Source organism: Pseudoflavonifractor sp. 524-17, from assembly GCF_009935845.1.
Classification (GTDB): domain Bacteria; phylum Bacillota; class Clostridia; order Oscillospirales; family Oscillospiraceae; genus Pseudoflavonifractor_A.
Genome location: NZ_QWEK01000027.1, coordinates 1 through 57,671, shown reverse-complemented (window position 1 = coordinate 57,671; position 57,671 = coordinate 1). Strand labels below are relative to the sequence as shown.

The following is a 57,671-nucleotide window of genomic DNA, read 5'->3' as shown; positions in this document are numbered from 1 at the left end:
TTTTCCATCGTTGGTTTTCAGAGCCGCAGCTTTGAACAGCCTATCATCCTTCAGCAGGAAATCGGCTATTTGGGGATCCTTTGCAAAGAGATCAGCGGTGTCATGTACTTTCTCATGCAGGCTAAAATTGAGCCAGGGAATGTAAACTGCGTCCAGATCTCTCCCACTATCCAAGCCACCAAAAGCAACTTCACCCAGAAGCACGGCGGCAAGCAGCCACCCTACCTGGACTACTTCCTGAACGCCTCTAAATATGAGATTGTGGTGGATCAGATTCAGTCAGAACAGTCCTCGCGGTTCTATAAAAAGCGTAACCGGAACATCCTCCTCCGAGTGGAGGAAGACATACCAGTTCTGCCCAGCCACCGCTGGATGACTTTGGGACAGATCAAACGGCTTATGCGGGAGGACAACCTGGTAAACATGGATACACGTACAGTGCTGTCCTGCATTCCCTTTTCCAAGCTGTACCTATTCCCAAGAGAACTGCTGGATTTGTCGGAGAGATTTACAGACAAGGCTCTATTCCGCTCGGTGTTTCTGGGGGAGGAGGGAAACTGCCTGCCCCAGCTTTACCACTACATCAACAATCAAAAGATGTTCACAGAGGCAAAGCCCCGATTAGTCCCATTAAGTAAACTGAAGCATTGGGAGATGCGGGACGGAGAGATGCTCTGCGCACATCCCTATCCTTTTAAAGTGGTGTTCTGTGACATTGCCATTGAGGGCCGTGAGGTTCGCAGATGGACGCAGCCTCTGTTTGAAGCCAACGGCATCGCTACCTTCGGCCTTGTCTGCTGTGAAGAAAATGGCCGGCTGAAATTCCTTGTCCGAGCCGCCCAGGAGGCGGGGTGCTTTGACGGTTTGGAGCTGGGCCCCACAGTGCAGCAAGAGGGAGTGGCCAGCTTTCAAGAGGCCGATGAGATTACTCGCTTCTTTTGGGACAAGCTCAACAAGGGCTGCGGCGTCCTTTTCGACCATCTGCTCTCCGAGGAGGGCGGACGGTTCTACCATGAGCAGAACCGAAATGTGCTGTTGCGGGTGGACAAGGGTGAACTGCCGCCCCTGCCGGCGGGATATTTCTTGCTGGACTACAAGATGCTGAATGAGCTGGTACAGGTGAACAATATTCTGAACATTCAGCTAAGAAATTTGTTGTCCTTATTGGAGGTGTAAGTATGACGATTCGAATCGGAATCATCTGCCCGTCCAACATCGCCTATCGGCGCTTTCTCCCGGCGCTGAAGAAATGCGAAAACTTCACTTATGTAGGTGTGGCCTATGCCACGGCGGAGGAGTGGTTTGGCAGAGACGTTGAGGGAAACGACGCCAGTGTGCTGCTCAAAGAGAAGGAGAAGGCGGAGGGCTTCGTCAAGGAGTTTGGTGGGAAGGTGTTTCAGGGGTATGAGGAGTTGTTGAGTACCCCTAAGATCGACGCAGTCTATCTCCCCCTGCCTCCGGCGCTCCATTTCAAGTGGGCGCAAAAGGCGTTAGAGAGGGGGAAGCACGTCTTTGTAGAGAAGCCAAGCACCACCTGCGCAGCGGATACAGCGGGGCTTGTGGAGTTAGCTGACGCGGCGGGCTTAGCACTCCACGAGAATTATATGTTCATCTATCACCGGCAGATCAGCGAGATACAGTCTGTCATTGCCTCCGGGGAATTGGGAGCGCTGCGGCTCATCCGGGCGTCCTTTGGGTTCCCCTTCCGAGGCGCCCAGGACTTTCGTTACAACAGGGCGCTGGGCGGCGGGGCCCTGCTGGACTGCGGCGGCTATACGCTGCGGCTGGCTCGACTGCTGCTGGGCGATACAGCAAAAGTAGTGGACGGCTATCTCTCGGAACATAACGATTTTGGTGTAGATCTCTATGGGAATGCTGTCCTACGCAATGAGGCCGGCCTTACGGCCCATATTGCTTTCGGTATGGATAATAGCTATCAGTGTCAGCTGGAAGTTTGGGGGAGCAAGGGCTGCCTGATGGCGGACCGGGTGTTTACACCCCCGGCGGACTTTGCGCCCAAACTTGTGGTACAGACGGGTGGAGGCTCCCGAGAGATTGCGGTGGAGCCGGATGACCAATTTTACCACTCACTCCAGGTCTTTGCCCGCTGTGTCGCGGAAGTTGATTTCCGAAAGGAGAGATATGAAGAGCTTCTGCGGCAAATTGAACTTGTCAGCCAATTGGAACAAATGAGATGAGGTGTTAAATTTATGAAGATAACAGAACTGGAGCTGCCTGGCGTACGGATTTTAGAGCCCCAATATTTTGAAGACTTCCGCGGCTATTACTGTGAGACATATTCCAAGCGGACAATGGCTCAACATGGGATCGAGACTATATTTGTTCAGGATAACCACAGTTTATCGCTGAAAAAGGGGATAATCCGCGGGATCCATTTTCAGAACAACCCCAAGCCGCAGATAAAACTTGTCCGTTGCACCAGGGGCCGTGTTATGGATTTTGCGGTCGATCTCCGGAAAGACTCACCTACATTCAAGAAATGGGTCAGTGTCGAGCTGACAGAAGAGAACCACAAGCAGATCTGGATCCCATCTGGATTTGGCCATGCCTTTATTACGCTGCAAGATAATTGTGAGGTGCAGTACAAGGTAGATGAGCTGTATTATCCAGAATACGACCGTGCTATCGCTTGGAATGATCCAGAAATTTCTATTGATTGGGGTACTATGGATCCAATAATTTCTCAGAAAGATACCAAGGCGCCTACATTGGCGCTGAGCGATGTAAACTTCACAATGGAGTTGAATGGATGAAAAAGGTAATCATTTCTGGCGCGGCGGGATTTATCGGCCAGGCACTTGCAAAAACCTTGTTGGCAGACGGTGTGGAGGTCTATGGCCTTTGCGCAACTCCGGAAAAGTTGGGCGAATTACGAAGCAATCCTAACTTTCACCTGATACAGGTAGAGTTTCAGGCGTATGAACAGCTGGCGCAAAAGGTAACGGAACGCGACTTCGATGTGTTTTTTCACCTCGCGTGGCAGGGCTATGGAAAGGCGACAAACGACTATCGCGTACAACTCCCCAATATAAAGTATGCCTGTGACGCCGCGTATGCAGCAATAGAACTCAGATGTAAGCGGTATGTTTTCGCTGACTCCAGTCATGAATACTTAAAATCACCAGACACCAGCGGAATAGTCAGGGAGTGCAGTATTTATGGAACGGCAAAAAAGGCTGCTAGACAGATGAGTCAGGTGATCCTTCACAATGGCGGAGTCGAGTTTGTGGGCGTCTTGTTTACGAATATCTTTGGCGTGGGAGATCACTCCAACCGCTCTACTAATGTGATGCTTCGCAAGTTGATGAGCGGACAAGATTTAGATTTGATTAAGGGGGAAAATCTGTACGACTGGACATACATAGATGACTGTATTGGCGGCGTGATCGCAGCGGCCCAGTTAGGCAAAAGCCACACGATCTACTATGTGGGCAGCAGGCAATTACGTCCATTTTATGAGATCATTACCGAGATGCGCGATGCTATTAGGCCTGCGGCAAAGCTGAATTTTGGCACTTATCAGGACAACACATTTATTGACTACAGGGATATTGACACCTACGCATTATATAGCGATACGGGTTACCTACCGTCCGCTATATTTAAAGAAAGTATTGAAAAAACGGCGGACTGGTTGAAAAAAATGCAAGAGTAAGACTTTATTGGAGGAATTGCAGTGTACGATGTTATCGTTGTCGGGGCTGGATTCTCTGGCAGCATTTTCGCCAGGAGATTGGCTGAAGAAAAGGGGCAGCGGGTGCTGTTGGTGGAACAGCGCCCTCATATTGCCGGTAATATGTACGATGAATTGGATCAATACGGAATCCTTGTGCAGCGCTACGGACCACACTTGTTTAGTACAGACAAATACTGGATTGTAGAATTTTTGGAGAAATATGCAGAACTGGTTGTCCATGAAACTAAGATTTTGAGCTTTATTGACGGAGAGTATGTCCGCCTGCCGTTCAATTTCCGTACGCTGCAGCAGCTGGTAACACCTGCGAAGGCTGAGCCATTATTGAAGAAATTCCGTAGTCTCTTCCAAGGAAGAGATCGTGTATCCGTATTCGAGCTAATTGAGCATTCAGATGAAGATATTCGCAACTACGGAAATCTGCTTTTTGAAAAAGCCTATCGCACGTATACGGCTAAAATGTGGGGGCTAGAGCCAGAGCAGATTGATCGAAGTGTGCTAAACCGAGCTATGATGTCTCTAGGGTATGATGAGCGTTACCAGAATAAAGATTTCCAATATCTGCCTAAGTACGGCTTTACAAAGCTCTTTGAACAGATGCTGGATCACTCGAATATCACCATTAAGCTTAATTGTGACGCCTTAGAACATATAACACTTGACTATGAAAGTGGCGATGTGCTGTTTGATGGGAAAAGATACAATCAGATCGTGTATACTGGAGCAATTGACGAGTTATTTCAGGAAAAGTATGGTCAACTGCCATATAGGTCGTTAAACATTGAGTATCGCTATGAGAGGCATGAAAAGGGATTTTCCCTTCCTTGTCAAGTCATATCCTATCCCCAGGCCGATGGCTATACAAGAGACACAGAGTATAAGCAAATCAACTATCTGGATGCCTTGGATACGCCGTACACTGTGATTGCCCGGGAATTTCCTCTCCCGTACAATAAGCATTCGGTGCAGGGAAACGTACCCTATTATCCAGTGATTAATCAGGAGAATCTAGCTCGTTTTTCACTCTATGCCGATGAGGCGAAGAAGTTCTCCAATCTGTTCCTGTGCGGGAGGCTAGCCGACTACAAATATTATAATATGGATCTTATTATTGAAAATGCTTTTGAAAAGGTGGAGACACTTTACAAAAAGTTAAGCCTATAAAAAGGAGAAATGATGACATGAAGGGGATTATTCTTGCTGGAGGATCTGGAACCCGGCTCTATCCAATTACAAAGGGAGTTTCAAAGCAAGCCCTTGCGATTTATGATAAGCCGATGATCTATTATCCCCTGTCTACCCTGATGCTGGCAGGTATTCGAGAGGTGCTCATCATCTCCACACCCAAGGATATCTCGGTCTTTAAGGATATTTTGGGAAATGGCGCCCAGCTGGGAATGCGGTTTGAATACGCGATACAAGAGCACCCTAATGGTCTGGCGGAGGCGTTCGTCATTGGAGAAAAGTTCATAGGTAACGACAAAGTAGCCCTGGTATTAGGGGACAATATTTTTTATGGAGGCGGTTTTTCCATAGTGCTGGAAAAGGCAGCTGCACTGGAGAGGGGGGCCGTCATTTTCGGATACCCCGTCCATGACCCCTCGAGCTTTGGGGTGGTAGAGTTTGACAAGGAGGGAAATGTGCTCTCCCTGGAGGAAAAACCGCAAAAGCCCAAGTCCAAGTATGCGGTGCCAGGCCTCTATTTTTATGATAACCAAGTGGTGGAGATCGCCAAGCATGTGAGGCCCTCTTCTCGGGGAGAGCTAGAGATTACCGCAGTAAACAACGAGTACTTGCGCCGGGGACAGCTAAAAGTTATAAGATTCTACCGGGGTATGGCTTGGCTGGATACGGGAACTTACGACGGGTTACAAGAGGCTTCTCAATTTGTGAACATCATTCAAAAACGTCAGGGAATGTATGTGTCCTGCATTGAGGAGATTGCCTATCGGCGAAGATTCATTAGTAAAGAGCAGTTGCTTAGGCTTGCTGAATCGTTGATGAAAACGGAATATGGACAGTATCTCAAAGAGATCGCAGAGGGAGAAGAAATATGAGAAAGCTGTTGGTTACCGGAGGCGCCGGATTTATTGGCTCAAATTTCATCCAGTATTTGCTGGGCCGGAAGCAGGAAATTGAACTGCTGGTCAATCTGGACCTGCTTACATACGCAGGAAATTTGGAGAATCTGAAGTCTGTGGAGCATGACCCACGTTATTGCTTTATCCAGGGAGACATCCGAAATCGGGCGTTGGTAAGAAAGCTGTTTGATGAGTATGGCTTCGATACCGTGGTTCACTTCGCCGCTGAGTCCCATGTGGATCGGAGCATTGTGGAGCCGGAGCTTTTTCTGACCACCAATATTGTGGGAACACAGACGTTGCTGGACGTTGCAAAAAATTATTGGAAGATCCACCCAGAAGACAAATATTCCCGGGAATATAGGCCGGGTGTGATCTATCTCCAAGTCTCCACAGACGAAGTCTACGGTGCTTTGGGCAGGAATGGGATGTTCACCGAGACCACGCCGTTAGCCCCCAACAGTCCCTACTCGGCCTCCAAGGCCAGCGCCGACCTTATCGTCCGGGCCTACCACGAAACCTACGGACTGCCGGTGAACATTACCAGATGCTCTAATAACTACGGGTCCTACCAGTTTCCAGAGAAATTGATCCCGCTGATGATCCACAATGCGCTCTACGATAAGCCGCTTCCTGTGTATGGAGATGGAATGCAGATACGGGACTGGCTGCATGTAAAAGATCACTGTGCCGGCATTGTTGCAGTGCTGGAAAAAGGTGAGGTCGGCGAGGTCTACAATATTGGTGGTAACAACGAAAAGGCGAATCTAGAAATTGTACGGCAAATCCTCAAAGAGCTGGGTAAGCCAGACAGTCTCATCACCCATGTTCAAGATCGCCCAGGCCACGACAGAAGATATGCCATTGATAATACAAAAATAACAACCCACCTGGGATGGAAGCCATCCTATACCTTTGAACAGGGTATGGCAGAGACTATCCGCTGGTATCTGGATAACCTTGACTGGGTCGAGCATGTAACCAGTGGAGAGTATCAGAAGTATTACAGGAAAATGTACTTATTAGACACTTAAAAAGTGAGATTTGATAAATATGTTAAGGTACATTGTTTTATAGCCGCAGATAATGTTCCATTATAAGGAGGTGCTTGCATGGCCATTTCCTTATTCCCTCACAATCAGGAGGCATACGAGGCCGTATTATCTATGCTCTCCAAAACAGGAAAAGCCTGTGTTATTCACCCAACTGGTACAGGGAAATCCTTCATTGGATTCAAATACTGTGAGGATCACCCAGAGCAGCGGATTTGTTGGCTCGCTCCATCTGAATATATTTTCAAAACCCAATGCGAAAATCTGATTGCAACAGGGGCGGCAGTTCCGAGCAACATCACATTTCTGACCTATGCAAAACTCAATATCATGACCCAGGAAGAAACCGCAAAATTGCGGCCCGATATGATTTTGCAGGATGAGTTTCATAGAGCTGGGGCACCAACATGGCAGTTGAGTCTGACTCGTTTCTTAATGTCATATCCACAGGCGAAACTGCTTGGCTTTTCCGCAACAAATGTGCGGTATCTTGATAATCAGCGCGACATGGCGGAAGAAATATACGACAACTGTGTAGCATCAAAAATGACGCTGGGTGAGGCCATTGTACGGGGAATACTGAATCCTCCTACTTATGTGACATGTCTTTATTCATATCAAGAAGATCTGAAGCAGTTGGAAAATCGAGTCCACCATGCAAAGTCTAAAGCGGTGCGTGACAGTGCAGAGGAATATCTGGAAGCACTGCGGCGGGCGTTGGCAAAAGCGGATGGATTAGAAGAAATTTTCCACAAGTATATGAGCACTTACGATGGAAAATACCTTGTGTTCTGCGCAAGCAAAGAGCACATGGATCAGATGCTTGAGAAAGTTGCAGAGTGGTTTTCAAAGGTAGATGCTGCTCCCCATATCTATGTAGCTTATGCGGATGACCCCAAGACCGAAGCGGCATTCTGTGAGTTTAAGCGAGATGAAAGCGCACACCTTAAACTTCTTTTTTGTATTGATATGCTTAACGAAGGGGTCCATGTAGAGGACGTAGATGGTGTAATCTTGTTTAGACCTACAGTTTCTCCGATTATCTTTAAGCAGCAAATTGGCCGTGCACTCAGTGCAAAGAAGGATAGAAACCCAATTATTTTTGATATCGTCAACAACTTTGAGAACCTCTATAGTATAGGTGCCATTGAGCAGGAGATGAGGGATGCAGTAGATTATTTTCAAAGCTCTGGAGAAGAAAATAAGGTTGCCACGGAACATTTCCGCTTGATCGACGAGGTACGAGATTGCCGCCGATTGTTTGATGAGTTAGAAGAGACACTTTCCGCCTCTTGGGATACAATGTATGGATATGCAAAGCAATACTACCAGCAATTTGGAAACTTGGAAATACCAAAACAGTATAAAACATCAGAGGGGTACTCGTTGGGGATGTGGATACTTACTCAACGGCGTGTCCGAGCAGGGAGTGTTCATGGAACGCTTGGTGAAGAAAGGATCCAAAAGTTAGACGCTATCGGGATGGTATGGAAACACTTTTCGGATATATCCTGGGAGAGAAATTTGGCAGAAGCGATTAAATACAGAGAAAAATACGGTGACTTGCTTGTTCCGCGTACCTATATTTCAGAAACAGGCGTTCCGTTAGGTGCGTGGGTTGCCAGGCAGAGACAGGCTCGAAAAAATAGTAATCAGCGGTATATTCTCACAGAAAAACAGATTAGGCAGCTCAATGAACTAGGCATGGTGTGGGATGTTGCAGATGAGCTATGGGGAAAATATTATGCGGCTGCACAGAGTTACCATGATAGTTTTGGAAACTTGGATGTACCAACTACTTATATTTCTGCAGAAGGAGTTAAGCTGGGCGAATGGATTTCAAGAATCCGAAATAAACGTGATGGAATGTCTCTGACAGAGGGACAGCGTCAGAAGTTGGACGCCCTGGGGATGCTTTGGGAAAGCAAGTTTGACCAGATGTGGGAGGAAGGTTATCGCCATGCTGCAGAATATTTTAAAAAGAACGGAAACTTAAACGTTGCTACTATGTTTTGTGCGGAGGATGGTTATGCGCTTGGACGCTGGGTTGCGCGTCAGCGCAAGGTTTTTCTGAAATACAACAACGACCGCCTTGCAAGGTTAAGGACAATCGGGATGATTTGGGAGAAGGAGGACTCTTGGACTGTGCGGTATCGACTTGCAGAGCAATACTACAAGGAACATGGGGATTTGAAGATTCCTGGCGGATATGTAATGAATGGTGTCTGGATAAATAAATGGCTCTCTGAGATGCGGAAAAAATACAGAAATGGGCAACTGACTCAAGCGCAAATATGCGCGTTAGAGCGTCTTGGCATGGAATGGGATAGTAGAGCAGAACGTGATTGGAATATGCGGTATCAATTAGTAAAGGCTTATTATGACAGACATGGCAACTTGAAGTTTCCGCACGATACACAGGAGTATCGGCAACTGGAAGCGTGGCTCGACCGTCAGAAACGTAGCTATGAGTCAGGAAAGCAAAGCAAAGAACATTTGGAAAAACTCAAGCAGATCGGTTTCAATCCTGAGGCATATCAGTCTAAAATAAGGCGTCCCAAAAAGTCAGCCGCATTAAAGTCTACTGAGGTGGCTTTATGATTCGTGAGAACCAGCGACTATTGAATCGGCTGAATGTCTTGAGTGACGGAGTGCTGATTTATCTAATGCTTCCAATGGCATACTGGCTACGTTTCCATGTGATGCCAAATGGTGTTGTTACTGTTCAACTGACCAACTATTTGCGTATTGGTATTGTTATTACCCTCATTCAGTTGTTTACATATGCCGCACTTGGATTATATCAATCATCTCGAAAAACGCGGATACGCGACGAAGCGACCAAATTACTGCACGCCGGTCTGTTGGATATGCTGATTTTGCTTGGTTGGCTATTTGTAGGGCACCAGACAGATTACTCCCGTTGGGTACTTGCTTTGTTTTTTTCTTTGAGTGTTGGTACGCTTATACTCAAACGGATTATAGTTCGTAAAACACTTTGGAGGATTCGTAGAAGTGGAAGAAATCAGAAGCATGTACTGATTGTAGGCAACGGACAGGTTGCGAGGAAATATCTTGCGACAATTCAGGCGAATCGAGAATTGGGATATCAAATTGTCGGATATATTGGGAAAAGAGCTGCTCTTGGATTTAATATACCTTACCTTGGCGGATATGAAGCGCTGGAAAAGATCTTGGAGCGCACACAACCTGAGGAAGTAATTTCGGCCATCGAGATGTCAGACTATGAGCTGACGCCACATATTATTGAGTGTTGTGAAAAAGCAGGAATAAAGCTATCCATTATTCCGTTTTATGCGGATTATATGCCTGCACATCCTCAATTTGATGATCTTAATGGAATACCGCTTATGAATATCCGGCGCATTCCATTGGACAACTTTGCAAATGCGTTTATTAAAAGGACAATCGATATTATTGGTGCTTTGCTAATGCTTGTTTTAGGTTCCCCATTATTGGTAATTTCAGCTGTTGGCATCAAGATTTCTTCTCCCGGCCCAATTTTGTTTCGGCAGGTTAGGGTAGGCCGGAACAGAAAACAGTTTACACTTTTGAAACTGCGGACTATGAAATTAAATTTAGAAGAAGCCTCTGCGTGGAGCAAACAGGAAGATGGCCGCCGCACAAAATTCGGCTCCATTCTTCGTAAACTGTCCATCGATGAGCTGGTCCAGGCAGTTAATGTACTCAAGGCTGACATGAGTTTAGTAGGACCACGGCCGGAACTTCCCTATTTTGTAGATCAGTTTAAAGAAGAAATACCGCTCTATATGGTACGTCATCAGGTGCGTCCCGGCATTACTGGCTGGGCGCAAATCAACGGCTTTCGGGGCGACACGCCAATCAAAGAACGCGTAGAGCATGACATTTATTATATTGAGAATTGGAGTCTGTGGTTCGATATTAAGATTCTGCTGGCAACAGTATTGCATGGGAAGTTTATCAATGATGAAACACTGAACATATAACAAAAATAAGGAAGCGATTACTTGAAATACAAAGCATTATTTACAGCATCGACATATTCTCACATAAAGCATTTTCATCAGCCATATTTGAGGGAGCTTCAGCGTATGGGCTGGGAGGTGGATATTGGGTGCGCCGGAGCGCCAGAGCAGGTGCCTTATACAGATAAATCTTTTGATCTCCCTTTCAAAAAGCGGATGAGTTCTGTACATAACTTGCAGGCATTGAGGATGCTTCGGCAGATTATTTACATACGGGGTTATGACCTGGTAGTGACTCATACTTCTCTTGCGGCGTTCTTTACGCGCCTGGCAATTAAAGGTATGAGACCTCGCCCGAAGCTGGTCAACGTAGTACACGGATACCTGTTTGATGATAGTACACCAGTTATGAAGAGAAATTTGCTGCTAGGTGCTGAACGTTTGACGGCTCCAGAGACGGATTTTTTGCTGACTATGAACCAGTATGACTATGAGATTGCGAGGCGATATCAGCTGGGAAAACGGGTTGAGATGATACCTGGTATGGGCGTAGACTTCGTTAAACTGGATGAGGATAGTAAGAAAGACACAGGCATTTCGAGGAATACACTGGGGATTTCAGAGAATGCATTTGTGCTGATATGCGTCGCAGAGTTTTCGAGGAGAAAAAGTCAGAATGTGCTGATTCAAGCGATGAATTATTTGCCGGAGGACACGGTGCTTATACTGTGCGGAAGCGGCACAGAGCTGGGGCGATGCCGTGAGCTAGTGGAAGGCTCAAAGTTAGAGAGACGTGTGTTGTTTCCTGGGCAGGTAGAGAATGTAGCTACATGGTATAAAACTGCCGACATCGCTGTGATGGCCAGTAGAAGCGAGGGACTGCCTTTCAATGTGATGGAAGCTATGTATTTAGGTCTGCCGGTTGTGGCAAGCAGAGTCAAAGGGCATATCGACTTGGTGGATGATGGCGTGACGGGTTTACTCTATAGCTATGGTGATGCCAAGGCATGCGCTGACGCCATAAGATATCTCATAAAATCACCCCAAATATGCGCACAGTTTGGTATGAAAGCCAGAATTGCTGTTGCTCAGTATACATTGCAGGCTGTGCTGCCTAATGTATTGTCTCAGTTCGGCGAGGCGTTAGCCCCTATAGCAGTAAATGCAAATTCTACGTCTTTATGAATGAGGATAAACAGAAATATAATTATCTCTTATATCAAGAATTTTCAGGAGGGAATCAAGATGAAATGGGTTTTGTCTGCGGTATTGCTGCTGCTATTTTATAGTGTACCCCTATCCCTGACAACGAGATCCGCTGCCTATTCGAGCCGTTTTACCGGCCTGACTTCTCCCGCAGCAGTGAGAGCGGGGGTAACGGCCTGGGCCTTAGTGTATTTGACAAGGGCATAATAATACGGCACTTAAAGAATGGAGCCAACCTACACGAAACCGCCGCTATTGGGGAATGAACAGCACCCCATTTGTTAGACAGTATGGTATACTACTAACAAGTGGGGTGATTTATTATGCTAAAACGTCTTTGACAATGGTATAATGCGAAGTAAAAATTTTTAGATTTTCCAGTGTATCACGCGCTCGGTGCTGGTAGCCTCAATTTTGGAAATCAGCGTATCCACAACGCGCCGTTTGTCGTCAAAACTAACCTCGTCCCAGTTTTTGAGATAGCCGGATATGCTATCAAGCTGAGAGGTTGAAACAGAATTAGCGGTGAGGTCGGCCACCAGCTTTAATTGCTTTTGCCGCTCCGCGTCCAATTCTTCAATGCGGTTATTTGCGTACTGTAACAAGAGCGGGTTTGCTCCGGTCAGCGTGTCAATCAGCTTTTCAATCTCGCTTTCAATTTTGGCAAGTTTGGCGCGGGCGGCGGTCAGCTTTGGATTGTAGCCCTCCGCCTTGCCGCCCCTCAGCGTCTGAAATCCCCGCATCTTCTTTACCATTTCATCATACACCGATTTTTCCAGCTCATGCCGTGTCAGCGTTCCGGGCCCCGGACAGCTCTTGTTTTCCACGCGCTGTCTGCATCTCATGTACGTCACCCCGTTTGCGGCGTTCAGCCCCACTAAAGCATACCCACAGCACCCACACTTGATTTTCCCCGCCAACCATGTATTATGGCATTTCCGGCCATTCTGGAACGTGGTATTTTGGGATAGCTTGTGCTGGACGTTCAGCCAGAGCGTCGAGGGAATACGGCCCTTGTGGGGCGCAATCACCAAAATATTCTCCTCCCCCTCCCGGCCCTGGTATAAGTAACAGCTATAATCGCCCGTGAACAATTCCGGCGGACTTTCGATTTTCGCGCCCTGTGCCTTGAAGTGTTCATAAATATCCATGTCGGCCTGGACGTAAACCGGGTTCCGCAGGAGCTGCGCCAAAAATCCCCGTTTCAGCGTTTTCCCGTATACTTGAATTTCATTCTCGGTGAAATACCGGGTAATATCGCCGTAGGAGGTTTCGGGCTCCGCATACATTTCATACATCAATTCGGCGTATTTCATCTCGGCGGTTTCAATCAGCCGTTTTGTTTTGATACCGTCCATCACGATGGGCTCCGTGTCAAAACCGTATGGAGCGCGGCCCCGCATATAGTAGCCCTTGGCACACCGGGAATAAAAAGCATCCGTCACGCGCATCTGGATGCTTTCCCGTTCCAGTTGGGCGAACACGATGCAGATATTGAGCATCGCCCGGCCCATCGGGGTTGACGTGTCAAACTTTTCGGTGCAGGAAACAAATTCCACGTTGAACTGCTTGAACAACTCCATCAGCTTTGCGAAATCCACGATGGAGCGGCTGATCCTGTCCAGACGGTAGACAATCACCCGCCGGATAAGCCCGGTTCTGATGTCTTTCAAGAGCCGCTGGAAATCGGGCCGTTCAATGTTTTTGCCGGAGTATCCTTTGTCCGCCAATGTCAAGCACGGAACAAAAATTAAATGTAAATAAACTATGAACGTTTCCGAATGGCTTCAACTGCGGGACTACTCAACCTCAGTATCAAAACACTTGGTATATCTGCTAATTAAATCTTCCAGCGCAGTGTGCCCGTTCTCGCAAAGGCGGTTCAGGTTTGTTTGATTAGCAATACTGGTGTCGTGAATCAGAATCCCCAGCAGCCGAAGGGCCTCAAGCACCGTCCGCCGGTAGTGGTACTCCAGTTCACGCCGGTACAGCCACCGGAGATTTCCATTACAATTTCCCGCGTGTTTCTGTGCATCCACCATCAAACTGAGCGATGCGAGGATGCTGCAAACCCGCTCCTGACAGGCGGCTTCTGTCGTATCGGCAAATCGAATGTCCATGATATTTCACCCCAGTTTTATACGGATTAAGGGCCTCTCCGTCCAAGTTTGTGGATGGGGAGGCCCCTGTTTTGACTATCTGTAAGCTGTCCTGCTTGCTTTCACCAACTCATGCAGTATCTCTGTGGCCGTCTGCGGAGTGGTACCATCGGCACAGACTATCTCAACAAACAGATCCTCCAGCCAGCGCAGATAAGCGTCCGTTTTGCCCACGTCCCGCTCCAGGCGGGAGAGGTTTGCTACCAGCAGAAAGTCAATGTCCCCAGCGGCCACCGCGCCGGAAACCTCGGCCAGCCCACGGCGGGAGAAGTCTAATCCGCTGGCCTGTTCAGCAGTCGTACCCACAACCTCAAAACCGTGTACTTCCGCATATGCCTCCAAGCTGGCCTGTTGAGCTGCCAGCACATGTGCGTCAGAGTACGCGACCCTGCAATAAATCCAGGCTCTCTTACGCTCCATCCTGATGATCTCCCTGTAAATCAAGCATCAGCTTTTCCAGCTCGTCCCGGTAATTCCAGACGGTTTCAATCCGCCCGCCGGGGTGGATACGGACCTCTTTCAAAACGTCCGCCGCAATCTCATCGGTCATTTCCCCTACCTCCAGATACTTCCCAAAGACAGAAACAAAGCCGTTCCGCAGGCTGCCGTCCGTCCCCATATTCTCCAGCGCGGCCTCCAGCTCGCTGATTCTGGCGGCGGTATCGTCCCGCTGTTTTGCGGCGGAGGCTTTGGCAGCAAGATATTCTGTCTTGCTGATCTCGCCCAGCGCAAAGGATTCATAGAGGCCGCTGACCTGCTGGGAGAGCCGCTGGTGTGTCTCCCGCAGTCCGGCGAGGTTTTTCTTCACAGCGGAACTATCCTTTTTCCTCTCTTGGTGCTGTTCCTCCCATAGCCGGCTCAACTCCACCGCCATCAGCGCCTGCACATGAAGCCCCTCGGTTACGGTTTCCAGAATGTCAGCTTCCGGTATCCTGTCCCTACAAGTATAGGCAGCGTTCATGCGGGGGGTACGGCACACGAAGTATGGCGCTGGCCCCTGCACCCGGCTCATGGCATAGCCGCAGGCTCCACAGCGGATTTTCTTCTGCAAGGGATGATTCTGATTTCTGACCGCGCCATGTTCAGCGGCCCGTATCGCTGCCTGTGCGCGGTCAAATTCTTCCCGCGTTACAATGCCCTCGTGGGTATTCTCTACAACGATCCAGTCCTCCCGGTCAACCCGGACCACATGGGCATGACCAATCCGGTCGCGCGTGTGCTTTCCGTAAACTACCCTGCCGGTATAGCGTTCATCCCGCAAAATACCGTAAATCAAACTGCCTGTCCAAAAGTTTTCGTCAAACAGATTGTTCCATTTGATACGGGGGCATCCAGCCGCCCGCTTGTGAAGCATGGGAGTCGGTACGTCCTCAGCGTTAAGCTGCCTCGCAAGCTGTTCTTTCTTCTGACCGCTTGCAGTCAGAAGAAAGATCCGCCGCACCGTCTCCGCCGCCTCCGGGTCAATTACAAGGCGGTTTTTATTGGATGGGTCCTTGACATAGCCGTAAGGGGCAAAGGAAGACATAAAATCCCCCCGCTGGGCGCGGAATTTCTTTGCGCTGCGTACCTTCCGGGACAAATCCCGGCTGTACAGGTCGTAAATCAGGGCTTTGAATGACGTTTCCAGGCTGTCAATATCAGCGGGCCGGATGCTGTCAAAGCCGTCGTTGACGGCGATGAACCGCACCCCCAGGAAGGGGAACACGCTGGAAATGTAATTGCCGACAGTGAGATAATCACGTCCAAACCGGGATAAGTCCTTCACCACGATACATTGGATTTTCCCCGCCCGCACCTGGGCGATCATCGCTTGAAAGCCGGGACGCTCAAAGTTTTTGCCGCTCCAGCCGTCGTCACAGAACTCGATTACATTGCTATCCGCCAGCTCCGGGGTTCGGCGGATAAAGGCTTCCAGCAAATTTCTCTGGTTCGTGACGCTGTTGGATTCGGTCTTTCCGCTTTCGCCTAAATCGTTGTCCTCAGCGGACAGCCGGATATATTTGGCGGTCGTACCGCTCATGCGGACACCGCCTCTCCCTCCGCCGCCAGAAGCCGGAGCAGGGCGTTGTATTCATCCCGATAGCGCAAGGTAATCGACACATGGTCATCTGCGTCAATCTCCACCCGCTCAATGAGCGCGTGGGCCATGGCCTGCGTCAGCGCCTGTTCTTCCTTAAACCGGCCGCAGGCGGTAAGCCAGGGATTTTCCACGGTCTGCCGCTGTTCGTCCTTCTGCCGCTGCTCCAGCTCATCCAACCGGGCCTGGGCCCGCTCCATATCAGAGCGGTACTGCCCCTTCAGTTCCGTGTACTCCCGCTCTGACATCAGCTTGCCGGCGTAATTCTGATACAAGCTGTCATAGAGCATTTCCGCACGGCTGAGGGCCTGTTTCGCGGCGGCGATCTCCCGCTTGACCGCCGCCTCCCGGCTGGCCGCTTTGGGGGATTTGCTGTACTGGCGCACCCGCTTATCCAGATTTTCCGCCAGCGCAATCTCCCGCTGTAAGGTATCCCACAGAATTTCAATCAGCTTGGCTTCATGGAAATACTTCTTGGGGCAGGAAGCGGGATCGTTGAAATGAGACTGGCAGATATAGACGTAGTAGCGCCGCCCCGTGCTGCCGTTCACGTTTTTATACCGCACCAGAGGCCGCTTGCAGTCCGCACAATAGACCAGCTTTCGGAGCATATTGGGAGTGGTCCCCAGCGCGTCATATTTCCCCTGCCGCTCATGGTAAGCGGCCCTGGCTTTCTCAGCCATCTGCTGAACCGCTTGAAAGGTCTCCTCATCCACCAGCGGCTCATGGGTATTGCGGACAATCACCCACTCGGATTTCGGGACACGGTAGGGCTTCCGGCCCTCGGAGAACCCGGAACGCTTCCGGCCCTGCACCGTATGGCCCAGGTAGACCTCGCTGGACAATACGTTCTTGACGGAGCATACGTTCCAAACCGCACTGGCATAGCGTTCCGATTTGACAGTTCCTTTCAGGTAGTGATACCGGGCGGGGGAAGGGATGTTCCGCTCATTTAACCTCCGTGCAATATTCTGATAGCTCATGCCGGAGAACCGCCATTGAAAGATTTCACGGATTATGGGCGCGATTGACCGATCCGGCTCAATCCGGTGATGGTCATCCGCGCACTTTTGATAGCCGTAAATCGCCCATGCGCCGATAAATTCCCCGTTTTGCTGTTTTGCCGCGAATACAGGCAGCAGCTTTCTGGAGATGTCCTTGCTGTAGACCTCGTTGATGATGTTTTTCAGCGGCACAATATAGCCGTCCTGGGACCGCTCGGCGGTCAGGGTGTCAAAGTTGTCGTTGACGGCGATAAAACGAACGTCCAGCAACGGGAAAATCCGCTCCAGATAGCTGCCGGTTTCCCGGTAGTTGCGGCCAAACCGGGATAAATCTTTGACCACAATGCAGTCCACCTTGCCGGAGCGTACATCCTCCATCAGCCGCTCAAACTCCGGACGGTCGAAGTTGGTCCCCGTCCGTCCGTTGTCGCAGTAGAGGCCGCAGAACTGCATATCCGGCTGGCTGTCAATGTAGCTCTGAATCAATTCCCGCTGATTGATAATCGTGTCCGCTCCCGGCTTTCCGCTGTCCTCCACCGACAGCCGGACATAGCCGCCCGCCTGATACACCCGCTTGGGCTTCTCTGCGGGGGCAGTTACCGGCAGGACGGGATTGACCTTGCGTTTGGTCCGCGCCATGTCAGACCGCCTCCCTTCCGGGAAGGGTCTCCCGGGCCTGCCGCAGAAGGTCCATCTGCCAGGAAAATTCATCCTGCCAGCGGTAGACGATCTCCACCCGGCGGTCACGGAAAATCAAGACGCGCTCCATCAGAGAAACGATCATCGTGCGGTCCAGAGCGTCAATGTTCCGGTGCTTGCGAAACTGCCCCATCCAGCCCCGGCCCTCAGAGAGATTGCCCATTTCCCGGCTCATTTCCTCCTGGATGGCCCCGGCCTGTTCCTCCGCCCCGGCCCGGCGGCGGGAGTAGGTCTTTCGCAAATCCTGGTACTCGTCCCTATCAATCACGCCGTCCTGGAGGCTCTCATAGAGGGACCGCAGAAGGGTCTGCCAGCGGTCAGCCTCCGCCTGTTTCTTCTCCAGGCGGTCCCGGAGCTTCCGCACACCCGCCTGCTGAAGCTGGGCCGTGTCCGTCAGCTCCAACAGATTGGAGAGGTCGATCACGTCCTGAATGTGCTTTTTCAGAGCCTCCAGCACAATTTCGTCCAACGCCTCCACCCGCAGGGAGTGGGCAAAGCAGGTCTTTTCGTTCTTGTGGGCGGCGCAGACGTAATACACATACTTCTTTTTGCCGGAGGAAACGGTCTTTCGGATCATGGCCCCGCCGCACTCGCCGCAGAACACCAGGCCGGAGAACAGTTCCACCGCCCTGCCGCTGACGCTGGTGCGGGTGTCCAGGGCAAGCACCTTCTGGACGGTCTCAAAGTCGTAGCGGTCAATAATGGCCTCGTGACAGTGCTCCACTACCGCCCATTCCGCCCGGGGCTTCACCACCAGCCGCTTCACCCGGTAGCTGGGCGTAGTGACCCGCCCCTGCTCCAGCACACCGATGTAGACCGGATTTTTCAGAATCCGCAGCACCATTCCGGCGTCCCATACGGACTCCTCTTTCAGCCGGAAGGAGGTGGAGTAGCGCAGCCCCTGGGATCGCTTGTAGTCCATGGGGGTGGGGATGCCGGAGGCGGTCAAACGGGCCGCGATGTCCCCGGCGCTGACGCCCTCCAGCTTCCACCGGAACACGTCCCGCACCACGCCGGCGGCGTAGTCATCCGCCAGCAGGCGGTGACGGTTCTCCGGATCCTTCCGGTAGCCGAAAACAGCAAAAGAGCCGATGAAATCTCCGCGCTGGCGTTTGATTTCAAGCTGGCTCCGTGTCTTTATCGAGGTATCCCGGCAGTATGCCTCGTTGATGAGGTTTTTGAAGGGGATGACCAGCTCGTCGGATTCCGCGTTGCTGTGCAGACTGTCATAGTGGTCGTTGATTGCGATAAACCGCACACCCAGGAAGGGAAACAGCTGCTCCAGATATTCCCCCACCCCCAGGTGGTCCCGGCCGAACCGGGATAAATCCTTGACCACGATGCAGTTGATTTTGCCAGCCTTGACCTCCGCCATCAGCTCTTGAAAGGCCGGCCGGTCAAAATTGGAACCTGTGAATCCGTCATCCACCTTCATGCCGCACGCCCGCAGTTCCGGGTGGCGGGCCATGTAGTCCCGGATCAAATCCTTCTGACCCGTGACGCTGTTGCTTTCCTCTTTGTCGCCATCCTCTCGGGACAGGCGCACATAACCGCAGGTATTCCATACCTGTTCTTCGGAAATTTTCATGTTCTTCTCTCCTAATCGTTAAAGTCAATCAGCAAAACACTCTAACAACCAGGGGAGCGCCGGTCTGTCCTGTTGCCGCCATGTTAACATAACATTCCGGCGTTGTCCAGCGTGTTTTGCAAAAAAGTTTGTATCAGCATTTGGAGCGCAGGTAGGAGAGCATCCGGTCCTCTAAGGTCACGTCCGTGTCTACAAAGCTGACCTTCACCACATACTTTCCGTGCCGGTAGCAGTAGGGGTTGCCGATCTGGCGCACAAAGTCCAGAATCCGCTCCTCCTTGGGCAGCTCGGTGTTGACCTTCACATCCCGAATATCCCGCAGTCCAGCGGGATCTACCGTGCGGATGTCCACGTTCCGCATGGCCTCAAGCTGTTCTCTGCTGAATCCCTGATATTCCATATACTTCCTCCCTAAAAAACCGCCGCAGATTTTTTCCATCTGCGGCGGGATGTAATCAGCCTTTGAAGCGGTAGGGGAGCTTGCGGCCCCCGCGCTGGCGGTTGTACCTGTCCCAAATGACACGGGCGAAGCGGAGCGCCGCTTGGTTGGTGGAGAAGTCAATTTTTCCACGCCGGATGATCTCCTCCGGGGTCACGGCAGACAGCCGCTTGATGAAGGTGCTGTCGTTCAGTTCCGTCTCATAGGTCTTGACAAACAGCGCCATGCCGGAGAGGATCGCGGCTTTGGTAGAACCGGGTGCGCCGCGCCACGTTTTGGCCAGCAAAGCGAGCATCCGGGAAAAGGCCGCGCCGCCCAGGAGCCGGTAGGCGTTGATGAGAGTACGGACGGGGGCAATCTCAAAGGGTTCGCCGGTGGGTTCTGTCAGCGCCCAGGTAAAACCAACTTCCTCCACCAGACGCTTGACCTCCGTGACCTTCGCGTCCGTACCTGCCTCCACCAGCGCCTTGGTATGCTGGCGCAGGGTCAATGGAGCCTTGTCCGTGTCCAGCTTGGCATACATATCCGCTTCTTCCTCATAGGTCATGCCGGTGTGGATGATGCAGGGGACGATTACATCTCCGCCGCCCGCCATCTGGCGCATGGCGGCGATCCGGTTCTGGCCGTCCACCACATTGAATTTACCGTCCCGGAAGCTGACCACCACCGGGGTGAGCTTCCGGTCGTTCCACTCCCGGATAATCTCATCCACCCTCTGCTGCTTCACCGTCCGCTGATAGGGCAGGCCGGAGGTCAGCTGGCTGGTGGAGAGCGTGCGGATCGTGCCGGGATTGCTGTAAGACATTTTGGCAGGAGGCAAAAGCGTCTGCTGTTTCGGTATGGGCCGGGACTGTTTTCTTCGATAGCTCATTTCTTCATACTCCTTTTCATTTGTTTCACTAAATCATGGATAGCGGCGGAGATCGTGCCAAACCGTTTTTGCAGATAATCAAGCTGAACCTGGGATATATCGGGGAAAGCGGCTGCGCAGAAGGGGTCGCTGTACCACGCAAATTCCCGGTGGAATTTTTCGATGAACGAATCCAACTCTGCCAACAGGGAATCCGGGGTATAGCTGCAATCTTTGTTTGGGTTTTTCAGATCGGCGATGGATTCCTCGAACGTTGCGAAATGCTTTCCGCTGAACGAATAGGGGACCGAAAACGGCAGGGCCTCCGCTAGCGGCTCCTCCGGCTGGGCCGGGGGAGCGTATTCATCCACAGTCCGTATCTCGCCCGCCGCCAGCTGGGCCGCCGCTTCCTCCTGCTGTTTTGGCGCGAGGCGGGACAGTTTCAGGGCGGATTTAATGCCGATATCATTGCTTTTCACGATTTTCTTGGTTTCCGGTGTGAGCTTTTTTGCGACCTGGATTTTCGTGCGGATGGTCCGGGGCGCTATCCCCAGCTTTTCCGAGGCGTCCTCTGCAAACGATTTCGTCTCTAAAACGGCGCTGGGGGCCGTTTTAAAAGTCTGACCGTTCCGCATCCCCTGCCGTGTTTCCGGGTGAAGCTGTTCATAAATCTCTTTTCTGCGGGCCAGCTGCTCTCCCTCATCCACACAGTTCAAGCCGCGCCGGATGAGATTTTCGTCAATCTCTGCCAGCTCTGCCTCCAGCCCCTCCAAACCGCTGACCGTGCAGGCGATCTCCGTCCAGCCCAGACGCTTTGCCGCCTCCAGCCGGTGCAGGCCGGCAATCAAAGTATGGGCCCGGTCTACCGTGATGGGGTTGAGCAGGCCAACTTTGGAAATGCTGTCTGCCAATGCCTGCACTCCCTCCGGGTCCGCCTCACGCCGCCCGGCGTTGATCTTGATTTCCCTGATGGAAACCAGCATCCTCTCACCTCCCTGGCCTCCGGCCCATTTATGAGTTGTCCAGATGGAACACCTAAAGTCACAGTTTTCTATGGCGTCAGGTCTTGCATCCGGTTCATTGATTGGGAACTTTGGGAGCGCCCGCGCCGGTCCTGGCTGTGTCCTCATTCTGTGAGGAAATGTGACCGGCGCGGGGTCCCTGATTACCCTTTCTAAAGAATGTGTGCCGTATTTTCGGGCGGCATGACCGCCCTGCTGCTCTCCCCCGGCACGGGAGTATGTAAGCCCGCCTTTGGCTTGGCGGCGCGGTGCCGGCGGACGGTGGCGGCAGGTGACGAATCTGCCCAGACCATTCTCCCAGCATCTCCCTTTTACCCTGCGATACGGGTCGTTGCGGTGCATCCCGCGCCTGCGGCGCGGCCAGCGCCGGACAGCCGCCAAGGTGTCGCTCGTGCCTTTGATACCATCGGTTTGACGGGCCGGGAACGAGGGGGTTCGTTCGCCCCCGGCCCGCAGGCAGTCCTGGCGATTGTGCGGCTCATGCAGGATGCAGCACTTACATACTGAATATGAGCGGGAGCTTGTCCCGCTGTTTGTCAAGGTGCCGGAGTATTTGCGTCAGAGAGCAAGCTGGAAGATGATACTGCTGATTGTGGCCAGATCATCGCCGGTAAGCTGGGCGCTCAATCGAACGAGCAGCTTGACCTGCTTCTTGTTGAGGGCCTTGCGGTAAGGCTGGTAATCCGCTTTTAGCCGGACGCCTCCACCATGGCGGCCACGAACGGTTTCAATGGGATAGGAACACATAAGCAACTCAATGTCGTGCCGGATGGTTTCTCTGGAAACCCCGAACTCACTCGCCAGATTGCCGTATGTATCCTGCCGTCTCAGGCATAATATTTCCAGAATCCTTTGGCGGCGTTCGCCCGCGCTCATGTGTCCACCTCCCTCCGCCGCTCTCTAACCTATCGTAACAGGTAAAGGGCAAGCCTAGCTTGGTATTTAGAAAAATAATTTGAAAAAATTTCACTTCTATCAATGATCATCTCTATTTTTGCAAAAAATATTGTAAACTGTCGAAACCACAAATGCGCCGTTTCTACGGTTATCAGTGGTTTTCTTGTCGAATAGAAAGAGGCCGCTTTCCCTTGTCGGGACAGCGGCCTCTTTCTATCACATGATCTTCTGACGATATTCCACTTTTGCATGATAGCATCCTCCTGTTGGTGATGGGAGCTATGATACCACACGCCTTTCCTATTACTTTCCCCAAATTTTCCTAAAACTTTCCTAATTATCGCAAGTTTCGTTGGAATGCCCGGTAAATCGGTAGCCCATCCGATAAACCGTCTTGATATAGCATGATTGGGCCGGATTCGCGTCGATTTGTTTCCGCAGTTCATGGACAGATCTACCTACTGACTGAGGATAATCCATTCCCCACGCGCCTCTGCATATCTGATCGGAAGTCAATACACGGTTCGGATGTTCCATAAAGTACAACAGCAGCGAAAATTCCCTGGGGCGTAATTTGACGCTCCGCTCCTTCACCCGGACTACACAGCGCGACGGGTCAATATAGATGTCTCCAACCTGGAAATCACATACCTGAACGCCTTTATCATGGGTATAGGCCGCATAGCGGCGAAATTGGGCCATGATGTGATCCGCTGCCAGCTCGACAGGCCATTCCGCCCCAATACACAAGTCTGCGCCAGATTGCAGGGCAGAGCAGGCGTTTTTTATGTCATAGGGATTGAACAGTACGATTGCTGGTGCATAGCTGGTACGGCGCAGAGCAACAAGGAATTCAACACAAGAAACAGCTTCGGAGAAACAAAGTATAATTAGGTGAAATGGTTGCCCAGCGCAAAGACGTATGGCGTCCTGATAGGTGAGCGCCGTGATGAAATCGGCGTCCATCCCTTGAAACCTGTATTTGAGCGCATTTTGGAGATCATGATGAATGTCCAGCACCAGAACTTGATACCGCATAAATGCCGCCTTTCCCTATTTATAAAATACACCGCAATAGCGTTGAATTTAACCGACCGTTTTCTACAAAATCCGCAAACACACTCACAAAAAAAGCTGCTCAAATACCTGGGTTTTACCAGCAGGAATAGAACAACATCCAGTAAAAAAGGGGTGCAAACCGACTGTCTGCACCCCTGATCGATATGCAGCCAAAAGTTGCGCTCCTTTGATGGCCACATTTCCAATATTAACTTTCCTTGGTAACTAGCTGCTGATACATCTTCATCAACTCCGCCACGCAAGCTGGCTCGGAGTTCAGCTTACCCCAAAAGCCGTAAGCCTCCATTACGGCCTTGTCGTTCTGCTGGTGGGCCTTGCGCAGCTCCGGGGGCATGGTGGTTTCATCGTAGAGGTCGGCAAGGCTGGCGTCTGGGTAGAGGGCGCGGGCGTCCAAAATCGCCTGGGCGGTCTGCTCGATTTTGATCTTTTGTGCATCCGTGGGAGTAGGCCAGGGGAAATTGTTGTAGACTGCTGGCGTGTAACGATAATCACTCTTTAGCCGTCCGCCTACTATTCGAAGCCAAGCCATATGGACATTTGAAGTCATAACCCCAAACATATAGGGTGTGGCATTTGAAACGAGATAAAGCATATTACTTGCTATAGTATCAGGGTTCATATAGCCAAACGGGATGTACCGTCGCCTTGAAGAAGAGACTTCTGGCATTGCTAGGTATTTTGTTTCCGGTTGCCTGATTTGTGTGAAAAGCATAGGAGTGTCTGCATCTCGCTGTACAGATGCTGTTGGGCTTTTTTTCCGGCACTCTACAACCATTTCCAATCGTTTCAGTATGGGTGGAATATTCCGATATTCGCCAGGGGATACCCCTTTCAACCAAAGACAATACCGCCATTTGTTATTGATATAATCATCTGCACTGATATATCGTTTTAAGAATTTCGCAGCCATCGGATATTTTTTTATAAGTTCCTCTCGTTCGTCAACTGAAAAAATGAGATTTCCTCCGTCCGTCGGCTGGCTACCCTTACTCATTTCAGGCAGGCCCGAAGTCAAAGTCTTTCCTCTGGACTGAATAAAAACGTCCGGCGCTTCTAAAAGATAGCCATTGATGTGTTCGATCTCTTTACCTTGTCCAGATTCAAACAGCAGTTTTGTCCTAATAGATATTCCGCAAGTAAAGCCGACAATAACGCAATGAACCGCAGCCCGGTCTTTTGCTTCACTCGTCCACACAAAAGTCCTATGCGCAAATTCAATTTGTACATTCTTTGCAAACAGTGGTTTCCAGAGGATTCCAACAGATTCGCCTTGTGAGATAGAATTTGTTGAAACAAAGGCAGCGTGAATGTTTGTTCCCTGCATATAGTCAGCAGCTTTATTATACCATCCACAGACATAATCCAGCTTTCCGCATTTAGGAATATCGTGGCAAACTGCTTCTAAATCCTCTGCTTGTTCCTTTGTTCGCCATTGGTGGCCTACAAACGGCGGATTGCCCATAATATAGTCTAACTCGTGCTTGGGAATCACGTCCGTCCACTCCGTCCGCAGGGCGTTCCCTTCCACGATATTGGCATAGGATTTCAGCGGCAGGAAATCCAGGGACATATGTACTACGTCCTCGGTTTCCTTCATCATCTGGCTTTCAGCGATCCACAGCGCCGTCTTTGCCACAGTTACGGCGAAGTCGTTGATTTCAATGCCGTAAAATTGGCTGATGGAGACTTGAATCGGGTTGCCCATGTCCAGCATGATTTGTCCCTTATGGAGCAAGGAAATTGTTTCATTTTCCAGCCGCCGGAGGGAGATGTAAGTTTCCGTCAGAAAGTTCCCGGAGCCGCAGGCCGGGTCCAGGAATTTCAGCCCCGCCAGCTTCCGCTGAAACGCCTCCAGCTTGGCCTTGCGGGTCCGTTCTACGGTGATGGCTCCTATCTCCGCAAACTCCGCTTTCAGCCCGTCCAGGAACAGTGGGTCAATCAGCTTGTGGATGTTCTCAATGCTGGTGTAGTGCATCCCACCGGAGCGCCGGGTTTCCGGGTTCAGGGTACTTTCAAAGACAGCACCGAAAATGGTCGGGGAGATAGCAGACCAGTCAAAGTCCTCGCTTCCCCGGTGCAAAATTAGGTCAATCACTTCATCGCCCAGGCGGGGGATTTCAATGTTTTCGTCAGCAAACAGACCGCCGTTAACATAGGGGAATACTGCTAAATCGTCGTCCAGATAATTGTCCCGCTGGGAAACGTCCTGGTCCAGCACCCGGAACAAATTGATAAGCGCCCGCCGGTCCTCAGAGCGGTGGTTCTCCAGGTAATCATGGAACATACTCTTGCCGCCAAAAATTCCAGCATCCTCGGCGTACAGGCAGAATACCAGCCGGACGCACAGCTTGTTCAGACTTTGAAGCGTTGACAGGTTGTTGGGGTCCTTGTACTGCTTCAAAAGGGCATCATAGAGCACTCCCACCAGCTCGCCCGCCTGGAGGGAGATTTCCATTTCCTTTTTGATATGCTCGCTGCCAGTATCCACCAGGAATTGCAGACGGTGAAACTCCTTCTCCAAGTCCGCCAGCTTGAGGACTTCCGGCTCGTCATTGGGGCGGTTCATGTCGTGGATCTGGAACTCCTGGAAGTTGCAGACGATGATCCAGCGGGGAACCTGGTTATAGGGCAGATACCCTGCATACCTTCTGGCCTGCTGGTAAGGGGTCAGCATACTGCCATCAGACTGCTTGTACCCTTTCCGCAGGTCAATGTCCCGGCCTTTCTGCTCAATCAGGACGCGGGTGGATTCAATGTAGCCGTCAATGAAGCTGGTATGGTCCAGCTTCACCGGAACCTCAAAGGAAATGTATTTTTCCGGTTCCTCAACACCGTAAATCTTTTGCAGAAGCGTCAGCCAAAATGCCTGTGTCTCCTGTTTTTCATCCCCCCGGCCTTTCCAATCCGCCGCAAACCGGGCGGCGGCGGTGCGCCGCTCAACATTTGTCATGTATTCGCCCTCATTTCTTCATGTCTTTTTTATCATACCACACTTACCGCACATTGTCCAGTTTCTACAAATTGCGCTAAAGTTTTATCAACTCTCTGTGGCACATCTGAGAAGCACAGCGGTTCGAGTGCTAACGTAGACAAGCAATGAGCGGCGATATCCTTTTGGATATCGCCGCTCGCTTGTTGGGGTCCCCCCAAGCCCCGGACTGGCCGCTGTGCGTCCAGTCGAACACGCCTGACGGCGTGGCTTTTGTCGCTCCCGTTGGTCGCTCTTTCCTGCACATACGCGCAGGAAGGATGAACACTTCACTCTCGCACATAGACATTATCCGGATACTGGCTATAACCTTATTTCACTTTAATGACCAATGAGACTTTTCCTGCGTCGTTGATGGACAGTTGAAGCGTTTTAATGTACTTGTTGTAAAATTGCTGCCGTTCCGCGGAGGTCATTTCTATCCGTGTGGCCCGAAGGGCATCATTCAGCATATCAACTACATTCAGTTGTACGGCCTTCTCCATATAGTCCCGCATTTCCTGGAACAGTGCATTGGTTTTGAGTGCTTCCGAATCGCCCGAATAGAAATCATCTAAATAGCAATAAAAAATTCCAGAGTTGGTAAGAGCGGCTTTCATATCCGGGCCGCATTTATCATGCTCTATCATAAGCAGAAACTGGGCTTTTGGCAGAGAGGAAATAAGCCCCCAGTAGTCCGAGTCACTTGAGACGATAATAAAGGAACCCACCTTGTTTTCATAATACTCCTGACAGGCTCTCGCTGTAAGCCGAATGTCCACCAGCGATTTATTTTGCTTGATTCTCTCAATCAGAATATGCTCTACAGGGATGGAGATAAACTTCTCCAAAATGCTCCAGGCAGAGGCAGTGTGGATATCATCAAACAGGATGATAGAAGTGATCTTGCCTGCATAGTCGCTGTTCAATCTTCGCAGGGTTGCGCTTAATTTGTAGGGGTCAGAATTTTCACAGTCTACTACAATTACCACTCTTTCACTGTCATCTATAAAATCATAGATGCTGTTTTTGATATAGCTCCCAGCATCAGATACCTTGCTGTATTCCGTGAATTCATCGCCATGCCAGCGATAGAGCAAGGTCACAAATTTTTTATCATTAAACAGGATGTTGCCCTCGTCATGGGGCCGCCAATTTATGTACATTTGATAGGGGTAAAGCCGCAGGCTGGCATAATAGATTTCTACTGCTGATTTGGTTCCGTCCTCACACAAACCATTGGGCATGATAAAGAGTTCTCGAATATAGCTCCAGTTGAGCCAAAGTGGGAACAGGTTCTTGCAGTTATTGATGCGGTCTGAAAGAATACGGTTGATTTCTATAATGTGGGCAGGCAGTTTTGTGTTGGACTTTTTTATAACGTTGACCCCATCTGCCAGAAGCTGATTGATTGAACCGGCCGGCACAAACTGCGGTAACGTCCAAATCGTTTTATATTCCGTTTTCATCTTCTGATTGATGTACTTAAAATTCCGTTCAATCTCAGTCCGTATGATACAAAGATGACGGATGATACGAGCGTTTTTATCATTTTCTAACTGTGCAAATATATCCAATTTGGGCGGTTCATGTTCATTTTCAAATATACGCTTTGGCACACCGATCAGATAGGCAATTTTTGAAACGATAACATAAGTGCTGTCCTTATAAGCTGCCTGTGATAGATTGCTTTTCTCCTGTGTCAAATGAGTCAACCTGCGTCCTCCTTTGTAAATGCAAACAGCCCACCCAAACAGTCCGTTGTTTGGGTGGGCCGTCAAACCATGCGGCTGCTTGAATCAAGTATACCACATTATTTGCCAAAAGGACATACCATACCTATCAATAGATGCTTAGATACCTCCATCTGGGCATTTTGCGCTACGCCTGCTCTGTTCAATCGGGAAAAACTATTCTGATAACTGGCATCGGTATCTGCCGCTGATCTTCTGGCGCAGCCCTGGCTGCCTCTTCTGGCGAGAGCTCCCGAAGCTGATGGCCGCAATCAGAACAGAAATTAGACTGCTTTGAAACGATGACGCCGCCACAATGTGGGCAAAGCTCTTGCATCAGTTTCATTCCTCTCTTAGTAATAGGTGCTTATCATATCAATCCTATATTTTTCGCTGGAGGTCCAAATTGTCGCACCAATTTCAGTCATCCTCTCTTTTTCAAATCCAGATAGCATCCATCAGGATTTGAAAAAGAGAGGCCAAATACCTGGAACGTTCCATCTTTCCATTGTGGCACATCATTAGCATCCATCTTCATTAGTATCCCTTTTCAATATCTCCTGAATCCCTTCTTTAAGCTCATAGGTGTATTGGACGGTATTCTGTCTTGTAACTGTTACTGAAACCAGTTCGGAAAATGGTATTAGCGCAGCTACCTTCTGCCATACACGTCTCCAGGCGCTTTGCAGCTCATGATTGATGAAGCATACAATGTCTTTATGCCGCTCTTGTACATAGGCTCTCTGCTGTTGATATGGGTATTGGGTGTTGAGCAACAGCCAGATATGGAAGCCGGTTTCAAACAAATCAATGGACTCTATACCAATAACTATATTGGACATATCATCAACATGGTCTGCCCACTTCTTCTGTTTTTCACTTCGCTTTTTTCTTTCGGCTGCACTTTTCGCAGCTCTTCGCCGCAGCTCCGCTTCAAAATTGGCAATGCTTTGTCCCACAAAGGAAAGGGCCAAATCAAATGCCACATAATCAACCACCAATTTATATCCTGCGGAATAAAACATATCCATCAGCGGCTCATAATCAGACTGTAATTGATTTTCCAGTTCTTTGACTCTTATCATTCCATGCTCGTCCACAAATATTTGTTGATCCCATGTCTGACATAAAAAGCCTTTCGGGCCCTTCGCCACACCCAAATCTTGTTTTTCTTCCGCTGTTTCCTCGCTATAGCCGGCCCGCTTTTGGGGCTCTAATCCCAGAATTTTTCTCAGCGGGGGAATATCAACGTCTATATAGGGCGGAATTCTTTTATATAGGCAGTTTTTTATCTCCACAAAGGCATAGGCGGCTTGGCCCGGAGTAAGCCCCAGCCTGTCTGCAATTTCCGGTTGGTGAAGCCCGTTCAAGTGTAACTTTAAGACCTCCAGCCCCCGCCTGGTGGCAAGCTGCTTCCAAGTCTTTTTTTGGGGCGGAAACAATACACGCAGGACATCATCAGATGGGAGTTCTGCTAACAATTCCGAAAAAAGAATTGTCTCCCCATGCTCTTTCATCGCCAGGAATCTGTCCATATAAACTCCTTCAGGCTTGGCCCCCACAGCTATGAGAAATATTCAGCGACACAGGCTCAACAATCATGATCGCCCGGCCCAGCTTTCTGGCGTAGCTGACCGTCGCCTGTGTTCCGCCGCGCCGCTCTCCGTTGTAGACCGCCAGCAGCAGCCCGGCGGCCTCCACCAGCCGGTGGTTCCGGTCAATCATACAGCCGTCGTAGTATTTCCGGCTCACATATTCCACAGTATCGGCCTGTTTCAAAATGGCATGATACCGTTCTTGTGCTGAACCGCTCCACTTGCCGGCCTGCCCCTCGCAGGGGAGAAGGCAATGGAGCTTCAACGCCGGATTGTTTGCGCGTAAATCCAGGACCATCTGGGACAGCCAGACATCGGAGCCGTCTGCCATGCCGCTGAAAAAATCCGTCACACCGGCCTCCGCCAGTCTGCCAACCTGTTCCGCCAAAACCCTTTTCAGCGCGGCACACCGCGGATCTGTTTCGTCATACTTCCAGGGGAACTTGTGCGGCCGGTGCCCCGTAAAGGCGCATGTGGTCTCCCTCATCTTGTCTCTCCAATCCTCTATACAACGCCATTCAAAAAAAGGCCAATACACTGCTTACAGTCTTCATAATCAAGCTCCGGATACACGATTTGGGTGATGGCGCAGGCTATGACAAAGGCAGCTGCCTCCACCACGTCCGAGATGCATGTAGGCGTCAGGAAAAGAGAATCATCAAAGTTTTTTCTGGAAACGGCGTTTGCTTTCATCATAGTCGGTACGACGATAGAGACAACAGGGACTCCAAGGGTAGACTGGCGCAGGCGGCCGGTGCCGGAGTAAGTCTGCATTCCGCTGTCGCTCACCTGAATGGTACTGCACAGCCGCTCCGCATTGCTACAGTTGCAGGCATCTATGGTCAGGATACAGGCGGCGTCTATTTTGGACGCAATCCCGGCGATGACGGTTTCGCAGGACAGGTTGGTCTGGCCGTCTACGCCGGGGCAGACTACCGCCACCTTTTCAAAGCTGGACGGTACTGACATGGCCTCATACAGCTTTGGCCGGATTCGCCTGGCCACTTCCGGCCCCAGGGAATCGTGGACCCTCTCCCGGTTCCCAATTCCGCAGATGCACAAGGTCTTTCCGGAAAAGGGATTCAGCAGCGGACGCAGCTGGCCGGCGAGGCAGGCGCAGGCATTTTCAAGGGCAGTCAGTGAGCTCAGCAGCCCCGTCTCCAGCGTAATATACAGGCCCGGCTCCCGCTTGAGCGCGTTGGCAGCCAGCTTCGATTGAATCCGGAGCCGATGGACTGGTATTTTGTGGGATATCAGCGTTTTGAACTTAACATGCGGCGGTTTCAGCAGCCTCTTTAACATGACAGGCCACCCCTCTTTCTCTTCACATGAAATGAGCGATCCCCTGTCGTCCTCTTAATCAATCATGCTCTTTACTTTTGGAGTAGGTTTGTGCTGACAGTACAGCCCTTGTGCAAAAAATTTTCTTATTGACCAATATCGCGGACAATACTTTGGTTCAGCATACCATAGACTAACCATAGTTGCAACCAATACTGGTCAGAAGTTATGTGGAGTATGTGTATGGAACAAAAAATCAGGCGTGACAGGGACCTCGGCAGCAACCTGAAACGGCTCCGAGAGGCCCACCACATATCACAGGAAAATTTATGTGCGGAGTTGCAACGGCGCTCATGTGACATTGGCAGAAGTACCTATGCCAAGTATGAGGCAGGGCAGCTAAATATTCGTGCCAGCGTTTTGATAGAGCTGAAGAAGATTTATGGATGCACCTATGATGAGTTTTTCCAAGGTCTTGATAGTAGCTGTGAAATAGAATAAGTCAGAGTAGCACCGTGCCATAGCACGGTGTTATTTTTTTGACTGATCATTTTAGGGCCGGCCTGTCATTGAGGGGGGGTGCAAGGATAGACTTTATAAAGTCTTGTGTCATTATACACCCATCTCTCTCGAAAGTCCATATAAAGTCCATCCTCCCCTGTTTAAGTGGGTAAACTGAGATAGACTTTTTATGGACGGGGGCGTGCAGATGGATACACAGAAATTGGTGGCACTGCGTATCCAGCAGCTCTGCGCAATACATGGCTACAATATCAATTCCTTGGCAAGGCAAGCCGGTATCCCGCCCTCAACCATAAAAAACATTATTCATGGCAGTAGCCGTAATCCAGGTATCGTCACCATCAAGCTCCTCTGTGACGGTCTTGGAATTTCTCTTTATGACTTTTTTGATGCCAGCCAATTCAAATGTATGGATTTGGAAGATGTAGATTAAAGTTAAATATGCAAAAAATCCCCCATGCCAGACGGCATGGGGGATTTTTTGCAGTCACCGCTCTGGCTTCGATTTTGTTTTTAATCCAGCAAATATCTTTCTTCCTGTTGCTATTATAATCACTTTGTTTCTAATGTGTCAAGTATTAGAGCCTTTATTGATAATGACTTATCAAATATGGGAAATATAATTTCCTTGGGAGGCGATACTATTTGACAGCAGAAAAAATCAAAGCGCTACGAACAGCCAGGGGCTGGACACAGGCAGACCTCGCTCGTCAGTTAAATATCACCCGAAACGGCGTCAATTCGTGGGAACAAGGGCTTTCTATGCCATCTCCTGCTTTCTTGGTGGAGCTAGCCAAAGTTTTTTCTGTTACTACGGATTATCTGCTTGGCCTGGAAAGTCTGAATACTATAAATGTGACTGGTTTGAGAGAGCGTGATATAGCAGTTTTGGCCGAGCTTGCAGAGCGTCTGCGTCAATGCAAATAGATAGTAAAATATAAACCCCAACACCATGTCAGAAGTGACACAGTAGTTTGGGGGCACATAATCACCGCTCTGGCTTAGCTTCTCTCAGCTGCTCAGACTTCGCTGGCTCCAGGCCAAGGATTCTATCCACGTTCTGCTTTGCGGTGCGGTACTCGAGCATCTGACGCCGCAGGTCCCGGTACTCGGCATACCGCTCCTGCTTTTCTGCCAGCAGGGCGGCGTACTGTTTGGAGAGCTGGGCTACCTTGGGAATGGGCTTCCCGTTCAGGGCGTCAAAGGCTCTCTTCGCGGCCTCATGCCGGGCTATCTCATCCCCATACTCCGCCAGAAATTCCTTCTTATGCCGGGATTTTTTGTAGGCGGTATAGACCTCCCGGGTCTTGGCGTAGTTGATAATATGAGTTTTGAGCTGGGCCGTCCCGGCCATGCGGCCCTCTAGCTGTTTGATACGGCGGGACGCCTCGTCGAACTGCTTCCCGGCCTGCTCCGCCCGCGCCGCCAGCGCATCGTAATCGGTCAGGCCATGCTCGGTCAGGAAATTGAGGGTTTTTGCGGCCTCTTTCAGATTAAACACCTTGGCCCACCGCTGGTAGCCCGCGCCCTTGCCAGCGGCCATTTTTGCCTGAATGTCGATGAGCAGATTGACGCTCCTGCCATTGCGGAAAGCGGGCGGTTTTGCCCCAATATTGCGCCCGCCCTGGCGGACAAAGCGATCCTCCAGCGCCTCTCTGGTATATTCAGCGCCCAGGCGGTTGGAGCGGGTGAACCGCTCCTGGCCGGGGGCGCGGAAGGACAACAGCTTGCCCTCCTTGACCTCGTACCCCTCGCCGCGCATGTTTGCTAAAAACTCTTGGTAACTCCGGCAATCAGGGAGCACCCGGTCGATGGTCTGCCGGAGCCGCTCCTTGAAGCTGACGCCGTATTTTGCCGCCGCGGCCTCCCCCTGGGTTTTCGCCCTGGGCTTGGGGCGCTCAATTACGGAGAGCCCGTGGGCCCTGCACAGCTCGTCGTTGAGCTTACGCAACAGAAAGGCGGAGTTTTTGACGTTCTGGAACTTCCCGTCACAGTTGAGATTGGTGCTGTTAAACTCAATGTGGGTGTGGATATGGGCCTTGTCCACATGGGTGGACACTACAAATTGATGCTGGCCCCTGGTAAACTTCATGGCCAGCTCATAGCCGATCCGGTTGGCCTCCTCCGGGCTGACTTCCCCCGGCCGGAAGGACTGAATCACCCGGTACATGATAATATCATGCTGTTTGGACTGACTGCGCCCGGTGAGCCGGGCGTAGATTTTTTTGCTGATCTCGAACTCCTCCGCGGCGGTCTCCGGCGAACACATATAGGAGGACACCAATTTGCCGTCCAGGGTTTTCTCCGGCTTCTGGTCGTAATTGTGCCGGCCTGCCATGGACTGCTGCCGGGTCCGGTTCTTCATGATTTTTCGAGGGAATATGTTGGAGATTGCCACGTGATTCTCCTCTCGCATATAAAACTATAAAATCATAGTTTTATATGACTACATAAGTATACTATACTAAAATCATTTCTGTCAAGCTAAACTATGAATCAGAGTGAGGCGATAGCATGGCAGAAAAAATAACGATTAAAAGGAAGTCCGGGCGCAGAGGGGATGATGGACACAAAATTGTGTCCGTCCGAATGCGGGACGAGCTGATTGAGCGGCTGGACACGCTGGCAGAAACCGCAAACCGCTCCCGCAACGAAATTATTAACCTGTTGTTGGAATCGGCTGTTGATATTGTAGAGATTGAGGGCGAGGAATAACCATACCAGCGGTTATCTCGCCCCTTCCCTTTGCCGCTGCCGCGCCCGCGCCGCCTGGACACAGGCACAGAGAAATTCGTTATAATCCTTCCCATGCTTTACCGGAGGCGGGTTGCGGTAAATCAGCCTCACCCGCCGGGACAATTCCGCATCTTCCCGGATCGCCCGCTCCAGGCGCTCCATGCCCTCCAGCCCCGCCTTATCGTTGTCCAAACATAGGCTGACCTGGGTAACATGGGGATGATCGTAGAGAAATTGGAGCAGGGCGCGGGGCGTGGTCCCGCCCAGGGAGAGGTAGTGGCTGTCCCACCACTCGCCCCCGGCCAGCTTCACCAGCGTGGCCAGGGAGAGGGCGTCAATGGGGCTCTCCGCCGCAGCCAGCCGGGGGCAGTCCGGGCCGGCGGCCAGCAGGGCGAAGTGATACCGCTTGTCGCTGCCCTCCACGTCCAGCCGGAACCGGTCCCGGGTCCCCCGGAGGCAGGCGGACCGGGCGCGGCCCTCCGGGTCCTTCCCAACGAACACACAATTCTGATGCTTCCGGCTCTCATAGAGCGTCCCAGCCTGGAGACACGCGCCGATCAGCTCCGGGTGGATGCCCCGGTCCTGCAAGTAGGCCACCACGGCGGCAGGAAACCGGGTGGCCTCCGGGAGCTGAAACGGTTTTGGAGGCTTTGGCCTGGGCCGCTCCGGGGGCGGCGGGGCGCGGGAGCCGCACAGGGCCTCCACCGCGTCCACAAAGTCCATCCCCCGGACTTTGATCAGGTAGTCCAGCGCCGTCCGCCCCCCGATGCCCCGGCTGTTCCAGCACCATTTCCCGTTGGAGATTTTCAGGCTGTCGTGGGTCCGGGTGCAGTATTCCCGGGGGCCGCACTGCTTCAGCTCCTGGGGCTCGTAGGTTTGGAGATAGGACAGCAGATCCCACTCCTTGGCCTTTGCAATCTGCTCTTTTGTCACGCCTGGAATCGAAATTCACCCCCTATATCACAGCGATTCAAACTTTTTCAGCAGATTCGTGATGCCCTGCCAGACCTCTGTGTAACCCCGCCGCAGGTCCTCCACGTCCTGGGCGTAGAGGTTCCGGGTCTCATTGCACCGCCGGGCGATCTGATTCACATTGCTGGAGACGGACCGCAGGAGCTTCACCAGCTCCGCTACGCTGGACAGATCCAGCTGGACCACATATCCGTCCACCGCCATTTTCCTCAAATAGGCCCGCAGGTTCATGGTCCCCAGGAGGGCCATTTTTTGATCAATGACCGCCTTTTCCGCGGGTGAGACCTTGGTAAACAGGCCCACCGTCCGGCCCTCGTTCTTCCTCACAGCGCCGCCTCCCTCTGGTGGCTTTTTTCTGTGCCGGGACTTGCTGGGGCGGGCGGGACATAGGAACGTATCGCCGCCCGGATGGACGGTTTCCCGCCCTGGGGCTCCGGTGTGCCGGGCTCCACCTGTTCCTCTTCCTTATCCTCCAGATCGGGTGCGCCGCCCCGGCCATCGCTGTCCAGCTCAATGTTCAGCTGAGACAGCCGGGCGGACTTGGCCTCCAGCTCCGCCTCCTGGGGGAAGGGCTGGCCGGCCTCCTCCTTCGCCGCCTCCAGATCCCGCTGGAGGGTCTCCAGCCGCTGCTTCTGCTCCTCCAGGCTTTTGGGAATCCGCTCCAGGGCGTTGTGGATGCGGCTGATGTTGCCCACAATATCGTCAGACAGCTCCGCCGTGTAGGTCAGATTCTGTTTCAGCGTCACTCTAAACTTGAAGCCGTTAAAATGCAGCCGCATGGGAAAGCCCCGGTACTGGCCCAGGTCCAGGGGATGTTCCGGGCCGGTTATGGTCTTGCAGGCGTCCACCAGCGCCAGCCCGGCGGCCTTGCGCTCGGTGTAAATCTGGCCCAGAATCGTGATGGAAAAGGCGTCCTCCTTGACCGGGTGCATATCCCGGATGCCACGGTCCTCCGTCAGGGCCCGGAGGAACAGCTCAGCCTCCGCTATCTTCTGGGGATAGTGCTTGACCACCATGTCCTCCAGCTCATACTGCTGGGCCATATGGTTGGATTTCAGCACCTTCAGCTTGGCCACCTGGATATCCAGGTCCAGCTTCTCCTTGATTCTCGGGTCGCCGGTGGCGATCATCTTGACCTCGGCGTAGGAGAGGGCGGCGGCGTCCACGTCCTCAATGGACCGGGCGGGGCTCTTCGAGGTCATCACCTGGCCGATAAACTTCTGCTTATTCTCCACCAATCCCCAGGTGTAGGCGTCAAAGGTCCCCTTGGTGACGTAGCGAAAGATTTTCACCTGCTTGTTCTCGTTCCCCCGCCGGACAATCCGCCCCGCCCGCTGCTCCAAATCGGCGGGCCGCCAGGGGCAGTCGAGATCATGGGAGGCAATGAGCCTGGTCTGGCAGTTTGTGCCAGCCCCCATTTTCTGGGTGCTGCCCAGCAGAATCCGCACCTTCCCCTCCCGGACTTTTGCAAAAAGCTCGTCTTTCTGCGCCTCGGTGTTGGCCTGGTGGATAAAGGCGATCTCCTCTGGAGGGACGCCCCTGGCGATGAGCTTGTCCCGGATGTCCGCATACACGCTGGTCTCCAACCGGAGGGTCTCCGCGTCCACCTCATCCTCCGGCTCCTGTTCTGTATCATCCTCCTTGTCTTTTTTAGATTTTTTCTCCGCTTTGCCCTTGGGCGTGGACAGATCGGAGAAAATGAGCTGTGCCGACCGCGCTCCGGCGCTCTCCTGCCAGATGCGGAACACATTTTCCACGCAGGCATTGACCTTGCTGCCTGGGTCGTCCGGCAGGAGGGGATTGGCGATGCGCTGATCCAGGGCCAGCTTGCGGCCGTCCGAGGTAATTTTCAGCATATTGTCCACGGTGGGCTGCACGTTTCCCCTTCTGACCTTCTCCGCCCGGGCGGCCAATTCCTGGACCATCTCCTTCTGGGCCTCGCTGGGCTCGGTGGAGATGGTGATATACTCCGCCTCCGGGACGGGGAGGTTGAGCATATCCGCCGTCTGGATGTCCGCCGCCTCCCGCCAGAGGCTCATGAGCTCCGGCAGATTGTAAAACCGGGCGAACCGGGTTTTTGCCCGGAACCCCGTGCCCTCCGGGTTCAGCTCTACCGCCGTCACCTTCTCCCCAAAGGAGGCCGCCCAGGCGTCAAAATGCCGCAGCCCCCGCTCCTCCAGCAGGCCGAATTGCAGGTAGCGCATCATGGTATGCAGCTCTACCATACTGTTGGAGATAGGCGTCCCCGTGGCGAAGGTGAGGCCCCGCCCGCCGGTCAGCTCGTCCATGTAGCGGCATTTGGCAAACATATCGCTGGATTTTTGCGCCTCTGTCTGGCTGATTCCGGCCACATTGCGCATTTTTGTGTGGGTAAAGAGGTTTTTGTAATAATGCGCCTCGTCCACAAAGAGCCGGTCTACTCCCAGCTCCTCAAAGGTAACAGTGTCATCCTTTGGCTTATCATTCAGCTTTTTCAGCTTCGCGTTCAGCTTGAACTGGGTATTCTCCATCTGCTTGATAGACCACTTTTCTTCCTTCTGCGCCTTAGCCGCCTCGATAGCGTCCATGATCTCGCTGATCTGATCCTGAATCACCCGCGCCTGCCGCTCCGGGGAGAGGGGGATTTTTTCAAACTGGGTGTGGCCGATCACAATGGCGTCATAGTCTCCTGTGGCAATGCGGGCGCAGAATTTCCTGCGGTTTTTGCGCTGAAAGTCCTCCCTGGTGGCCACCAGCACCTTCGCGCCGGGATACAGGCGTAAAAAATCGCCGCCCCACTGCTCGGTCAGGTGGTTGGGCACGACGAAAAGGGATTTCTGGCACAGCCCCAGGCGCTTGCCCTCCATGGCGGCGGCGATCATCTCAAAGGTCTTGCCCGCCCCCACGCAGTGGGCCAGCAACGTGTTCCCGCCATAGAGCATCCGGGCCACGGCGTTGCGCTGGTGGGGCTCCAGGCTGTACTCCGGGTTCATGCCGGTAAACCGGATGTGGTCCCCGTTGTATTCCCGGGGCCGGATGGAATTGAACAGGCGGTTGTAGGCAGCGCAGAGATCGGCCCGGCGCTCCGGGTCCTTGAAAATCCAGTTCCGGAACGCCTCGCAGATGGCGTCCTTCTTCTGCTGGGCGATCATGGTTTTTTTCTGGTCCACCACGCGCTTTTCTTCGCCGTCCACAAAAACCGTCTTGTGAATCTGGGTGTCCCGCAGATTCAGGGCGTCCTCAAACAGCGCGTAGGCGCTGCGGTATTTTGTGCCGTAAGTGGACCAGATGAGGGGGCTGTCCCGATTGTCCTCGCGCTTGCCCTTGACGTTCCACTCGCCGGACGCCTGGGAATAGAGCACATCTACCGCGCCTTTCTGGAGAGACCATGGGGTTTTCAGCAATTCAAAAAGAAACTGCCGGTAATACGCCGGCTTCACCCAGGGCGCACCGATGTGGATGTCAATCTCGGCGGCGGTCAGGTCCCTGGGCTGCACCTGCTCCAGCTTTTCCACATTGACGGAGAACTCGGGGTAGGATTCGGCGGCGGCGCGGGCGGCGGCCAGCTTCTTCCGCACATCGCCAGAGAGGTATTCGTCCGCCGTCTGCCAGCCCTTGTCCCAGTTTGTGCCGCCGGCCTCCAGGTCAAAGGGGCCGGTATCGGGGGCCTTGAAGATGACGCCCCGCAAATCCGCCACGATCTGTGGGATCTTGTCCCCGCCGCCAGCCAGGCTCCGGCCGTCCATGAGGGAGGCCATAAAGCCCAGGTCAACGCAGGCCCTCTCCGCAATGGAGACGGCCAATGCCTCCGCCGCCGTGTCTACACTGGTGACGCTCTGATGGTGCTGGATGGTCCGCCGGGAGAACATATCCGCCTTGCGGACCAGAGCGCCCTTGTCGTCCAAAACCTCCAGCGAGCACAGCAGCGGATAGGAGGAGTCCTTTCGGAACGCAAGCCGGTTTCCGGCGCTGTTCAGCAGGCCGTATTTCTTCGTGAACTGGTCATAAAGCCGGTTGAGATTGGCCTGTTCCCCCTGGATTTCGCTGTCTTTCGCTCCATTCAGCTGCAAGTCGATGAGCTTCCGGGCGCTGTCCCGGATGGCGATCATGCCCTTGACACGCTCCATAGGCACCCTGCCCAGCTCCACCCGGTCCATGCGGGAATTTTCCCGGAAGTACAGCTTGCCGCCGGCCAGAGCGAAGCTGAAATTGCGCACAGAGGGGTCGGCTGGGAGGTGCTCTGTCTCTTTGCCGTCCTCCCGCTCCGGCGGGGCCAGCTCCAGCAATTCCCGGTTGGGCGCTTCGATGTGCCGGATCGCCTCCGCAAGCTGCCGGGTGAGATCCGCCCCCTCCAGGGGCAGGCAGGCCGTCTCCGTCTCGTTTCCGTACATATTCTTCCAGAACGACATTTCGCCCAGTACCATCTCCGGGTGATCCAGGAAATAGCGGTTCAGGGGAACACCATCCGCCGTCTGGCCGCTCTCCACCCACTCCGGCAGCCGCTCCGGGGCCCGGTCCCGCTTCTGGAAAAAGAGGATATCCGTGGTGACTTCGGTGCCTGCGTTGGCCTTGAACGCGTTATTGGGCAGGCGGATCGCCCCCAGCAGATCGGCTTTCTGGGCCAGGGACACCCGAACCTTGCTGTTCTTCTTGTCCAGAGTGCCCTTGGCGGTGACAAAGGCCACGATGCCGCCGGGGCGCACCTTGTCCAGGGTCTTGGTGATGAAGTAATCATGAATGAGAAGGTTCTGCCGGTCGTACCGGCGGTCGTGGACGCTGTAGTTCCCGAATGGGACGTTGCCCACGGCCATGTCGAAGTAGTTGTCTGGATAATCGGTGCGCTCAAAGCCGTCTACGGTGATGTCCGCGTTCTGGTAGAGCTGCTTGGCGATCCGCCCGGTCAGATCGTCCAGCTCCACGCCGTGGAGCTTCGCCCCCGCCATGGACTCCGGCAGCAGGCCGAAGAAGTTCCCGATGCCCATGGAGGGCTCCAGCACGGTCCCCGGCTGGAAATTCATGTTCTCCACCGCCTGGTAGATGGCCTGAATGACGGCGGGGGATGTAAAGTGGGCGTTGACGGTGGTGGCCCGGGCGGAGGCATATTCCTCGGGGGTCAGCAGCTCCTTCAGTTCAGCGTATTCCTTGGACCACTTCTCGTTCTTGGGGTCAAAGGCCGGGGCCAGCGCACCCCAGCCCACATAGCGGGAGAGGATTTCCTGCTCTTCGGGCGTAGCAAGACGGCCCTCCGCCTCGATCTGCTTCAAGGTACGGATGGCCGCCGCATTGTACTGATATTTTGTTTTTTCGCCGCCAACCCCCAGGTTCTCGTCGGTAATGCGGAAATTGTGCTTCTCCGGGCCGGTGCGCAGCTTCTCAGTGACAGTCTCCGCTTCGGCGGGCGGCGGTGTGAGGATACCGCCGTCCAGTCCGGCGTATTCCACGGGCGGAGCCGGGGCCGGCGTTTCCTCCGCCTGCCGGAGCTGGGCGGCTATGTCCGCGGCGATATACGCCTCGCTGCGCTGCTCCGCCTTGACGCACTCCCGCACAGAGGAGATTGGCTCGGAGCGGAAAATGGGGAACCAGCCCTTTACATCCAGGTCTTGCAGGCTGACCGTCCCGGCCTGGAAATCCACGCTGTCGATCTTCATGCGCCGCCCGTCCATGGTCAGCTCCATGCCCAGGGGGATATACGCCCCCGCGTCCATGGCATGGAGGATCTCATAGGGCGCGTCCGGGCCGCGCTCCGGGTCAGGCCGGGCCAGCAACACGCTGTGTCCCCGCTCCAGCAGCTTCACCGCCGCCGCCTGCCACGCCGCGGCGCTCCCTGTGACGGCCACATTGCCCAGACCGGGGATGTCCCGCGTCAGCAGCTCCTTTCCCATAGCGGGGGCCGCCTCCTCCGCGTCCTTGCCATAGAACAGCAGATAATCGCCCACCTGGACGCCAACGAGCTTGTCCGGGTGGGCGGCTTTCAGATTCAGATATTCCTCCACGTTGGGGGTGAGATCCGGTTCGGCCTGCACCGCGGCAGGGGCGTCCGGCTGCTCCGGCTCATCCGCTCCGGCGGCCTCTGCGGCCTGCTCCGGCCGGGGCTGGGCCAGCGCGGGATAGGTTTCATGTATGATCTCCTGGTGGAGCCGGCTGTGGAACGCAACATGATCGTAATACTGCTTCATCAGCACCGTGTCGTTGATGGCCAGCACCGCCCGCTTGATCGCCTCGTTCCCCTCCAGGACCGCCAGGTCCCGGCCGGAATTGGCGCAGGCGTTCCGATACGTTGTATCTTCCAGCACCAGCTCTTTAACCATGGGCACGTAATGCGCGTAGATTTCCCTGACAGTCGGGTGATCGCCCAACACGCCATATTCTGCCGCCGGGGCCGCAGCGGGGGCCTCCGCGTCAGGTTCCGGGGCCTGGGACGGCGCAGGCGCGGGGGCCTCCGCGTCAGGCTCCGGAGCGGATGGCGGCACGGACGGCTGGACCTCCGGCGCGGGCGGTTCCGGTTCCGGCCTGGGCGCGGCGGAGAGGGCAAAGGAGAACTGGCCGTCCCCGTCCTCCCGCGTACCGGACTGCATCTTTTGGGCGAGGGCGCGGGCGGCGGCGGTAAGTTCCCCTTCCGGGGCCTCCGGGGCCGCATCGGCCCCGGACTGGGGCTTCGCCCTGTCCGGGGCTTTCTCCTGCTTTTCCGCCTGCTTCAGCCGCCGCTCCGCCTCCAAGGCCGCCTCCGGCAGCGGGGCAAACAGGGGGGACTCGCCCCGCACATACGCCGCCAAATCCCGCACGGCGTACTGCATGGCACGATAGTGGGGCGTATCAGGCGGAAGGGGCGCAAATTCGCTCATCATCCTGTCAAACAGCTTTGCGGCCTCCTCCGGGCTGTCCAGCAGGGGGAGAATGTCCCGCTGTGCCGCCTCCGGGTCCCACTGGCGGGGGCCGCCGGGCTGATGGAACCGGAACGCGTAAATCTTCCGGGCCAGGACCAGCTTTTCGTAGGCCGGAAGACCTGCCTTTTCCTCCTCGCTGAGGTAGGCCCCGCGGTCAATCAGCGCCCGGACGCGTTTGCCCACCTGGTTCCAGCTCAGTGTAACCGTATCATAGCCCTGAAACCCGGAAAGCTCGTCCTCGCGGGTCAGTTTGAGCCCCTTGGAATCGTACCTCTCATCGTAACCCACACAGCTGTGACCGCCTGTGCCGTAGAGCTCCTTCAAACAGCCCGCGCACTCTTTGGCGTTGTGGCCCTGGATAAAATAGGAGTAGATTTGCGGCTTGGCCTCTGAAATGTGGGGGCCGCCGGTGATCAGCCGGTCAATTTCGTCCTCCGTGATAAAGCTGGCCCTGACAGGGGCGAAGCCCTCTTGGGCCTGGAACGGCGTAACAGGCCGGTTCAGATCCTCAATACGGGAAGCAAGAACGACAGGGGAGCGCGCCTGCCGGAAGCGCAGCAGTCCGGGATTATCCTTGTACGCGGCGTTGAATATCCGCATATCCTCCACAAGTTTTTCCCGCTCCTGTGGAGTCCGCAGCACCCGCTCTATCGCCGTTGTGCCAGCCGGAAAGCCGGGTTCGGCGTATCCCTCCGCGATTGCGGGGAGAAAGCCTCTCTTTTCCGCTTCCTCGCTGAAATCCCGGCGCAGATACCACAGGGCTTCCGCCAGTTCCCGGAACTCATTGTCCCGGGCGGCGGCAAGTTTCTCCTGGGCGGCGAACCTTCCGTCCTGCAGGAGGCCGGACACCATGCCGGCGGCTTTGCGCCAGGACACCAACGTACTGCCGTTTCCAAAGGCGGAGCGTCCCGGCGCAATGCGGAAGCCCTCCTGATTGAACCACAACGCGTAATCCTGTCCGGCAATGGTGATCCCCTTGCCGCCCTCGCCAAACTCCTGTTTCAGGAAGGAGGAGGCGGCAAATTCGCCGGGGCTTTTTTGAAAAAAGGCCACAATGCGCTCGATGCTGCGGGCCCCATTTCCGCCGCTGGTGAGGGCGCGGCCAACCACCGCCTCCGGCACTTGTCCGGCGGGAAGGGAAATCTGCCCCTGAGCCCGCCGGTCCTCCATCTGGACCTGGGCGATGTGCTCCACCTGCTCCTCCACTGTGGGGAAGAGGGAAAACAGGGCAAGGTCCGGCTGCGCAGGGGGCGGCGCTTCTTCCTCAGACGCAGAAACGGCGGGCTGTCCGCCCGCCGTCTGCTCCTCCGGATTTACTTGTAGACGATTTCCGCCAGCACCTGCTCCTCCGCCTGGGCTGTGAAGCGGTTCACCGCCTGGACCCACCCCATCTGATCCCGGGCTTTCATTGCCTCGTCCACCCCGTTCTGCCTCATCAGCCCGGCCACCATCTGGTCCACCTGCTCCTGAGCCTGCCGGTCGATCTCCCGCAGGTGGGGGTACAGCCGCCCCGTCAGCAGCATGGAGGTGTACCTCCCGTGGTGGTGTTCCTCTAGGAAGGTCTCCCGCAGCAGGCCATACCTGCCCAGGGGCGTCTCCTCCAGCTCCTCCGTTCCGTCCAGCGCCAGGTCCGGAATCAGGTAATCCCCCGCCCGCCTGTAGGTCAGTTCCTTCATCATGTCCGCTCCTCTCTTCTGTACTTTCTCGATTTAAAGTGTTAAATTGTTCTCTGGCTTTAGTATACTCTATCACCGCCGGTTTTGCAAGCCCCTGTTCCACATTTTTTTGCGGCGTTCCGGCCCGCTCCCGGTCAAACACTTTGACCGCCCGGCCAATCTCGTTCAAAAGCTCCATGGAAGCCCTGCCTGCGGCGTCGCCCAGGTGGTGGAGGACGGCGGGGGTGGAGAACTCGGCGATGCCGGAGAGGTCCCCGTCCTCCAGATACTCGCCGGGGTCCAGGCCGCAGCGGGTGAGGACGGCATACTGGACGCTGGCGGTGAGCGTCCTCCGGAAGCGGACCTCCAGATTGAGTTCATCCAGCTCCTCCAGCAGACTGCCCCCCACGTCATAGCGCAGGTCCGTCAGATAGTCCCGGTAAATCCCGTCCGCAACGCGGTGGGCCTGCTCCATGAGCTGCCAGCCAAAGTCCGCTTCCGCTGCGGGGCCGTACCGGCGCTCCAGCGCCGCCCCAACCGCGCCATATTTCTCCGCCGTCAGTTCCCACAGGTAGGGCGTCCGCGCCCCCCGCACCGGGCGGGTGTCGGTCACATCGAAGACGTACTCCAGATGAGGCCGTCCGCCGCCGTTCTTTTTGATGAGAGCAATGCCCTTGGACCCGGGCTTCACCCACCGCCGCATGGTCTCGTTCCACAGCTCCATACTGGCGCAGGCGGCGGCGTCCGGCCGCTGGGCGTAGATCAGGAGCTGGTCGTCAAAGGAATATTTATAGAGCCGGGCGGCAGTGGTTAAATATTGCTTCCAGCCGTCCGCGTTCCGGGTGACGCCGCGGGCGGTCTGGTCCGCCAGCTCGGAGACAAATTGCAGTTTATTTGCCATGAAACCCTCCTTTTTTCATCATATTAAAGAGGCCCGGAGGGACACAGCGTTCAGGCTGTATCCCTCCGGGCTTTGTCTGTATGAATACAGGTTATTACTCCGAATCCCCTGCGGCATTGACGGCGGACACCAGGGCATATACCGCGTCGTCCAGCGCGTCCAACACCGCCTCGTCCCTGCGGTCCGCCAGGTCCATGAGGCCCTTTACCGTGTCCTCGCACAGCCCCAGCCGCGCCGCCAGCTCTTCCGCGTTGGGGAAGCCGCCGGTATTCAAAAACCACTCGCAGGGCATCCCGAAGAACCGGGCGAGCGCCTGGAACTGGTACAGGTCCGGCACGCTGCTCCCATTGCGCCAGCGGTTGACTGTGGACACAGACACGCCCAGCCGGCTGGCCAGCTCCTTGGGCTCCGCGCCGCTGACGGCCAGCATCTGGTTCAGGCGGCGGCAAAATTGATTCTGCTTCATGTACGATCTCCTCCATTTTGATTTGGTTTCTTGTCAAACTCCAGCTTGAAACGGACGTATTTTCCGCCATCGTCGCTGAGGACCACTGTTGCGTCATAGAACACGCCCTTCTGCTCAGAAAACAGGCCGGTGACAGCGGCGCGCCCTGTTTTCAGCAGGGAGGCGGCGATTTCGGGTGTCAGCTCCTTGCGCTTGGCGGTAAAAAAGCGGTGGTTTTTCCACAGGGCAAAGCCGCAGGGGGCGCTGTCGTAATAGCTCTCGCAATAGAAGCTCTTTTTGCCCTCCACCACGTTTTTGCCGCAGCGGGGGCATTTGCCAACCGCCGTCCGCCCGGACTGGGCGAGGGCGTCAGAGGAGACCGCCGCGTTGCGGTAGGCTTCCACCAGCCCGGTGAGCATGGCGGTAATCCCGGCCATAAAGTCCTCCGGGGCCAGTTCGCCCCGCTCCACGGCCCCCAGCTTCTCCTCCCACTGCGCTGTCAGTTTGGCGGATTTGAGCTGGTCCGGCATGGCCCAGACCAGGGCGATTCCCCGCTCCGTGGGGATAAGCTGCCGCCCCCTCCGCTCCACAAATCCGGAGCGCACCAGCTTTTCAATGGTGGCGGCGCGGGTGGCTGGGGTTCCAAGTCCGCGTCGGGGCAAACTGCACTCCGCTGCGCCCGCCTGACGGCGAGCATCCGCTCCGCTCCGTTGCCCCTCCTTTTCCCCACGCAACCCGCTTCGCTGGGCTTGCGCGGGGGCCCCGTTTCCGGCATCGTCAGGAGCCTCCTCCGCCCCGGCTGTCTCCATGGCGGCCAGCAGGGTGTCCTCGGTGTAGCGGACCGGGGGCGAAGTTGCGCCCGCCCGCAGCAGGGCGTCCGCGCCCTCCAGCCGCTGGCCCTCCGCCAGCGCCGGGAGCGTGGGGGCGGAAGGCTCCGTCTTTTGCTTCAGCGCGGAGCGGAACGCCGTCTCAATCTCCCTCCAGCCCTCCGCCTTGACCGTGCGGCCCTTGGCGGTGAAGGATACCCCGCCGCACTCCAGTATCACGGCAGTTTCCGCGTAAATATGGGGCTCGCCCACGGCGCACAGCAGGCGGGCGGCGATGAGAGAGAGAATATTCCGCTCCCCGGTGGGCAGGGCGGCCAGATCCGTACCGGCAAGTTCCGCCGTGGGGAGAATGGCGTGGTGGTCGGTGACTTTGCCGCCGTCCACCACCTGGGCGGCGTGTACCGGGAAGGGCCGGCCCGCCAGGAAGGGCATCGCCCCCGCCGCCGCAACACACAGCCCCGGCAGGCCGTCCGCCATATCCTCCGTCAGATAGCGGCTGTCCGTCCTGGGGTAGGTGGCCAGCCGCTTCTCATAGAGGGCTTGCAGATAGTCCAGCGTCTCCTGAGCGGTGTACCCAAAGAGCCGGTTGGCCTCCCGCTGGAGGGCGGTCAGGTCGTAGAGCGCCGGGGGGTGCTCCGTCCGGTCCCGCTGCTCCACAGACTTCACCACAATCGACGTGCCCAGGCAGGCTGTGCGCAGCCTTTCCGCGTCCGTTTTAGAGGAAAACCGCCCGCTTGCGGCCCGAAGGGCCGGTGTATCCAGCTCCACAGTATAGAATTTCTCCTTTTTGAATTTCTGGATGGCCGCCTCCCGCTCCACCAGCAGCGTGAGGGTGGGGGTGAGCACCCGGCCCACGTTCAGCGTCCTTCCTTTATACAGGCACGTGAACAGCCGGGTGGCGTTGATGCCCACCAGCCAGTCCGCCTGGGCGCGGCAGAGGGCGGCGGCGTAGAGGCTGTCGTATGCCCGGCTGTCCGCCAGATGGTCAAAGCCCTTTCGGATGGCGGATTCCTCCATGGAGGAGATCCACAGCCGCTTCACCGGCTTCGTGCAGCCGCACAGCCGGTAGACCAGCCGGAAGATCAGCTCCCCCTCCCGTCCGGCGTCGGTGGCGCAGATGACGGTATCCACCTGTTCCTCCGCCATCAGGGCGGCCAGGGTGTCAAACCGTCCCTTGGTGTCCGGCAGAATCTGATAGCGCCACCGGTCCGGCACAATGGGCAGATCCCCGCAGCTCCATCTGGAGTAGCGGGGATCGTAGGCGTCCGCCGGGGCCAGCTCCACCAGGTGGCCCACGCACCAGCTCACCAGCCAGCCGCCGCCCTCCCAATAGCCGCCCCGGCGGCGGCCGGCCCCCAGCACCCCGGCAATGGCCTGGGCCACGCTGGGTTTTTCAGCGATTACTAATTGTATTTTCACCACTCCTTTTTAATAATTTCCGGTAGCAGATACCCAGACAGGGCGCGTCCCGGCCATAGGGACAGCCGTGGCAGGGGTGGCCGGGCGGACGCTCCGGCGCGGCCTGGGGCCGCTCCGGACCTGCGGGGGTTTGCTGCATCAGGCGCTCATAGGGGCTGTCCGTGAACCGGGTCATTCGCCGCCGTCCTCCTCGTAGTGATAGCCCTCCGGAAAATCCGGCTCTTCTGGCTCGCCACAGGGATACCGGGGCGCGGGTTCCTCCTCATCCTCATTGACGGTCTCCTCCGGCCCTCCGGTGAGCTCGTCCAGGTCCTCTGCCTCCGCCAGCTCCTTTCTAGGCTTATAGATTTTCAGGTAAAATCCGGCCCCGCCCGCCGCCAGGACCGCAAACACCACCAGCGCCATGGCTCCGCTGCCATTCTGTTCCGCCTGCTCCGGCGGGGTGTCCGCGTCCGTATGGACGGGGGCCGTACCGGCGCAGTCCTTCCAGGCCAGCATACAGACGGGGCAGGCCGCCTCCACCGCGCCGGGGACGCACTTGTCCTCGCAGGCACACACCGGCTCCGGCTCCGGAACGGCGCTCACGCCGCCGCCCTGGCCCGCGTCCTCCTCCGCCAGGGCCAGCAGGTCGGATTCCGTCACCGCGTTGAGAAAATAGACGTTCTCACTCCCCCGGTTCCGGTCAATCACCAGGTAAAACACATGTTCATCCGGGGTGGAGATGGTGAAAAACTCCCTGCCGCTCTCCGCCGCCGCGCCGGAGGCGCTGTCAATCACCGTCCCCTGGCCGCCGGGCGGGACAGAGGGCGCTGCGCTCCCGGACGCTCCGGCATCCGGCTCCGCGCCGGAGGCAGAGACGGAACCTGTCGGAAAGCAGCGGATGTACTGGGATTTTTCATAGGTTCTTCCGTCAAAGCCCACCGCCTGGACCTCCACGGTGCAGTTTTCCGTCAGCTCCACCACGCAGCGCCAGCGGTCCTCCGTCCGCTCCAGCGCCCCGGTCAGGTCTTGCCAGCCCCCGCCGCCCAGCTTCACCTGGGCCGACTGCGGGCCCGGCCCGGCGGGATCGGTGATGCAGATCTCCACCTCCGCCCGCTCCTCTGCCCAGCCGCCGGGCGGGGTGATGCGGATGGCAAGGCCGGGCGCGGGCTCCGCGCCGTCCTCCGTAAACGCCAAGGCCGTGCCCGCAAAGGGCACGGCCAGCGCCATACACATAAGTGCGCACAGGACCAGCCGGACCGTGCGCCCCATCGTTCTTGTCTTCATAGGCTCAATGTTCCTCCTCATTCGTCAAATTTGTCTGCGCCCCCTGAATCCGGTCCAACAGGCCCCGCAGTTCCTCCGGCGCGGCGGCGGCGCCCCGCACCGCCCGGATGATCGCCAGATTCTCCTGCTCGGTGATCTGCCGCTCCAGGTCCCGGACCCGGGCCTGCCACTGGCTGGACTTCTCTTTCGCCCGTACCAGCTCGTCTTTCAAGCGGTCAATCTTTTTCTCCTTCGGCTCACGCATGGCTGTTCCCTCCCGTCTTAGTTGGTATGTAGTCCGCAAACTGTTTCACCGTATGGAAAATCCGCCGGTTGTTTACCCACCGCTGGAGCTGGCGGGTGATCTTTGGGGCGCTGGGCCGCTCATAGACCATCACGTAGGGGGAAAAGCCCAGGTCCCGCAGGGCAGTCACCCGGTACAGGTCCTGAGCGTGGGTGCTGTTGTAGTTGGTGAGTACGTACACCAGCCGCCGCCTGGGGTCCCTGATGTTGGTCAGGTCCAGGAACCGCCGGAACCGGGGAATCAGGTCCGCCGTTGGATCGTCCCAGGCAAAGTGTACGGCTTTCGTCCGCACCCGGTTCAGCAGCGCCATGTTGTCCGGTGTGATCAGGCGGATGTCCAGGCCCTGGGTGAAGTCCACCCAGGCACCGCTCTGCGCAAGCTGTGACAGCAGCGTTTCATGGTCAGGGCAGGCCAGGAGATTGGCGTCCAGCAGCTTGATCTCCTTCTGACCGTCCCAAAACTCGGACAGGTCCGCAACCCGGCGGCTCTGCCGCCCCTCCTTGCCGGAGACAATGCAAAATCCGCAGTTTCTGGAACACCCACGGCTCAGGAAGCCGTAGGCGGCGTCAGAAAACTGCGGATAGATGCTGTAATCCGGATAGCTGTGCTCCACTTCGTCCGGGAGGTCCGGGCCGGGGCCGTAGCCCGTGCCGCCCTGTATGACCTCCCCGGCGTTGGTCACAGCGAAGGAGTCCCTGGAGTAGGTGTCCGTAAAAACCCGGCTTTTGTACACCCGGTCATACCGCCCGGCGGGGTCCCACCATGTTACACAATCGCCCCGCGCCTTGTGCCACGCGGACAGCTTCATCAGGCACAGGTTGGGCCAGTTGTGGCCGTCCACGTCAAGCAAACCAATGTTCAAATACCCATCACGCCTCCTAAAATCGTCATTTAAGGTTCCGGCATCCGGCCAAATGAGTAGAAATGCTGCACCCAATAGCGGCTGTTGATATCGGCGTATTGGATGGGATCGCCGCAGTGGATCATCTGGCCATTGCCCACATAGATGCCCACATGGGATACCGGGGTGTTGCAGGAAAAGGTTTTGGTGAAGAAAATCAGGTCCCCGGGTCGGGCGTTCTCTCTGGAGACCGGGGTGCAGAGGTTGAACAGGGCCTGCGCCCCCAGCCGCCCCACGCTCCAGCCGCTGTGATTGACCACCCAGGAGACAAATCCGGAGCAGTCGAAGGACGTACTGGGACTGCTTCCGCCCCAGACGTAGGGAAACCCCAGGTATTTCTGCGCTTCGGCCAGCATTGCGGCGTAGGTTTCATCCGTTACCGGCTCCCCGGGATAGTCCGGGATGGCCGGCCCGCCCGGTACGCCGGGGATCGCACCGCCGCCGGTCCCGCCGTCGCCGGTGTCCACGAAGTAATAGGGGTTCAGGTACGCGCCGCCGTGCAGGACCTCCAGGTGGAGGTGGGGCCCGGTGCTCTGGCCGGTGCTGCCCACCGCGGCGATCACGTCCCCGCGCTTCACTTCCTGTCCGGCGCTGACGTTCAGGCTGGCGCAGTGGGCGTACCGGGACTGATAGCCCTTTTCGTCCTCAATCACCACGCACAGGCCGTAGCTGCCGGCCTCCCCGGCGGAGACCACTCGCCCATCCTGAACGGCCCGGATGGGCGTCCCCTGGGCGGCGGCGATGTCCACCCCCCGGTGCAGGTTCTTTTCTCCGGTGACGGGGTGTACCCGCCAGCCGTATCCGCTGGACACACAGGCCAGCCAGGGGAAATCGAAGGGATTTCCATACGCCTGCCTGCCGCCCAGCGTTTGCAGATAGACCTCATAGCGGTCCGCCCCCTCGCCGGAGGGCAGACGCCCGGCGATGATGTCCCCCAGGGGCCGCACGGTCAGGGTGGTCTCCAGGACCCGCCAGTCATAGGGGTTCCCCTCGCTGTCATAGCGGGTCTCCACCACGGCCTCCCGGGTCAGGGCGTACTGCTCGCCAAACAGCTGGTCAAGCTCAGGCCGGACCTGCTCCAAGGTGAACGCGCCAAAGGCGGCGGAGAGATACCCCATGAGCTCGTAGGGGTTGTGGCCGATCTCCCCGATGCGATAGCGGTATTCGTCATAGCCCGGGTGATTGGATTCGGTCTGGGCAATGTCAAGCTGCAAATCGGTCTCCAGCTCGGAATAGTACAGGTCCGCGCCGCAGATATCCGCCTCATCAGCCGGATAGACGGCGGAGAGAAGGGGGGCCTGGACGCCGGGGAGCATGGCAGTGCAGGAGGCCATGCCGGCCACAAGGCACAGCACTGCCGCTGCCGCCAGCGCCGCCGCCAGAAGCGCCGTCTTGTGGCTGGAGAGGAACTCCGCCGCTGCCTGAACGGCTTTCCCGGCGGCAGTGGACGCCCGTCCGGCCTGCCGGGCGCGGGTTTGGGCCTCCCGGGCTGCCTGGGCATAGCGGCGTTTGAGCTTCTGCTTGTGGAGCCACTTGGCAAAAACCCGTTTCCGCTGTAAGTCCGGGTGCTCCCGGAGGGCGGTCTGCCACGCCAGGTTCCAGCTCGCGTCTGCCGCCTGCCGCTCCGCATGGCGCAGGGCCCGGAAGGGTGCGGCGCGGCGGCGGTTTTTCTGCCAATGCAGCAGCCGCCCGCCGCCCTGTTCCGCCAGCAGCTCGCCCCGGTGCGCGGCCTCCACCGCCGTGTTCTGACGCTCCACCTCCCGGATCTTGCCGTGGAGCTTCCCCACCGCCGCCGCCTGTACCGCCCGGCCCGCCCGGTTCAGGAGCGTGGGGACGGGCGCAGCCTGCCGGGGCTCCTGCTCAAAGCGCAGGCGGCGGCGCACCTTCCCGGCGGCGCTGTCGTACTGCCGCTCCAGACGGACCCGGCGCTGGACCGGTATCCGGGCCTGGGCCTTTTCCAGCCTTTGGGCGGACTGGGACGCACGCCGCTCCGCCTGCTCATACCGCCGCTGTTGGCGGGCCGCCTTGGCGGGCGTATGCTGTGCGGCGGTCTGCGTCTGCTCTGGTTCAAAGCGCAGGCGGCCCCCGGGCGGCCGTTCCTCTGCCGCGCAATCCGGCGGGGTGGAATTCATGCTGATGTCTGCGGGCTCCGGCGGGACTGGGCCCGCCGGGGCGTGGGCCGCAGTCCGCCGCCGTTTTACCCCGCTTTGGATCTCCGGGAAATTGGGCGGCGGCTTCTGCCGGTTGTTTCGGCAGGCTGTGGGAGACGGCTCACGCCGTCTCCCGTTCTGCCGCCGGGGCGGTTCCTGTGGGGTATTCCCGTTTTCGCCGGTACATCCGGGCCGCTCCGGCGGCGGGACTTCCACGGAAGGAACGCAATGAGGCAAGTCTGAACTCACGGCGGGATTCGCCTGTGCCGCCGCATCCGGTGGAGAAACCGCCCCCGGACGCTCCGGCGCATTTGCCGTATCCTGCGGGGCGGGCGATCCCCCATCCAATGCGGGCCGGGGCTGTCTGCGCCGCTTGGGCGGGGACGGAGCGCCAGTCTGAGCCAGGGGGCGCTCCGGGCCGAAGGAAATGTCTTCCGCCCGCCGGCTGACCCGCTGTTCCTCGCCGGTGGCCAGGTTCCGCTCCACCAGGCCGTCCCGGCCCATTTTCTGGACGGTCTTCCCCCGCGCCTGGAACCGTTTGCCGCTCATCGGGCCGCCTCCGGCGCTTTGCGGCCCTGCTCCGGCGCGGGGGCGGACTGGGCGGCAAGCTCCGCCTTGTGCTCCGCCAGCGCCCGGCGGATGGAGGGCCTCTCTTCCGCCTGCCGCGCCGCCCGCACAGCCTGCGCCGTCCGCTCCAGATGTTCCACACCGCCGATAGCGGCGAGGGCGGCGTTGTTCATACTGGACAGCAGCGTTTGGGCGGTCCGCATGGGGGCCAGCACCGCAGACTGAACGCGGCCCTCCTGCCCGCCGTCTGCCACCTGCGTCTCCCTGCCGGTTAAGGCCCGTCCGGCGTTCTTCCAATGACCGGCCGCGCTCCGCAGCTCGCGGCCGGCGTCCTCCACCTCTGCGATATGCTGCCTGATGTCTGTGATTATGCCGCTGATGTGTTCCCGCAAGCATTCCAGCTTATGTTTCACATTCATCGCGGCAACGGCTTTGTCCAGCGCCGGTACGCCAGCCTCTTTGAAGGTTTCTACGGCGTTCCTGGCGCAGTTTGCGATCTTCTCCCGCAGACCGGCCAGCATATCCCGCGCCCACTCCACTTTGTGCTCCAGGTTGGCGGCCACACCCTGCATGAGTTTCTGCACGGCGGGCTGCTTCTCCTGGGCAAGCTGGGCCTTGACCTCCTGCAATTCCTGGAATACCGCGTCAAACTGCCGGGTCATGCCGTCCATATAGAACATCAGGAGGGACAAATCCTGGGCCTGCCCCTGGCGGCTGTGTTCTTCAAGCAGCTTCATAAACTGCTGAATGGTCTCGTGATTCTGCAAAGGGTCCATGGGTGAACGCCTCCTTTACTGCTGTTCCGCCAAGTCCTCCGGGCGGGTGGTGAGCAGACGGTACAGCTCCGTGTCCTTGGGGAAGCGGTCCACAAAGGGGATAATCACATTCCCGTAAAACAAAAGCCCCTCGCCGGCGTTGGCGTTGGTCACATAGCTGAGCTGGTGGGGCGAGATGTTGAGCTGCCTGGCCAGAATCTGCCGGTCCCCGCCCGCCTGGTTGAGCATATAAATGAAGTCGGAGTTCTCCAATATGTTCTCGATTTCGCGGGAAGAGAGCAAATCCTTGACGTTTTGTGTGATTCCGGTCGGGATTCCGCCCCACTTGCGGAACCGCTTCCAAATCTCCACCGTGTAGGCGGCGGTCTGCTCCTCCCGCAGGAGGAGGTGCAGCTCATCCACGTAGAGCCGGGTGGACTTGCGGGCCTCCCGGTTCTCCGTCACCCGGCCCCACACCTGGTCCTGCACCACCTGCATCCCGAACTTTTTGAGCTGTTTGCCCAGCTTTTTAATCACATAGCACACGATCCGGCTGTTGATTTTCACATTGGTCCGGTGGTTGAACACGTTCAGACTGCCGGAAACGTAGATCTCCAGCGCCGTGGCCAGCCGCTGGGCCTCCGGCTCCGGCTGTTGGCACAAAAGCGCGTGGAGATCCCCCAGCACCGGCATCTTCTCCGGCTTCGGGTCCTGCAAATAGTCCCGGTAGACCATGTGGACACAGCGGTCAATCACCGTCTTCTCCACCGGCTCCAGACCGGCCTTGCCCCCCACAATCAGCTCCATGAGGGACAAAATAAAGTCGCTTTTCAGGGTCAGGGGGTTGTCGTCCTCGGAGTAGTTCAAGGTCAGGTCCATGGGGTTGATGTACTGGTCCGACGTGGGGGAGATGTCAATCACCTGGCCGCCCAGCCTCCGCACCAGGGGCGAATACTCGTCCTCCGGATCAATGATGGAAATATCATCCATTGTGACGAGGAACGCGTTGGCAATCTCCCGCTTGGCGGCGAAGGATTTGCCGGAACCGGGGGTTCCGAGGATTAGTCCGTTGGGGTTTTTCAAACGCTTGCGGTCGGCCAGAATCAGATTATTGGAAAGAGCGTTCAGGCCGTAGTATAGGGCCTCTCCCTGCATAAAAAGTTCCTGGGTGGTAAAGGGAACAAAGATTGCTGTGCTGCTGGTGGTGAGGCCCCGCTGAATGGCGATCTGGTTGAGGCCCAGGGGGAGGGAGGACATCAGCCCCTGCTCCTGCTGGTAGTCCAGCCGCCGCAGGGCGCAGTTGTACTTCTGGGCGATACCCGCCGCCTGGAACACGTTGTTCTCCAGCTTCTGCCGGGTTTCCGCCGTGTTCATCACCAACATGGTGACGAGGAACATCCGCTCATTCCGGGATTGCAGGTCCTCCAAAAGCGTCTTGGCCTCCGCGCCGTAGGTGGCCAGGTCGGACGGGAGAATATCCATATCGTACCCGGCCCGGACTGCCCTTTTCTGGTAGAGTAGGGAAGTGCCGCCTTGCCGCATTTCGGCGGTAGGTCTGCACCACCCTCTCCGGGAACCGTACGTACCCCTCTCGGAGTATACGGCTCTGTCATTGTTCGGTCAGTATTCACTCACTGATTATGTATCTCATGGTGGCACTTTTCACACACCACAAGCGTTTTCCGGCGTTTAGCTAACATTGCGATTTCCCACTGCTCTCTGCCCTTTAGATTTTTCAGCTTATTTACGTGGTGAATTTCGTAACGGTCGCTTTCCGTCGTGCCACACAGCTCGCAGACTTTTGCTTTCAGCCGCTTTTCAAGAGTAGTTACCGACTGACCATAAATAATAGCTGCATTGCTGATGGTGTCAGTCGGATTCTTTGCTCCTTTACAGTCGATATACTTCGCAAAGTATCGCCGTTTTGCGCCCGCTTTTGTTTCATACGGAACGCCCCAGTCGCCTTTGCCGTCTTTATACATGGCAATGACTTTTGAAATACTGCTTTTATGCTTCGCCGCAAGGGTTTTCAGACAGCTAAATTTCATAAGGTAGGATAGGTATTTCAGTCTGCTGAAATTACTCGCTATACCGTAGTAGTTGCATATTCCTCGCAGTTCGTCATTATAAACAGTGACGATTTCTAAATCTGTGAGCCGTAACAAATAGTTTCGATGTACGGGAAATAGTGTCCCGTCACCTTTCTGTATCGCGATTCCCTTTGAGAAGATAAATTTGTGGATTTTATCATCAAACGGTACAAGCAGTTCTGTGTGGTTATTTAATGTACGCTTTTTTGCGTTGCCTGGGCCGCCGCGTTTTATTTTTCCACTCCTTCGTACACACACGTCATAACCTAAAAATCTTGCACATTCGCTGCTGTGGGTGATGAGCGTCTTTTCTTCGCTTAATTCCATTTTCAGCGTTTGACCGATATACTCGGCAAGTTTGCTCTTAATCCACTGGCAGTCCTCACGGCTCCCTTTTACACCTATGATAAAGTCGTCTGCATACCGAACATATTTTAGTTTCTTGTCGGTCTGTGAAGTACACGGAATCGTCATCAGTTGCTTGCGCTTTAATTGGTATTCTGCAAGCAGCTTCTCTTTTTCCATGCCGTCTAACTTCTTCATGTGGTAGGAGAGCCTTTTGATTTCATTGTGCAATTCACGGTATTCAGGTGTGATTTTTTCCTCGCTGGGCGTATCAAATTCAGATTTCAGCTTCATCACATATTTATCCAATTCATGCAGGTAGATGTTGGCTAACAGTGGTGAAATAATACCGCCTTGCGGCGTTCCGCTGTATGTTTTATGGTACTGCCAATCCTCTAAATATCCCGCTTTCAGAAACTTGTAAATCAGCTTGATAATCCGGGCGTCCTTGATTTTATTGTTTACAAAACCTACGAGAGCCGCGTGGTCTATCGTGTCAAAGCAACCTTTAATGTCGCCCTCCACAAACCAACGTGTGCCGTTAAATTCCTTTTTGAGTGATGTCAGAGCCGTGTGACAGCTTCTTTTGGGGCGAAAACCATGCGATACTTTTAGGAAAACAGGTTCATACACCGCTTCCAGCACCATTCTCAGGGCTTCCTGCACCAGCTTATCCGTAAATGTGGGTATTCCCAACGGACGCTTCTTCTTAGGGTCACTTTTTTTGGAGATGTAGGTTCGTCTTACCGGCGTCGGCTGATAGGTTTCATCAGACAGCGATTTTATGATTTTTGCAATTTTAGCTTCGCTGAACCCATCAGCCGTATCATTGTTTGCTCCTTTCGTTGCCGCTCCATTATTGGCGTACAGGTGGTTATACGCTGTAAAATAGAGGTCAGGACGCAACAAGTAACGATACAGTTTTGTAAAGATTTCCTCTTTGTTTGCAAGTGAGTTTTTACTGATTCTTGCTAAAATTTCGGTTGTTGGTTGCATTTGAGGCTTTCCTCCCTAATCAACTTTTATTTTAGTACACAACAACTGCGTCCCTTCGCCATGTAGACGGCATTACCGTCCTCGGACTACTACGAACGCTCCGTACCCATGCAGGATTTTCAGGCTCTATAACCATAGCCGCTCTGACGGCGCTCCTGTTTAGGGTATCCCCAGTTAGCATTGTGTGTAGGTAAATGCGGATTGTCGGTTTCGCTTTCGTTTCCTTGCCATAGGTTCTCCTACAGATTGCATGAGATTGCCGATAACCGATTGATTGAGGAACATAATCAACCGTTCTCATGCCAGAGGTTTCAGACATTTTCCTCTACCTGACAATAACAGGAATTAGAAACTCACGTATCAGTAAACCCAACTTAAACCTCATATCCGCTTAACATTGCGGTTCAGTCGCACCAAAATGCCTTTAGGTGACTTACCGCTTTACTGCCGTGCTATGTTCCCGTGTCAGCTTTCGCCTTTCGGTTAGGCAGATTGTTTCCCGTGTTATCTTACGGGGTAGTACCTTACGCTACTTCACACAATGCCCTATCTGGGCGCACTTCC

The 57,671-nt window shown here is 55.1% G+C and carries 44 protein-coding genes and 2 pseudogenes (1 of these 46 running past the window's edge); 15 read left to right on the top strand and 31 right to left on the bottom strand.

All coding sequences use genetic code 11. The features are described from left to right. From D1159_RS11165 to D1159_RS11120, 10 genes are all read left to right on the top strand, one after another. A protein-coding gene (locus tag D1159_RS11165; RefSeq protein ID WP_161845737.1) for an NDP-hexose 2,3-dehydratase family protein crosses the window boundary here: on the top strand, positions 1-1,176 show its 3' portion. 201 nt of this gene lie to the left of the window's left edge; the window shows 1,176 of its 1,377 coding nt (coding positions 202-1,377); its start codon lies off the left edge, out of view; it ends in the stop codon at positions 1,174-1,176. Positions 1,177-1,178: 2 nt separating this feature from the next. After that, positions 1,179-2,198 (top strand): Gfo/Idh/MocA family oxidoreductase, encoded by a 1,020-nt coding sequence (locus D1159_RS11160; protein ID WP_161845736.1) that lies wholly within the window; start codon positions 1,179-1,181, stop codon positions 2,196-2,198. 12 nt (positions 2,199-2,210) lie between these two features. Beyond that, a complete protein-coding gene (rfbC, locus tag D1159_RS11155; RefSeq protein WP_161845735.1) occupies positions 2,211-2,774 on the top strand; it encodes a dTDP-4-dehydrorhamnose 3,5-epimerase in 564 nt (187 codons plus the stop codon). Continuing rightward, the gene (locus tag D1159_RS11150; RefSeq protein ID WP_161845734.1) at positions 2,771-3,676 is read left to right on the top strand and encodes an NAD(P)-dependent oxidoreductase; all 906 of its coding nucleotides are present in this window, start codon (positions 2,771-2,773) and stop codon (positions 3,674-3,676) included. Before rfbC ends, D1159_RS11150 begins: the two co-directional genes overlap by 4 nt. A 21-nt stretch (positions 3,677-3,697) precedes the next feature. Further along, a complete protein-coding gene (glf, locus tag D1159_RS11145; RefSeq protein WP_161845733.1) occupies positions 3,698-4,879 on the top strand; it encodes a UDP-galactopyranose mutase in 1,182 nt (393 codons plus the stop codon). Positions 4,880-4,896: 17 nt separating this feature from the next. Then, positions 4,897-5,772, top strand: a complete 876-nt coding sequence (gene rfbA, locus D1159_RS11140; RefSeq protein WP_161845732.1) for a glucose-1-phosphate thymidylyltransferase RfbA — start codon at positions 4,897-4,899, stop codon at positions 5,770-5,772. Then, on the top strand, positions 5,769-6,830 hold the full coding sequence (gene rfbB, locus D1159_RS11135) for a dTDP-glucose 4,6-dehydratase (protein WP_161845731.1): 1,062 nt from the start codon (positions 5,769-5,771) through the stop codon (positions 6,828-6,830). Before rfbA ends, rfbB begins: the two co-directional genes overlap by 4 nt. A 78-nt stretch (positions 6,831-6,908) precedes the next feature. Continuing rightward, positions 6,909-9,449: a Helicase associated domain protein gene (locus tag D1159_RS11130; RefSeq protein ID WP_161845730.1), complete on the top strand. Its 2,541-nt coding sequence runs from the start codon at positions 6,909-6,911 to the stop codon at positions 9,447-9,449. Beyond that, a complete protein-coding gene (locus D1159_RS11125; RefSeq protein ID WP_161845729.1) occupies positions 9,446-10,837 on the top strand; it encodes an undecaprenyl-phosphate glucose phosphotransferase in 1,392 nt (463 codons plus the stop codon). The genes D1159_RS11130 and D1159_RS11125 overlap by 4 nt, the downstream gene beginning before the upstream one ends. A gap of 21 nt (positions 10,838-10,858) precedes the next feature. Beyond that, positions 10,859-12,001 (top strand): glycosyltransferase, encoded by a 1,143-nt coding sequence (locus tag D1159_RS11120; protein ID WP_161845728.1) that lies wholly within the window; start codon positions 10,859-10,861, stop codon positions 11,999-12,001. Positions 12,002-12,390: 389 nt separating this feature from the next. Here the strand turns inward: D1159_RS11120 and D1159_RS11115 are convergent. The 16 genes and pseudogenes from D1159_RS11115 to gpr all read right to left on the bottom strand — a co-directional run. Beyond that, positions 12,391-13,746, bottom strand: a pseudogene (locus D1159_RS11115) (recombinase family protein); the annotation flags it as partial. Between the two features lie 75 nt (positions 13,747-13,821). After that, on the bottom strand, positions 13,822-14,142 hold the full coding sequence (locus D1159_RS11110) for a hypothetical protein (protein ID WP_161845727.1): 321 nt from the start codon (positions 14,140-14,142) through the stop codon (positions 13,822-13,824). A gap of 75 nt (positions 14,143-14,217) precedes the next feature. Then, positions 14,218-14,601, bottom strand: coding sequence for a recombinase family protein (locus D1159_RS11105; RefSeq protein ID WP_161845726.1), 384 nt, complete (start codon positions 14,599-14,601; stop codon positions 14,218-14,220). Further along, positions 14,591-16,201, bottom strand: coding sequence for a recombinase family protein (locus tag D1159_RS11100; protein ID WP_161845725.1), 1,611 nt, complete (start codon positions 16,199-16,201; stop codon positions 14,591-14,593). The genes D1159_RS11105 and D1159_RS11100 overlap by 11 nt, the downstream gene beginning before the upstream one ends. Continuing rightward, positions 16,198-17,901: a recombinase family protein gene (locus D1159_RS11095; protein ID WP_161845724.1), complete on the bottom strand. Its 1,704-nt coding sequence runs from the start codon at positions 17,899-17,901 to the stop codon at positions 16,198-16,200. The genes D1159_RS11100 and D1159_RS11095 overlap by 4 nt, the downstream gene beginning before the upstream one ends. Before the next feature lies 1 nt (position 17,902). After that, positions 17,903-19,549, bottom strand: a complete 1,647-nt coding sequence (locus D1159_RS11090) for a recombinase family protein (protein WP_161845723.1) — start codon at positions 19,547-19,549, stop codon at positions 17,903-17,905. Between the two features lie 133 nt (positions 19,550-19,682). Then, a complete protein-coding gene (locus D1159_RS11085; RefSeq protein ID WP_161845722.1) occupies positions 19,683-19,949 on the bottom strand; it encodes a DUF6870 family protein in 267 nt (88 codons plus the stop codon). A 55-nt stretch (positions 19,950-20,004) separates the two neighbouring features. After that, positions 20,005-20,859, bottom strand: coding sequence for a DUF6551 family protein (locus D1159_RS11080; protein WP_161845721.1), 855 nt, complete (start codon positions 20,857-20,859; stop codon positions 20,005-20,007). Continuing rightward, entirely contained in the window at positions 20,856-21,821 is a 966-nt protein-coding gene (locus tag D1159_RS11075) for a ParB N-terminal domain-containing protein (protein ID WP_161845720.1), read from the bottom strand. The genes D1159_RS11080 and D1159_RS11075 overlap by 4 nt, the downstream gene beginning before the upstream one ends. Positions 21,822-22,418: 597 nt before the next feature. Continuing rightward, entirely contained in the window at positions 22,419-22,736 is a 318-nt protein-coding gene (locus D1159_RS11070) for an HTH domain-containing protein (protein WP_161845719.1), read from the bottom strand. Positions 22,737-23,090: 354 nt separating this feature from the next. Next, positions 23,091-23,795: a response regulator transcription factor gene (locus D1159_RS11065; protein WP_161845718.1), complete on the bottom strand. Its 705-nt coding sequence runs from the start codon at positions 23,793-23,795 to the stop codon at positions 23,091-23,093. A gap of 229 nt (positions 23,796-24,024) precedes the next feature. Continuing rightward, complete coding sequence (locus D1159_RS11060) at positions 24,025-26,787, bottom strand: DNA methyltransferase (RefSeq protein WP_161845717.1); 2,763 nt, start codon at positions 26,785-26,787, stop codon at positions 24,025-24,027. Between the two features lie 350 nt (positions 26,788-27,137). After that, positions 27,138-28,520, bottom strand: coding sequence for an NYN domain-containing protein (locus D1159_RS11055; RefSeq protein ID WP_243152247.1), 1,383 nt, complete (start codon positions 28,518-28,520; stop codon positions 27,138-27,140). A 539-nt stretch (positions 28,521-29,059) separates the two neighbouring features. Beyond that, on the bottom strand, positions 29,060-30,073 hold the full coding sequence (locus D1159_RS11050) for a hypothetical protein (RefSeq protein ID WP_161845716.1): 1,014 nt from the start codon (positions 30,071-30,073) through the stop codon (positions 29,060-29,062). A 10-nt stretch (positions 30,074-30,083) separates the two neighbouring features. Further along, a complete protein-coding gene (locus D1159_RS11045) occupies positions 30,084-30,620 on the bottom strand; it encodes an SLOG family protein (RefSeq protein ID WP_161845715.1) in 537 nt (178 codons plus the stop codon). 17 nt (positions 30,621-30,637) lie between these two features. Beyond that, complete coding sequence (gene gpr / locus D1159_RS11040; protein WP_161845714.1) at positions 30,638-31,435, bottom strand: GPR endopeptidase; 798 nt, start codon at positions 31,433-31,435, stop codon at positions 30,638-30,640. Positions 31,436-31,657: 222 nt separating this feature from the next. On the opposite strand from gpr, the gene D1159_RS11035 reads away from it, so the two are divergent. The 3 genes from D1159_RS11035 to D1159_RS11025 all read left to right on the top strand — a co-directional run bounded on the left by D1159_RS11035 (position 31,658) and on the right by D1159_RS11025 (position 32,863). After that, complete coding sequence (locus D1159_RS11035; protein ID WP_161845713.1) at positions 31,658-31,915, top strand: helix-turn-helix transcriptional regulator; 258 nt, start codon at positions 31,658-31,660, stop codon at positions 31,913-31,915. Between the two features lie 208 nt (positions 31,916-32,123). Then, positions 32,124-32,369, top strand: coding sequence for a helix-turn-helix transcriptional regulator (locus D1159_RS11030; protein ID WP_161845712.1), 246 nt, complete (start codon positions 32,124-32,126; stop codon positions 32,367-32,369). Between the two features lie 212 nt (positions 32,370-32,581). Next, positions 32,582-32,863 (top strand): helix-turn-helix transcriptional regulator, encoded by a 282-nt coding sequence (locus D1159_RS11025; protein ID WP_161845711.1) that lies wholly within the window; start codon positions 32,582-32,584, stop codon positions 32,861-32,863. A 61-nt stretch (positions 32,864-32,924) separates the two neighbouring features. On the opposite strand, the gene D1159_RS11020 is transcribed toward D1159_RS11025, so the two are convergent. Beyond that, entirely contained in the window at positions 32,925-34,334 is a 1,410-nt protein-coding gene (locus tag D1159_RS11020; RefSeq protein ID WP_347563679.1) for a relaxase/mobilization nuclease domain-containing protein, read from the bottom strand. A gap of 116 nt (positions 34,335-34,450) precedes the next feature. Between D1159_RS11020 and D1159_RS11015 the strand changes: the two genes are divergently transcribed. Then, on the top strand, positions 34,451-34,651 hold the full coding sequence (locus D1159_RS11015; RefSeq protein ID WP_161845710.1) for a ribbon-helix-helix protein, CopG family: 201 nt from the start codon (positions 34,451-34,453) through the stop codon (positions 34,649-34,651). A gap of 12 nt (positions 34,652-34,663) precedes the next feature. Here D1159_RS11015 and D1159_RS11010 read toward each other — a convergent pair whose 3' ends face one another. From D1159_RS11010 to D1159_RS19210, 4 genes are all read right to left on the bottom strand, one after another. Beyond that, the gene (locus D1159_RS11010) at positions 34,664-35,605 is read right to left on the bottom strand and encodes a toprim domain-containing protein (protein WP_347563678.1); all 942 of its coding nucleotides are present in this window, start codon (positions 35,603-35,605) and stop codon (positions 34,664-34,666) included. A gap of 27 nt (positions 35,606-35,632) precedes the next feature. Next, positions 35,633-35,971, bottom strand: a complete 339-nt coding sequence (gene mobC, locus D1159_RS11005; RefSeq protein WP_161845709.1) for a plasmid mobilization relaxosome protein MobC — start codon at positions 35,969-35,971, stop codon at positions 35,633-35,635. Then, positions 35,968-41,799 carry an N-6 DNA methylase gene (locus D1159_RS19215; protein WP_243152251.1) on the bottom strand — a complete coding sequence of 1,944 codons (5,832 nt, stop codon included), beginning with the start codon at positions 41,797-41,799 and terminating at the stop codon, positions 35,968-35,970. Before D1159_RS19215 ends, mobC begins: the two co-directional genes overlap by 4 nt. A 2,021-nt stretch (positions 41,800-43,820) precedes the next feature. Next, positions 43,821-44,183 (bottom strand): TnpV protein, encoded by a 363-nt coding sequence (locus tag D1159_RS19210; RefSeq protein ID WP_202621043.1) that lies wholly within the window; start codon positions 44,181-44,183, stop codon positions 43,821-43,823. Positions 44,184-44,292: 109 nt separating this feature from the next. Here D1159_RS19210 and D1159_RS19205 point away from each other — a divergent pair, with 109 nt between their 5' ends. Beyond that, a complete protein-coding gene (locus tag D1159_RS19205) occupies positions 44,293-44,976 on the top strand; it encodes a hypothetical protein (protein WP_202621041.1) in 684 nt (227 codons plus the stop codon). Positions 44,977-45,157: 181 nt separating this feature from the next. Here the strand turns inward: D1159_RS19205 and D1159_RS10995 are convergent, their stop codons facing one another. From D1159_RS10995 to D1159_RS10950, 10 genes and pseudogenes are all read right to left on the bottom strand, one after another. Continuing rightward, on the bottom strand, positions 45,158-45,529 hold the full coding sequence (locus D1159_RS10995) for a helix-turn-helix transcriptional regulator (RefSeq protein ID WP_161845707.1): 372 nt from the start codon (positions 45,527-45,529) through the stop codon (positions 45,158-45,160). Beyond that, positions 45,526-47,748, bottom strand: a complete 2,223-nt coding sequence (locus tag D1159_RS10990) for a DNA topoisomerase (RefSeq protein ID WP_347563680.1) — start codon at positions 47,746-47,748, stop codon at positions 45,526-45,528. Before D1159_RS10990 ends, D1159_RS10995 begins: the two co-directional genes overlap by 4 nt. Further along, positions 47,729-47,929 carry a hypothetical protein gene (locus D1159_RS10985; protein ID WP_161845705.1) on the bottom strand — a complete coding sequence of 67 codons (201 nt, stop codon included), beginning with the start codon at positions 47,927-47,929 and terminating at the stop codon, positions 47,729-47,731. Before D1159_RS10985 ends, D1159_RS10990 begins: the two co-directional genes overlap by 20 nt. Further along, entirely contained in the window at positions 47,926-49,020 is a 1,095-nt protein-coding gene (locus D1159_RS10980) for a DUF4366 domain-containing protein (protein ID WP_161845704.1), read from the bottom strand. Before D1159_RS10980 ends, D1159_RS10985 begins: the two co-directional genes overlap by 4 nt. A 4-nt stretch (positions 49,021-49,024) precedes the next feature. Continuing rightward, entirely contained in the window at positions 49,025-49,264 is a 240-nt protein-coding gene (locus D1159_RS10975) for a DUF4315 family protein (protein WP_161845703.1), read from the bottom strand. After that, positions 49,257-50,165: a radical SAM protein gene (locus D1159_RS10970; RefSeq protein ID WP_161845702.1), complete on the bottom strand. Its 909-nt coding sequence runs from the start codon at positions 50,163-50,165 to the stop codon at positions 49,257-49,259. Before D1159_RS10970 ends, D1159_RS10975 begins: the two co-directional genes overlap by 8 nt. A 29-nt stretch (positions 50,166-50,194) precedes the next feature. Continuing rightward, positions 50,195-52,903, bottom strand: a complete 2,709-nt coding sequence (locus D1159_RS10965; RefSeq protein ID WP_161845701.1) for a M23 family metallopeptidase — start codon at positions 52,901-52,903, stop codon at positions 50,195-50,197. Further along, positions 52,900-53,697, bottom strand: coding sequence for a DUF6674 family protein (locus D1159_RS10960; protein ID WP_161845700.1), 798 nt, complete (start codon positions 53,695-53,697; stop codon positions 52,900-52,902). The genes D1159_RS10965 and D1159_RS10960 overlap by 4 nt, the downstream gene beginning before the upstream one ends. 15 nt (positions 53,698-53,712) lie before the next feature. Beyond that, positions 53,713-55,188: pseudogene (locus D1159_RS10955) on the bottom strand (conjugal transfer protein TraE); the annotation flags it as partial. Between the two features lie 119 nt (positions 55,189-55,307). Continuing rightward, positions 55,308-57,107: a reverse transcriptase domain-containing protein gene (locus tag D1159_RS10950; protein ID WP_161845699.1), complete on the bottom strand. Its 1,800-nt coding sequence runs from the start codon at positions 57,105-57,107 to the stop codon at positions 55,308-55,310. Between the last annotated feature and the right edge of the window lie 564 nt (positions 57,108-57,671).

What these genes read in the sequence shown, in the direction of transcription:
- D1159_RS11160 (WP_161845736.1), top strand. Translation starts at nt 1,179, where the DNA reads ATGACGATTCGAATCGGAATCATCTGCCCGTCCAACATCGCCTATCGG.
- rfbC (WP_161845735.1), top strand. Translation starts at nt 2,211, where the DNA reads ATGAAGATAACAGAACTGGAGCTGCCTGGCGTACGGATTTTAGAGCCC.
- D1159_RS11150 (WP_161845734.1), top strand. Translation starts at nt 2,771, where the DNA reads ATGAAAAAGGTAATCATTTCTGGCGCGGCGGGATTTATCGGCCAGGCA.
- rfbA (WP_161845732.1), top strand. Translation starts at nt 4,897, where the DNA reads ATGAAGGGGATTATTCTTGCTGGAGGATCTGGAACCCGGCTCTATCCA.
- rfbB (WP_161845731.1), top strand. Translation starts at nt 5,769, where the DNA reads ATGAGAAAGCTGTTGGTTACCGGAGGCGCCGGATTTATTGGCTCAAAT.
- D1159_RS11130 (WP_161845730.1), top strand. Translation starts at nt 6,909, where the DNA reads ATGGCCATTTCCTTATTCCCTCACAATCAGGAGGCATACGAGGCCGTA.
- D1159_RS11125 (WP_161845729.1), top strand. Translation starts at nt 9,446, where the DNA reads ATGATTCGTGAGAACCAGCGACTATTGAATCGGCTGAATGTCTTGAGT.
- D1159_RS11110 (WP_161845727.1), bottom strand. Translation starts at nt 14,142, where the DNA reads ATGGACATTCGATTTGCCGATACGACAGAAGCCGCCTGTCAGGAGCGG.
- D1159_RS11105 (WP_161845726.1), bottom strand. Translation starts at nt 14,601, where the DNA reads ATGGAGCGTAAGAGAGCCTGGATTTATTGCAGGGTCGCGTACTCTGAC.
- D1159_RS11100 (WP_161845725.1), bottom strand. Translation starts at nt 16,201, where the DNA reads ATGAGCGGTACGACCGCCAAATATATCCGGCTGTCCGCTGAGGACAAC.
- D1159_RS11095 (WP_161845724.1), bottom strand. Translation starts at nt 17,901, where the DNA reads ATGGCGCGGACCAAACGCAAGGTCAATCCCGTCCTGCCGGTAACTGCC.
- D1159_RS11090 (WP_161845723.1), bottom strand. Translation starts at nt 19,549, where the DNA reads ATGAAAATTTCCGAAGAACAGGTATGGAATACCTGCGGTTATGTGCGC.
- D1159_RS11085 (WP_161845722.1), bottom strand. Translation starts at nt 19,949, where the DNA reads ATGGAATATCAGGGATTCAGCAGAGAACAGCTTGAGGCCATGCGGAAC.
- D1159_RS11080 (WP_161845721.1), bottom strand. Translation starts at nt 20,859, where the DNA reads ATGAGCTATCGAAGAAAACAGTCCCGGCCCATACCGAAACAGCAGACG.
- D1159_RS11075 (WP_161845720.1), bottom strand. Translation starts at nt 21,821, where the DNA reads ATGCTGGTTTCCATCAGGGAAATCAAGATCAACGCCGGGCGGCGTGAG.
- D1159_RS11070 (WP_161845719.1), bottom strand. Translation starts at nt 22,736, where the DNA reads ATGAGCGCGGGCGAACGCCGCCAAAGGATTCTGGAAATATTATGCCTG.
- D1159_RS11065 (WP_161845718.1), bottom strand. Translation starts at nt 23,795, where the DNA reads ATGCGGTATCAAGTTCTGGTGCTGGACATTCATCATGATCTCCAAAAT.
- D1159_RS11060 (WP_161845717.1), bottom strand. Translation starts at nt 26,787, where the DNA reads ATGACAAATGTTGAGCGGCGCACCGCCGCCGCCCGGTTTGCGGCGGAT.
- D1159_RS11050 (WP_161845716.1), bottom strand. Translation starts at nt 30,073, where the DNA reads ATGGACAGATTCCTGGCGATGAAAGAGCATGGGGAGACAATTCTTTTT.
- D1159_RS11045 (WP_161845715.1), bottom strand. Translation starts at nt 30,620, where the DNA reads ATGAGGGAGACCACATGCGCCTTTACGGGGCACCGGCCGCACAAGTTC.
- gpr (WP_161845714.1), bottom strand. Translation starts at nt 31,435, where the DNA reads ATGTTAAAGAGGCTGCTGAAACCGCCGCATGTTAAGTTCAAAACGCTG.
- D1159_RS11035 (WP_161845713.1), top strand. Translation starts at nt 31,658, where the DNA reads ATGGAACAAAAAATCAGGCGTGACAGGGACCTCGGCAGCAACCTGAAA.
- D1159_RS11030 (WP_161845712.1), top strand. Translation starts at nt 32,124, where the DNA reads ATGGATACACAGAAATTGGTGGCACTGCGTATCCAGCAGCTCTGCGCA.
- D1159_RS11015 (WP_161845710.1), top strand. Translation starts at nt 34,451, where the DNA reads ATGGCAGAAAAAATAACGATTAAAAGGAAGTCCGGGCGCAGAGGGGAT.
- D1159_RS19215 (WP_243152251.1), bottom strand. Translation starts at nt 41,799, where the DNA reads ATGAAGCAGTATTACGATCATGTTGCGTTCCACAGCCGGCTCCACCAG.
- D1159_RS19210 (WP_202621043.1), bottom strand. Translation starts at nt 44,183, where the DNA reads ATGAAGGAACTGACCTACAGGCGGGCGGGGGATTACCTGATTCCGGAC.
- D1159_RS10995 (WP_161845707.1), bottom strand. Translation starts at nt 45,529, where the DNA reads ATGAAGCAGAATCAATTTTGCCGCCGCCTGAACCAGATGCTGGCCGTC.
- D1159_RS10985 (WP_161845705.1), bottom strand. Translation starts at nt 47,929, where the DNA reads ATGACCCGGTTCACGGACAGCCCCTATGAGCGCCTGATGCAGCAAACC.
- D1159_RS10980 (WP_161845704.1), bottom strand. Translation starts at nt 49,020, where the DNA reads ATGAAGACAAGAACGATGGGGCGCACGGTCCGGCTGGTCCTGTGCGCA.
- D1159_RS10975 (WP_161845703.1), bottom strand. Translation starts at nt 49,264, where the DNA reads ATGCGTGAGCCGAAGGAGAAAAAGATTGACCGCTTGAAAGACGAGCTG.
- D1159_RS10965 (WP_161845701.1), bottom strand. Translation starts at nt 52,903, where the DNA reads ATGAGCGGCAAACGGTTCCAGGCGCGGGGGAAGACCGTCCAGAAAATG.
- D1159_RS10960 (WP_161845700.1), bottom strand. Translation starts at nt 53,697, where the DNA reads ATGGACCCTTTGCAGAATCACGAGACCATTCAGCAGTTTATGAAGCTG.
- D1159_RS10950 (WP_161845699.1), bottom strand. Translation starts at nt 57,107, where the DNA reads ATGCAACCAACAACCGAAATTTTAGCAAGAATCAGTAAAAACTCACTT.